The sequence below is a fragment of the Massilia sp. LXY-6 genome, assembly GCF_051233485.1.
Classification (GTDB): domain Bacteria; phylum Pseudomonadota; class Gammaproteobacteria; order Burkholderiales; family Burkholderiaceae_D; genus Telluria.
Map to the genome: position 1 here is coordinate 1 of NZ_JBKFGF010000061.1, position 41,396 is coordinate 41,396.

Genomic DNA, 41,396 nt, shown 5'->3' on the forward strand with positions numbered 1-41,396 from the left:
ACATCAGCCGCACCGAGAGCGAAAAGGACGACGCGGCCGACGAGCTGGCCGAGTCGGAAGAGGCGATCTCGAACGCCAACCGGGCGCTGCGCGAACTGGGCGGCGAGCAGGCCGCGACCAACGCCAAGCTGCAAGACTTGGGCACCCAGCAGGAGCGCCTGGCCCAGACTATCGCCGCCCAGAAGCGGCAGCTGGCCAAGCTGTTGCGCGAACAATATGTCGCCGGCAACGAAGACCGCATCAAGCTGCTGCTGTCGGGCGACAACCCGAACCGCATCAACCGCGACCTGCAGATGATGGCCTACGTGTCGCAGGCCCAGGCCAAGCTGCTGACTTCGCTGCGCGACAATCTGGCGGCGGTCGAGGCGAACCAGGCCGAGACCCAGAACGCCAAGGACGAACTCGAAGAAATCGCCCAGGAGCAGCGCGACCAGAAGACGCTGCTGGAAAAGGAAAAGGCCAGGCACGCCTCGCTGCTGGCCAACCTGTCGAGCAAGCTGGTGGTCCAGCGCAAGCAAGCCAGTAAGCTGGAGCAGGACGAACAGCGCATGAGCGGCCTGGTCGACCGCCTGACGCGCCTGATCCGCGAGCAGGAAATCGCCGCCGCGGCCGAACGCAAGCGCCAGCAGGAACTGGCCGCCGCGCGCGCCAAGGCCGCGGCCGAAGCGAAGGCGCGCGCGCTGGCGCATGCAAAACAACAGCAGGCCGAGCGTGAGCGCCTGGCGCGCGAAGCGGCAAAGCATGGCAAGCCGTACAAACCGCCGGCGCCCGTGAAGGAAGAGCCGCAGGTGGCCCAGGAGCCGGCCGAAACGAAGCCAGCGCCGTCGAGGTCCGCCGACACCGCGCTCGCCGCCGACCTCCCGAGCGGCGCCTTCGAGAGCCTGCGCGGCCGCCTGGCGGCGCCGATCTCAGGCACCGTCGCCGCCCGCTTCGGCGCCAAGCGTGCCGACGGCCCGGTATGGCGCGGCATGTTCATCAAGGCGCCGGAAGGCACCGACGTGCGCGCGGTCGGTCCGGGCCGGGTCGTGTATGCCAAGTGGATGCGCGGCTGGGGCAACATGATCATCGTCAACCACGGCGGCGAATACCTGTCGATCTACGGGTTCAACGAAACCCTGCTGAAACACGAGGGCGATTCGGTCAAGGCCGGCGACGTCATTGCGAGCGCGGGCAGCACCGGCGGCCATGGAGAATCGGGGCTATACTTCGAACTCAGGCATCTGGGCAAACCGATCGATCCGGCCGGCTGGGTCAAATTCTAGGAACAGCGATGGGCAACAAACTCAAGAACCTCGGCCTGGTCGGCCTCGGCATGGTCGCCGGCGTGGCGGCCTCGGTCCAGTTCTCGGCGATGGCGCAGAAGGGCGGCGGCGTCCAGGCGGTCGACGCGCCGCTGCCGCTGGACGAGCTGCGCCAGCTGGCCGACGTGTATGGCCTGATCAAGAGCGACTACGTGGAGAAGGTAGCGGACAAGAAGCTGCTGTCGGACGCGATCGCCGGCATGGTGTCCTCGCTCGACCCGCACTCGGTCTACCTCGACGAAAAGGACTTCGCCGAGATGCGCGAATCGGTGCAGGGCAAGTTCGTCGGGATCGGCGTCGAGGTGGCGATGGAAGACGGCTACGTCAAGATCGTCTCGCCGATCGAGGACACGCCCGCGTTCCGCGCCGGCATCAAGGCCGGCGACCTGATCACCCGCGTCGACAACGTGCCCGTCAAGGGCCTGAGCCTGGACGAGGCGATTTCCCGCATGCGCGGCGAACCGCACAGCAAGGTGATGCTGACCATCGCCCGGCGCGGCGCCGACACCCCGTGGGTGGTGCCGGTCGAACGCGAAGAGATCCGCGTGGCGAGCGTCAAGGCCAAGCTGGTCGAGCCCGGCTATGCCTGGTTGCGGATCAGCCAGTTCCAGGAAGAGACCGTCGACGAGCTGGCCGGCAAGGTCAAGGAACTGTACGCCCAGAACCCCAACATCAAGGGCCTGGTACTGGACCTGCGCAACGATCCGGGCGGCCTGCTGCCCAGCGCGATCGGCGTATCCGCCGCCTTCCTGCCGCAGAACGACGCGATCGTCAGTACCCGCGGCCAGTTGGCGGAATCGAACGCCACCTTCTACGGACGGCGCGATTTCTATGCCCGTCCCGGCACCGATCCGCTGGCGAAACTGCCGGCGGCGCTGAAGACGGTGCCGATGGTGGTGCTGGTGAATACCGGCTCGGCCTCGGCCTCCGAGATCGTGGCCGGCGCCCTGCAGGACTACAAGCGCGCCATCGTGATGGGCAGCCAGACCTTCGGCAAGGGCTCGGTGCAGACCCTGCGCCAGCTGACCGAGAACACCGCGGTGAAACTCACCACGGCGCGCTACTACACGCCGAAAGGGCGCTCGATCCAGGCGCTCGGCATCGTGCCCGACTTGAAAGTCGACGAGACGCCGGAAGGCGACGGCCTGAACGCGCTGCGCGTGCGCGAGGCCGACCTCGACCGCCACCTGTCGAACGAGGGCGAGACCAAAACAATCGGCAAGAACGGCGCGCTCAGCGCCAAGCGTGACGAGCTCGAAGAGGAGCAACGCGCGCTGGCCATCCTGAAGAGCGGCAAGGCGCCCGAGTTCGGCGGCAAGGACGACTTCCAGCTGGCCCAGGCCATCAATCACTTCAAGGGCTTGCCCGTCAAGCTGGCCAAGGCCGACCCGCTCGACGACGCACCGGCCCCGGCCAAGCTGCCGGGTACCGAGCAGAAGCTGCCCGAAGTGAAGGGCAGCCCGAAGAAGTGAGCCTGCACGGAACCGACGGCATGAACGACCGGCAGTTGCTGCGCTATTCGCGCCATATCCTGCTCGACGAGGTCGGCATCGAAGGGCAGCAGCGGGTACTGGGCGCGCGCGTGCTGGTCATCGGCGCCGGCGGCCTCGGTTCGCCGGCCGCGCTCTACCTGGCCGCCAGCGGCGCCGGCCGCATTACCCTGGTCGACGACGACGAGGTCGATCTCACCAACCTGCAGCGCCAGGTCATGCACACCACCGCCCGGGTCGGCCAGCCTAAGGTCGAGTCCGGTCGCGAAGCGTTGATCCAGATCAATCCCGAGATCGAGGTCGTAGCCCTGCGCGAGCGCGCTGCCGGCGAGCGCCTGCGGGAACTTGTGGCCGACAGCGATGTCGTACTCGACTGCAGCGACAACTTCGCCACCCGCCAGGCCGTCAACCGCGCCTGCGTGCTGGCTGCCGTGCCGCTGGTGGCCGGCGCCGTGATCCGCTTCGACGGCCAGGTCTCGGTGTTCGACGTGCGCGACGCAGCCTCCCCCTGCTACGCCTGCCTGTTTCCCGAGGACAGCCGGTTCGAGGACGTGGCCTGCAGCACCATGGGCGTGTTCGCGCCGCTGGTCGGCGTGATCGGCGCCGTGCAGGCGGCCGAGGCCCTCAAGATGCTGGCCGGCTGCGGGCGTCCGCTGGTCGGGCGCCTCCTGATGCTCGACGGCCGCGGCATGGAGTGGACCGAAGTGCAAGTCGGGCGCAATCCTTGCTGCCCGGTCTGCCGCGAACGCGCGTAGCCATCCCGACAAGCAGTGCGCCGCCGTTTCTCCTGACTTACAATTGGAAAGTCTCCCGGATGACGGTTTAACGTCATTCGGCCTTATACTAGTTCGATTCTTCCGACCATCAACCATCATTATTCTATGCAGAACATTACGCATCGCATGTCGCAGCGGCGCCGCCAGAGCGGTTTCACCCTCGTCGAAATCATGGTCGTCGTGGTCATCATCGGCATCCTCGGCATGCTGGTCGTGCCCAAGCTGCTCGGTCGTACCGGCGAGGCGCGCGTCACCGCCGCCAGGACCGACATCGCGACCCTGATGCAGGCGCTCAAGCTGTACAAGCTGGACAACCAGCGTTACCCGACCACCGAACAGGGCCTGCAGGCGCTGGTCCAGAAGCCGACCACCGGCCCGGCCGCGAACGGCTGGAAAGAGGGCGGCTACGTCGAGAAGCTGCCGAAGGACCCTTGGGGCAATAATTACCAGTACCTGCAGCCGGGCCTGCATGGCGAGGTCGACGTGTTCTCGCTGGGCGCGGACGGCCAGCCGGGCGGCACCGGCGAGGATGCCGACGTCGGTTCCTGGGAAGGTAAATAAGCAGTCTGTAAATAAGCAGTCTGAGGAGAACGTATCCCGATGACCAAGCACGTGCGCGGACGGCCTGCCCGTCCCGCTCCGACAGCTGGCTTCACCCTGGTGGAGATCATGGTCGTGATGGTCATCATCGGCATCACGCTGGGCCTCGTCTCGCTCAACGCGATCCCGAGCCCGCGCCAGGACCTGCAAACCGAGGCCCAGCGCCTGACCCTGCTGCTGCAGCTGGCGCGCGACGAGGCGATCGTGCGCAACCGCCCGGTCACCTTCGAGGCCACGCCCGAGCGCTACCACTTCCTGGTCCGCAACGAAACGCGCTGGAACCTGATCACCGGCGACGACCTGCTGCGCGAGCGCGAGTTCAAGAACGGCCCGCTGACCCTGCTGCTGGATCCGGCCAGCGCCGGTACCGTCAACCCGCTGCGCATCACCTTCGGCCGCGAACCGGTCGACAAGCCCTTCGTCCTGATCCTGGCCACCGGCGGCAACCGCGTCGCCATCCGGGCCGACGGCGTCGGGCACTTCACGGTCGAATGAACCCCGCCATGAAGACCTCCCGCTCCCGTGGTTTTACCCTGCTCGAAGTGCTGGTGGCCCTGGTCATCGTCGGCACCGCCCTCGGCGCCGGCCTGCGCGCGGTCGGCAGCCTGACCGCCAACAGCAGCGGCCTGCGGACCTCGATGATGGCGACCTGGTCGGCCGAGAACCGCCTCGTGCAAATTCGCCTCGGCAAGGAATTTCCGGAAATTGGCAAGCGCGGCTTCGACTGCCCGCAGGGCGACCTTCACCTGGTCTGCCAGGAAGAAGTGATCGCCAGCCCGAACCCGCGTTTGCGCCGCGTCGAAGTCTCGGTGTTCGACATCGAAAACCCGAACCGGCGTATCGTCAAGCTGGTCCAACTCGTGCTGAGGCCGCGTCTATGAAACGACTACGGCCACATGGTTTTACCCTGGTCGAGCTGCTGGTGGCGATCAGCATCCTCGCCATCGTGGCCGTGCTCGGCTGGCGCGGGCTGGACGGCATCATCCGCGCGCGCGTGGCGCTGACGAACCAGATGGAAACCACGCGCGGCATGCAGCTGGCCTTTGCCCAGATGCAGAGCGACTGCGAGCATATCGCCGGACGCGACGTGCTCGAGCGCCGTCCTTATCTGCTGACGGGCACCGACCGTTTCACGATGATCCGCGAGGTGTTCACCGAAAACCAGCCGTCGCGGCTGCAGGTGGTGGCCTACCGCATCGTCGACGGCACCTTGGTGCGGCGCGAGTCGCCGGCCGTGCGCGACCTGGCCCAGCTCGACGGGCTGTGGCAGGCAGCGGTCAGCGACACCGACACCAGCGGCGCGGTCACGCTGCAGGCCGGGGTGGCCGGGATGCAGGTGCTGACCTGGGAAAACCACGCTTGGCGCCAGGCCACTAGCGCCGCCTCCGCGGGCAATGCGGCAGCCGCCGCGGCCCTCAACGGCACGCCGCCGGCCCAGCAGGACCAGAATACCGTGCCGCTGCCGCCGACCGGCATGCAGGTGGCGCTGCAGGCACAGGGACAGCAAGTACCGATGACCAAGTCTTTCCTGCTGGGGGAACCATGAGACGGCCACGACTGCGGGGCATGCGCGAGCGCGGCGTCGCCGTCATCACCGCGCTGTTGCTGACCACGCTGGCGATCTCGATCGTCGCCAGCCTGTTCTGGCAGCAGCAGGTGCAGGTGCGCTCGATGGAAAACCAGCGCCTGCACCTGCAAACCAAGTGGATCCTGCGCGGCGCCCTCGACTGGGCCAGCCTGGTGCTGTTCCAGGACGGCCTCGACCATCGCGACTACACTTCCCTCGACCAGGTCTGGGCCACCCCGCTGGCGGAAACCCGGCTCGACCAGTACATCGAGCGCGAACGGGTCGAAGGAGAAAATTTCGATGCGACGTTGTCCGGCAACATAATCGACGCCTGCTCGCGTTACAATCTTCGCAATCTTGCTGACAAGGGGCAGGCGAACCCGGAGCAGATGGAAGTGTTCGGCCGCCTGCTGCGCAACCTGCAGATGGACCAGCAGCTGGCGGGGCGCGTGGCCGCCTTCGTGGCGGCCGGCCAGCCGCTGGAGGCGGTGACACCGGAGGGAGGGGCGCCGAATCCTGACGGCACCAATCCGCCGCCGGCCAATCCGCCGGTCAATCCGCCGCCCGTGACGCCGCCGCGCGCCGCGCGCAGCAGCGTGGCCGGTTCGCCGATGAAGTTCCTGGCGGTGGACGACCTGCTGACGGTGCCGGGCTTCACGCCGGCGATGGTCGAGCGCCTGCGGCCGTTCGTGATCGTGCTGCCGGACGTGACGGAGGTAAATGTCAACACCGCGCCGGCCGAAGTGCTGGCGGCGCTGATGCCGAACATGTCGGTGTCGGAAGCGAATTCGCTGGTCGTGCGGCGGCAGCGCGCGGCCTGGAGAGACATAAAATACTTTTCGACGGAAATCGGAGATAGCCGGCCGATCACGCCGGGCGCGGCGGGCGTGAGAAGCGACTGGTTCCTGGTGAACAGCCGGATCCGCCTGGACCGCGCCGCCCTGGATGCCGAGGCGCTGATCCACCGCTTCCCGACCCTGATTGCCGGAGGCGGCACCCAGGTGGTGTGGATCCGCCAGTACTAAAAGATCAAGAAGATCAAGAAAGAGAGACGGTTTGACTACACTCTACATCCGGCATCCCGCCCGCGCTGAAGGCGAACACGCGCTGAGCCGCTTCGCGCTCGTGAGCGACAGCGGCGTCATCGAACAGACCGGCGAAGGCCCGCTGCGCAACCTGGGCGACCTGGTCGGTGCCAGCCGCCGGGTCGTGCTGCTGCTGGCCGGCGCCGACGTCAGCCTGCTGCAGGTCGCGGCACCGCCCCTGACCGGCGCGCGTCTGAAGGCCGCGCTGCCCGGCCTGGTCGAAGAACACATCCTGGGCGACCCGGCCGACCACGTGCTGGTGGCCGCGCCCCAGCAGCCCGACGACACCCGCCCGATCGCCGTGGTCGACCGCGACTGGCTGGAAGCGATCGTGCGCAGCCTGCTGGCCCAGGGTGCCCGCTCGGTGGCCGCGGTGCCGGCCCAGCTGTGCCTGCCGCTGCAGCCGGGCAGCGTCTCGGCCGCCATCCAGGGCAACGAGCTGACCCTGCGCCAGGGCCTGTTCCAGGGCTTCGGCTTGGCGCTCGATGCCGTCCCGGCGGTCGTGCTGCAGACCGCGCGCGCCTTCAGCGGCGACGCCCCGCTGGTGCTGTACGTGCCGCAGGGGCAACTGGGCGAATACCAGGCCCTTGCGCTCGATGCCGGCCCCGGCATCACGTTCGAAACCGATGACTGGGCGCACTGGATCGCCGGCTCGAAGAGCACCACGCTCGACCTGGTGAGCGGCCTGGGCGCCGCCGGCAGCCAGCCGCGCGACTGGCGCCGCTGGCGCTGGCCGCTGCGCCTGATCCTGCTGGCGGTGGCGGTCAACCTGATCGGCCTGAACGTCGAGTGGCTGCGCCTGCGCCGCGAAGCCGAGACCGTGCGCCAGTCGATGACCCAGACCTTCCGCTCGGTGTACCCGAACCAGACCACGATCCTCGATCCGATCGCCCAGATGCGCCAGAACATCGCGCGTGCCCGCGCCAGCACCGGCGAAGTGGCGCCCGACGAATTCACCTACATGGCGGCGGCGTTCGGCGAAGCGATGCGTGCACTCCCACGCCAACCCGGCATTGCATCAATCGAATACCGCGAACACGCGCTGTCGGTCAAAGTCAAACCCGGAACTGTCGACCCCGGTTTGACGGGGCAGCTGCGCACCGCCCTGGCCGCGCGCAACATGGGCCTCGACGAGGCCGCACCGGGCAGCTGGGTGATCCGCAGCACAGGAGCCAAGCCATGAGTCTAGCCACCACCATCGCCCAGTACCGCGAGCGCGCCAATGCGCTCTGGCTCGGGCGCACCGAACAGGAGCGGCGTTTCCTGAGCGTCGGCGGCGCCGTCGTGCTGCTGGCGCTGCTCTACCTGATCCTGGTCGACCCGGCCGTCGAGGGTCGCGCCCAGCTGCGCCGCTCGCTGCCGCAGCTGCGCCAGCAGGCCGCCGAGCTGCAGGCCATGGCCCAGGAAGCGGGCAACCTGGGGCGCGCGCCGGTTACCCAGGTCACGCCGCTCACCCGCGAAACCGTCAGCACCAGCCTCAGCGGCCGTGGCCTGACGCCGCAATCGCTGTCGATGACCGGCGAGTACATCAAGCTGCAACTGAATAACGTGTCGTTCGCCAACCTGGCGACCTGGCTCGACGAGCAGCGCCGCGCCAACCGCGTGCTGGTGCAGGACGCCGTCGTCACCGCCTTGCCGACGGCCGGCCAGGTCGATGCCAGCCTGACGCTGCGCCAGAATACCGGCGCCGCCCAATGAAACGGGCCTTGCTGTGGATCGGACTGAGCGCGCTTGCCGTCGCCGTCACGGTCCTGGTGTTCCTGCCGGCTGCCTGGCTGGGGCCGATAGTCGAGCGCCAGACCGGCGGGCGTTTGACTCTGGGAGATGCGCAGGGTACGCTGTGGCGCGGCTCAGCCTTCGTGGGCGGCGCGCCGGGCGAGGGCGGATCGGTCACCCCGCTGCTGCCGGGCCGGTTCAGCTGGCGGCTGTCGCCGCTGGTGCTGTTCGGCCAGGTGAGCATGGGCCTGGCCAACGAACGGGCGCTGGCGCAACCGGTGCGGATCACCGGCAGCTGGTCGCAATGGCAGGTCAGCGCCGGCGAACTGCTGCTGCCGGCCGAAGGCCTGGCCGGGCTGGGCGCGCCGCTGAACACGCTGGCGCCGTCCGGCGTGATCAAGCTGTCGTGGAACTTGCTGGACATCGCGCGCCAGGGCCAGACGGTGGCCGTGCAGGGGCGCACGGTGCTGTCGCTGACTGACATGGGATCGCGCATGAGCCCGGTCAAGCCGCTGGGCAGTTATGAGATGGCGATGGATTGGCGCGGACAGCAGGCCGACCTGAGCTTGCGCACCGTCCGTGGCGCGCTCTTGCTCTCCGGGAGTGGTACCCTGCAAAATGGCCGGCTCCGCTTTTCGGGCCAGGCCCAAGCGGCCGAAGGATATGAAGATACGCTGGGCAACCTGCTCAACCTGCTGGGCCAGCGCCGAATGGTGAACGGCAAGAACATAATCGCACTCGAGTTCAGATGATGAAAAAAAATCCGCAAACCCCGGCGCTGCGCCGCCTCGCCGCCAACGTCATGCTGTGCTGTGCCGTCCTCGGAGCGGTTCCGCCCATGCCCGCCCTGGCCCAGGAAGGAGGGGGCGCCGCCCTCAACTTCGTCAACGCCGACATCGAGTCGGTGATCAAGGCGGTCGGCCACTACACCGGCATGACCTTCATCATCGACCCGCGTGTGAAGGGCACGCTGACGCTGGTCTCGGAGCGCACCCTGAGCAAGGCCCAGGCCTTCTCCCTGCTGACTTCGGCACTGCGCCTGCAGGGCTACGCGGTGGTCACCGGCGACGGCTACGCGAAAGTGGTGCCGGAAGCAGAAGCCAAGCTGCAGTCCTCGCCGACCCAGGTCGGGGTCGGCGGTTCGCGCGCGCACGGCGACCAGGTCGCGACCCAGGTCTACCGCCTGCAGCACGAATCGGCGGCCAACCTGACGGCCGTGCTGCGTCCGCTGATCTCGCCGAACAATTCGATCATGGCCGACCCGGGCAACAACAGCCTGGTGATCACCGACTACGCCGACAACCTGCGCCGCCTGTCGAAGATCATCGCCGCGCTCGACGCCCCATCCACGGGCGACCTCGACGTGGTCCCGATCCGCAACGGCATCGCCAGCGACGTCGCGACCCTGGTCACGCGCCTGATGGAGCCGAGCCCGGGCGGCGATGCCGGCCGCGTCACCGTGCTGGCCGATGCGCGCACCAACTCCGTCATCGTGCGCGCGCCCTCGGCGGCGCGCGCGAACATGGCGAAAAGCCTGATCGCCAAGCTCGACCAGCCGACCGCGGAACTCGGCAATATTCACGTGGTCTACCTGAAGAACGCCGACGCCAGCAAGGTGGCCCAGACCCTGCGCGCGGTGGTCTCGCAGGATGCCTCGGCGGTACCGGTGCAGCAGCAGGGCACCTCGGGCGGCTCGATCCAGGCCGGCACGGGCGGTACCGGTGCCGGCGGAGCTGGCGGGCTCGGCGGTCAGCAGGGCCAGCAGAGCAGCGTCGGCATGGGCGGCACCGGCAACACCTTCGCCCAGCAGAGCCAGGCCACGGCAGCCGGCGGCGGCGGCGGCCAGGGTTCCGGCTACATCCAGGCCGACGCCTCGACCAACAGCCTGATCATCACCGCGCCGGATGCGGTCTACCGCAACCTGCGCTCCGTCATCGACCAGCTCGACGTGCGCCGCGCCCAGGTCTACATCGAGGCCCTGGTGGTCGAAGTGACCTCGACCAAGGCGTCCGAATTCGGCGTGCAGTGGGTCGGCCTGTCCGGCGACGACGGCAGCAAGTACCGCGTCGGCGGCGTGCAGTCCTTCGCGAGCGGCACGAGCAACAACATCATCAACCTGGCGGCGGCAGCGGCCGGCGGCGTGGGGGGCGGCACCGGCACCGGCGCCACCGGCGGCACCGGCAGCGGCCTGCCTTCGATCAGCGGCCTGTCGATCGGCCTGTTCCGCCAGATCAATGGCAAGCTGGGCCTGGGCGCGATCGCCCATGCCCTTGAAAACGACGGCAACGCCAACATCTTATCAACGCCGAACATGATCACGCTCGATAACGAGCTGGCAACGATCAAGGTCGGCCAAAACATACCGATCATCACCGGTTCCTTCACGACGGGCGCGAGCGGGGCAAGCAACCCGTTCCAGACGGTCGACCGCAAGGACGTCGGCCTGCTGCTGAAGGTGCGCCCGCAGATTTCCGAAGGCGGCACGATCAAGCTGTCGATCTACCACGAGAATTCGGGGATCGACAATTCCGTCTCGACCACGTCGGGACTGGTGACCACGGTCCGCGCGATCGAAAGCAACGTGCTGGCCGACGATGGCCAGATCATCGTACTCGGTGGCCTGATCTCGGATGACGAAGGCCACAACCAAGAGAAAGTCCGTGGCCTGGGCGACATCCCGGTCATTGGCAACCTGTTCAAGTACCAGACGCGCAGCCGCGTCAAACGCAACCTGATGGTCTTCCTGCGCCCCGTGGTGGTGCGCAGCAAGGAACAGAACACCAGCATCTCGATGGACCGTTACGAGCTCATGCGTGCTACCGGCGCCAACAGCCAGCCGGTCGACGACTCCATCCTGCTGCGCAACCTCGGTGCGCCGATGTTGCCCCCGTTAACCAATGGCCAGCCGCCCGCGGGCGGTGCGATGGCCACGATGCCGCCGCCGGCGCCCGTCGCGCCGCGCCCGGGTGCCGCCACGGGCCCGGGTACCAGCCAGCCGGCTCAGCCGGGCCAGCGCGCTCAGCCGCGGAATGAACCGGAATTCCGGCCGGTGCAGCCGCCCCAGCCGGCGCAGCCGGGTGATTACCGGCCGGCATCGCCGACTCAGAACTGATTGACTACATGAATAACTTGTTGCCCTACGCATTCGCACGCGACTACGGCGTGCTGGCGCGTTCCAACGGCGACCCGTCGCAGGCCGTCGAAGTCGTGGTCTCGAACGCGACCAAGCCGGCCGCGATCGCGGAAGTCTCGCGCCGCTTCGGCCGCATCACGCTGCGCCGCATGGAGCGCGCAGAGGTGGAGGCGGCGATCGCCGCCGCCTACGCCAATGCCGGCGGCGACGCGTCCCAGGTCGCCGACGAGTTCGACGCCGACCTCGACCTCACCAAGCTGCTGCAGGACGTGCCGGCCATCGAGGACCTACTGGAATCGTCCGACGACGCCCCGGTGATCCGCATGATCAACGCGCTGCTGACGCAGTCGCTGCGCGAAGGCGCGTCCGATATCCACATCGAACCCTTCGAACAGACCTCGGTGGTGCGCTTCCGCATCGACGGCGCGCTGCGCGACATCGTCCGTCCGCGCAAGGCGATCCACGCTTCGCTGATCTCCCGTATCAAGATCATGAGCCAGCTGGACATCGCCGAGAAACGCCTGCCGCAGGACGGCCGCATCACCCTGCGCGTGGGCGGCAAGCCGGTCGACGTGCGCGTCTCGACCCTGCCCACCGGCCACGGCGAACGCGCGGTGCTGCGTCTGCTCGACAAGGAAGCGGGCCGCCTCGACCTCGGCCACCTCGGCATGAGCGAGGGCCTGCTGCCGCAGTTCGACAAGATGATCAACCAGCCGCACGGCATCGTGCTGGTGACGGGCCCGACCGGTTCCGGTAAAACCACCACGCTGTACGCGTCGCTGTCGCGCCTGAACGCGACGACCACCAACATCATGACGGTGGAAGACCCGATCGAGTACGACCTGCCCGGCATTGGCCAGACCCAGGTCAACGCCCGCATCGACATGACCTTCGGCAAAGCCCTGCGCGCGATCCTGCGCCAGGACCCGGACGTGATCATGATCGGTGAGATCCGCGACCTGGAAACCGCGCAGATCGCGGTGCAGGCTTCGCTCACCGGCCACCTGGTGCTGGCGACCCTGCACACCAATGACGCGGCCTCGGCCGTGACGCGCCTGCTGGACATGGGCATCGAGCCATTCCTGCTGTCGTCGTCCTTGCTGGGCGTGATGGCGCAGCGCCTGGTGCGCAAGCTGTGCCCGTACTGCAAGAAGCAGGACGGCAACGGCCACTGGCAGGCGGTCGGCTGCGATCGCTGCGGCCATACCGGCTACCACGGCCGGGTCGGCGTCTACGAGCTGCTGGAGACGACCGAGCAGATCCGTGCGCAGATCCACAACCAGGTGTCGGAAGCGGATATCCGCGATACGGCCCTGAAGTCCGGCATGAAGACCATGCGCGAGGACGGCGAACGCTGGGTGCGCGAAGGCGTCACCACCGAAGCCGAGCTGGTGCGCGTGACGAAGGCTGACTGATGCCTGCATTCCGCTACGAAGCCGTCGATACCGGGGGCATCACCCGCAAGGGCGTGCTGAACGCCGACAGCCCGCGTGCCGCCCGCGCCGACCTGCGCCTGCAGGGTCTGACGCCGCTCGCCGTCGAAGCCATCGCGGCCCAGGTCGACGAGAGCGGGGCGGCGCGCTCGCGCGGCTTTGGCGAGCGCCTGTCCCAGGTCGAGCTGGCCCTGTTCACACGCCAGCTGGCCAGCCTGCTGGAAGCCGGTCTGCCGCTCGAGCAGGCGTTCACGGCCCTGCTGGAACAGGCCGAGCGTGCCTACATGCGCGACCTGATCGCCTCGATCCGTTCCGAGGTGATGGGCGGCGCGTCCTTCTCCAGCGCGCTGTCGCGCCACCCGCGCGACTTCGCCGAGATCTACCGCGCCCTGGTCTCGTCCGGCGAACAGATCGGCCAGCTGGCGCGCGTGCTGGCGCGCCTGGCCGACTACATCGAGCGCCGCAACGCCCTGGTGCAGCGGGTGCGGCTGGCGTTCACCTACCCGGCGATCGTCACCGTGGTCGCATTCGCGATCGTGATTTTCCTGCTGACCTATGTGGTGCCGCAGATCGTCTCGGTGTTCGCCAACACCAAGCAGAAACTGCCGGTGCTGACCATCATGATGCTCGGCGTGTCGAACTTTACGCGCGCTTATGGCATCTATGTGGGATTGGCCATCGTCGCGGCCTGGTTCATGTGGAGACGGGCGCTGCAGAATCCAGCATTGAAACTGCGCTGGCATGCTTGGCTGCTCGATGCCCCGGTGTACGGCCGCTTCGAGCGCAGCCTGAATACGGCGCGCTTCGCCAGCACCTTGGCGATCACCACCGGTTCCGGCGTGCCGATCCTGCGTGCGCTGGAAACCAGCCGCGACACCTTGTCGAACGTGGCCATGAAAGGCCTGGTGGAGGACGCGACCGCCAGCGTGCGCGAGGGCGCGAGCCTGGCGCGCGCGCTGTCGGTCCAGAAGTATTTTCCGCCGATGCTGGTGCACATGATCCGCGCCGGCGAGATCACCGGCGAACTGCCGGCCATGCTCGAGCGCGCCGCCGATTCCCAGCAGGCGGACCTGGAGCGCCGCGCGCTGACCATTGCCGGCCTGCTCGAGCCGGTGCTGATCCTGGCCATGGGCCTGGTCGTGCTGCTGATCGTGCTGGCGGTGCTGATGCCGATTATTGAAATCAACCAATTAGTGCGGTGATAAGGAAACCGATGGACAAGCGCTTGCCTATACTTACGAGCCTGTTGGGCGTGATCCTGCTGGCGGGGTCGCTTGCGTACTGGATCCTGCAGTTGTACCAGCCGCCCCAGCGTCCGATCGCCGCGGTGGCGCATACCGGCATGCCGGAGCCGGGCATCGACGCCGCCGCCACGCTGTTCGGCGGCCAGGTCGCCACGGCGAGCGCGACCAATTACCAGCTGACCGGCATCGTCGCGGCCGGGCGCAACAGCGCGGCCATCATCGTGGCCGAGGGATCGCCGCCGAAGGCGCTGAGAGTCGGCAAGGAAGTCGCGCCCGGCATCACCCTGGCCGAGGTGCATCCGCGCTACGTCATGCTGTCCGATGGCGGGGTCATGAAGCGGCTCGACCTGGCGGCCGACACCAAAGCGGCCGCGCCGATGGGTGGTCCGGCTGGTGGTCCGGCCGGCCAGGGAGCGGCGGCCCGCGGCATGCCGGCCCACCTGCCGCCGGGCGCGGCAGTACCGGAGCCGCCGATGTCGCCGGGCGCGGTCCAGCAGCCGCAGGTGCCGCCGCAGAGTCCGGTCGCGCAGTCGTCGACCTTCCCGGACCAGGGCAATCCGGGCCAGGTCAGCGGACCGCCGGAAGAGCCGGCGCCGGCCACGCCGAACATCGCCGTGCCGAACAACGCGAATAACCCCAACAATCCAAACACTCCGAACGGCGCGAACAATCCGAACGGGGCGAACAATACCGCTCCGGCGCCGGTGCAGATGCCGCCACCGACCCGTTCGACCGGCAGCCCGGTGAGCGGCCGGACCCCGAACAGCCAATAATCTCTTTGTGCCTTACCGCCGCAGCGCGGTGAATGCCGAAAACTCCCACGACCTGAATCCGACCAGCAAGGTAAATCCGTCACGCTCGCGCGGCGCCAGGCGGCGGTCGTTGCGGTGCAGCCGCGCCAGTTCCCCGGCCAGCTGATAGATTTTCTCCGTGAGTTCGGCGGCGCTCGCCAGCGACAGCCGTGCCGGCAGGCACATCAGTGCTTCGCCCGGGCCGTCGAAGCGGCCATCGAAATAATCCCCTACCACATGCTCGCGGAAATAACGCTGTACCGGGCCGTCCGGCAGCCAGCGGAAAGCGTTCGAGACGCGCAAGCTGTAGCGATTCAGCGGTTTGAGCTCGATCAGGCCGAGCCGGTCCAGCTCGGCCAGCAGGCCGATGCATTCGGGTTCGGTCAGGCGGTAGGTTTCGACGATCTGTTCCAGGCTCCAGTGCCCGAGGCAGCAGATCGCCACCAGCAGCAGGCGCGGATTGGCAACCAGCGAGGTTTCCTGGGGCAGGGTGAGCGTGTCGGCCTGGGGCCGGGCGTCGGCCGCGCGGCGCAGCACGTCCTCCATGTTCACGCCGGCCGCCTGGCAGATCTGGGCCAGGCGCGACAGGGTCATGTCCTTCTGGCCGAACATGCGCTTGATGCTCGACTCGCTCATCGCAATGCGGTCGGCCAGCATCTTGTAGGTAATGCCTGCGGCGCGCAGTTCGGCGCGCAGGACGTCCAGAACCATGTCAGGGGAGCTCATGGGTTCTGACTTTACAGAAGAACAAGCGAGTCTTCAACGAAAAAAAACGCCGGCCTGAGCCGGCGTCCATCACGCAACTGGGCTACTCGTCGTCCGCCTCCAGCTTGGCCTTTTTAAGCGCCCGCTTGGCGGCCAGGCGCTCGCTGGCCAGCGGTTTCGCATGCGTGCCGGCCGCGCGCTGCTTGGCGAAGCCGGCAAACGGATTACGCGGCTTGAGCGGCGCCGGTTCGACGCGCAACATCATCCTTTGCCGGGTTGCCAGTGCCTTGTTTGCCATCTTCGCCTCCTCTCAATGCGAGTGTTTATAGTACGTAACGCGACAGGTCTTCGTTGACCGCCAGCTTGTCGAGCCGCTCGTTGACGTAGGCGGCATCGATGACCAGGCGCTCGCCCGACTTGTCGGTGGCCGAATACGAAATCTCCTCGAGCAGCTTTTCCATGACCGTGTACAGGCGGCGCGCGCCGATGTTCTCGGTGCGCTCGTTGACGGAAAAGGCGATCTCGGCCAGGCGGTGGATACCGTCCGGCGCGAACTCCAGCGTCACGCCCTCGGTTGCCAGCAGGGCTTCGTACTGCTTGGTGAGGCTGGCGTCGGTCGAGGTCAGGATGCTCTTGAAGTCGTCGACCGACAGCGCTTCCAGCTCGACGCGGATCGGGAAGCGGCCCTGCAGCTCCGGAATCAGGTCCGAGGGCTTGGACAGGTGGAACGCGCCCGAGGCGATGAACAGGATGTGGTCGGTCTTGATCATGCCGTATTTCGTGTTCACGGTCGTGCCTTCGACCAGCGGCAGCAGGTCGCGCTGCACGCCGGCACGCGAGACCTCGGCCCCGCCGTGTTCCGAGCGCGATGCGATCTTGTCGACCTCGTCCAGGAACACGATGCCGTTCTGCTCGACGTTCTGGATCGCCTTTTGCTTCATCTCGTCTTCGTTGACGAGCTTGGCGGCTTCCTCGTCGATCAGGATCTTCATCGCGTCCTTGACCTTCAGCTTGCGCGGCTTCTTGCGGGCTGCGCCGACGCCGGCGAACATCGACTTGATCTGTTCCGTCATTTCTTCCATGCCCGGCGGCGCCATGATATCGACCTGCGGCGCTGCCTCGGCGACTTCGATCTCGACTTCCTTGTCGTCGAGGGCGCCTTCACGCAGGCGCTTGCGGAAGGTCTGGCGGGTGGTGTCGCCGTCCTTCGACTCGGTGCTGCTGACGTTGAAGCCGAAGTCGCGCGCCGGCGGCACCAGGATGTCGATGACGCGGTCTTCGGCGGCGTCCTCGGCGCGCTGGCGGTTCTTCTGCATCTCGCTGGCGCGGGTCTGCTTGATGCCGATGTCGATCAGGTCGCGGATGATGGTGTCGACGTCGCGGCCGACATAGCCGACCTCGGTGAACTTGGTCGCCTCGACCTTGATGAAGGGCGCATCGGCCAGCTTGGCCAGGCGGCGCGCGATCTCGGTCTTGCCGACGCCGGTCGGGCCGATCATCAGGATGTTCTTCGGCGTGATCTCATGGCGCAGGGGCTCGTCCACCCGCTGGCGGCGCCAGCGGTTGCGCAGGGCGATCGCCACCGCGCGCTTGGCCTTGCCCTGGCCGACCACGTGCTTGTCGAGTTCCGATACGATTTCGGAGGGGGTCATGCTCATGTTCATGCTCATGTGATTGTTCATTGCTCAGTCCAGCGTCTCGACGATGTGGGACATGTTCGTATAGATGCACAGCTCGCCGGCGATGGTGAGCGCCTTCTTGACGACTTCAGCCGGTCCCATGTCCGTGTTTTCCTGCAGCGCCTTGGCGGCCGACTGCGCGTACACGCCGCCCGAGCCGATCGCGCCGATGCCGTCCTCGGGTTCGAGCACGTCGCCATTGCCGGTGATGATCAGGGTCTTCTCGCGGTCGGCCACCAGCAGCATCGCTTCCAGGCGGCGCAGGATGCGGTCGGTGCGCCAGTCCTTGGCCAGTTCGACCGAGGCGCGCAGCAGGTTGCCCTGGTGCTTTTCCAGTTTGGCCTCGAAGCGGTCGAGCAGGGTGAAGGCGTCCGCGGTGCCGCCGGCGAAGCCGCACAGCACCTTGCCCTGGTACAGCTTGCGCACCTTGCGCGCCGAGCCCTTCATGACGACATTGCCGAGCGTGACCTGGCCGTCGCCGCCGAGTGCGACCTGTTCGCCGCGCCGCACGCTCACAATGGTCGTGCCGTGAAATTGTTCCATAGTTGCCTCGTGGTTGATTGCTCACCAAACGTGGGGTTATTTCACTTAATTACAAGACGAAACTGTCGCGTCCGGCGGCTCCTTGCATGTTCAATACTTATTGGCGTACAGACGCGCATGGTCGCCCACGCCGAGCAGGCGCAGCAGGGCGGCAACGAGGTGGTTCAGGTCGCGCAGCTCGATGCTGCGTTTGCCGGAGGGGTGGGCAGCGTCGCCGGCGAGCTGGCGCAGGCAGGCGCCGAGGGCGGTGGCCGCCGCGTAGTCGATGCGCGCCAGGCGCGAGCAGTCGAGCACCAGGGAAGCGTGCTGGGCGGCATAGGCGCCAATCGCATCCAGCAGCGCCGTACTGCCGCCTTCGATCAGGCCCGGCAGCAGGAAGCGGTCGCCGGCGGCCGCATCGCTGCCCGCCGTGGCGCCCACGCTCACGGCGGTGTGCGCCGGCGCTTCGAACGACGGCGGCGAGACCTCGAAGGTGACGCAATAGTCCATCGCGGTCTCCTCGAAATCCTTTTCGCGGTTCATCAAGAGCAGCAGTTCGAGCAGCAGCAGCCAGGGCGCCTCGCCGGCGCCGCGTTCGCCGATCGCCAGCATCGGGCGCAGCACGGCGATCAGGTGGTCGGCGCCGGCCATGACCAGTTCGCGGCCGGCGCGGCGCAGCGTCTGCAGGGCCGCGAGCAGGACCGCGCAGCCTTCCGGCGTGGCCGAGGCGACCGTGCTGAAGTCCAGGCGCACCAGCGGCCAGTTTGATGTCAGCACGCGCGCCAGCTGCGCGCCGACGGCGTCGTCGAGCTGGCCCGACAGGGTCGCGGTCGGGGCCACCCCGGCGTAGGGCTGGCCGGACGACGGTGCCGAAGACGGCCCATACATCGGCGAGTAAGCCGGGGGCGAGGTTTCGAAATGGCTGGCGTAATCGATCGCGATGCTCTCGAACTCGGGCTCGCGGCCGCTCACCTGGTAGAGGTCGAACAGCATCCACCAGGGCTGGCGCTCGCTGCGGCAGCTGCCGTCCAGGCAGGCCCGCAGCGCTTGTTCCGCCGCCTCGGCCTGGCCGTTGGCAAACAGGATCGCCGCTTCCTCGACCGCCGGCGCGCTGGAAGGCGCCACGGCGGCGTCAGGCACGCCTTCCTCCACCAGCAGGTCGGCCGTGTTCAGGTCGAGCAGCGGGGCGCTGGGGGCACCCGAGACGACGGCGGGGGCGCGCCGGTTGCCGGCCCAGGCATGGTCGTCGAAGATGTCGGCCGCCATTTCCAGCTCGATTTCGTCGATCTTGGCGGCGGTCGCGCGCGCGATCTCGCGCTGGCGTTCGCGCTCGGCCTCGGTGTCGAGCGGCATGCGCGTGGTGGGCGCGAAGGCGCTGGCGGGACTGGACAGGCTGCCTGTGCGTGGACGTGCGCCGGCCCGCGCCTCGGGCGCTTCGTTCTTTTTCTTCAGGAAGGAAAAGAGTCCCACGTCGGTCCTTGTCTACCGTTTTTCACCGGTCGAGACAGTAGCACGGCGGCCCGCGGCACGTGGCGCGCACGCCTGAGCTGCGTCAATCGACAGGCAAGCCGACGCTAGTGTATCCCAAGGGAAATTTCTATGGCGCCCAAATAAAAAAAGCATGCGATCGACGCATGCTTTTTCGCTAGGCCCTGTCACGGTTTAATCGCCGTACAGCTTCTGCTTCAGTTCACGGCGCTGCTGGGCTTCCAGGGACAGCGTCGCGGTCGGGCGGGCGATCAGGCGCGGAATGCCGATCGGCTCGCCGGTTTCTTCGCACCAGCCGTATTCGCCGGATTCGATCGAGGCCAGCGACTGCTGCACTTTCTTGAGCAGCTTGCGTTCGCGGTCGCGGGTGCGCAGTTCGAGCGCGTGCTCTTCCTCGATCGTGGCACGGTCGGCCGGGTCCGGCACCAGGACCGTCTCGCGCAGGTGCTCAGTCGTCTCGCCGGCGTTTTTCAGCAATTCCTTCTCGAGTTCCTGCAGGCGGTTCTTGAAGAACGCCAGCTGGGCCGGGTTCATGTAGTCGTCGTCGCCCATCGCCCGAATCTCTTCTTCCGTCAGGAGGCGGTCTTCGGGCTGCGCCACGGTATTCGGTTTCGTTGTTTTAGTCATGACTTCACTTACCTTTGATACGACAGAGTTTCCATTTTATCAGCTTACTCAGCGCTTACTGTTGCAGTGTGCGCTGGCTTGCTGCCGTGACGGCGGGGCTTGCTGGCCCTGCCTTGTTCAGTCGTTCAACCACCGGTTTGCACGGCCGGGCTACCTGACGTGCAATACAGAACCGCAGTAGTTTATACCAAACATTGTTCCAATCCGCGGATAAAGACATCTTTCGGTAAATTTTTACCAATAAAGACCATCTTGCTGCCGCGTGGCTCCTGATCGCCCCACTTTGCACCGAGGTCGCTGCCCATGATTTGATGCACGCCTTGGAACACCACCTTGCGATCCGCCCCGGCCATCGACAGCACGCCCTTGTAGCGCAGCATGTTCGGGCCGAAGACCTGCACCATGCTGCCGAGGAACTGGTCGAGGCGTTCCGGATCGAACGCACGGTCGCTCTTGAACACGAAGGCGGCGATATCGTCGCTGTGGCGACCATGATGGTGGTCATGGCGATGATCGCAGGCTTCGGTGTGCACGTGCTCATGCTCATGCTCGTGGGCATGATCGTGGGCCTCGTCGGCGGTCAGGAAGGCCGGGTCCAGCTCCAGCTTGTCGTTCAGGTTGAAGCCGCGCAGGTCGAGCACCTCTTGAATCGGCGCGCGGCCGAAATCGGAGGTGCTGATCGGTGCACGCGGATTGATGCGGCGGATGCGCGCCTTGAGTTCCTCGACCGCGGCGGCATCGACCAGGTCGGTCTTGGAGAGCAGGATCTTGTCCGCGAAGCCGACTTGGCGCTGGGCTTCCTCCTGCCGGTCCAGCTGGTCCATGCCGTGGCGGGCATCGACCACGGTCACCACCGCGTCGAGTAGATAGTGAGCACCAACTTCCTCGTCGACGAAGAAGGTCTGGGCCACCGGCCCGGGATTCGCCAGGCCCGTGGTTTCGATGATGACGCGGTCGAACTGCAATTCGCCGGCATCGCGCTTGCGCGCCAGGTTGCCGAGAGCAACGATCAGGTCCCCACGCACGGTGCAGCAAATGCAGCCGTTGTTCATCTCGACGATCTGCTCGCTGGCGTCCTGCACCAGGATTTCGTTGTCGATGTTTTCCTGGCCGAATTCGTTTTCGATCACGGCGATGCGCATGCCGTGGTTTTCCTGCAGGATGCGGTTGAGCAGCGTGGTTTTACCGGCGCCGAGGAAGCCGGTCAGGATGGTGCTGGGGATCAATTCCATATTTCGCTATCCGATCAGAATGGGCCGTTCGGCCGCAGAGAATCGGGGGATTATGCCGGAATTTGCGGAATGTCACCACCAACTGCGGTCGCGTGCGCGCAGCTCGCTTGATCTGTCCGCTTGATCGCTTACTTGGTCTTGGCGCGCGGATGGGCTTTGTCGTAGACAGCCGCCAGGTGCTGGAAGTCGAGCGAGGTATAGATCTGGGTCGAGGTGATGCTGGCATGGCCCAGCAGTTCCTGCACCGCGCGCAGGTCGCCCGAGGATTGCAGCAGGTGCGAGGCGAAGGAGTGGCGCAGCACGTGCGGGTGCACGTGGACCGGCAAGCCGGCCTTCAGCGCATGGGCTTTCAAGCGGTGCTGGACCACACGCGGGGTGACGCGCGCGCCGCGCGCCGACAGGAACAGGGCATTGCTGCCGTCGCTGCTGGGCGGACGCACTGCCAGCCAGGCCGCGATCGCCTCGCGTGCGGGCGTGCCGACCGGCACCCGCCGCATTTTATTTCCCTTGCCGGTAACGACGACTTCCTGGGCTTCCAGCTCCAGCCAGCCCGCCGATGCGGGCGCGCCATCCTTGGCCGGCAGGTAGGCGACGTCCAGGCCCGCCAGTTCGGACACCCGCAGGCCGCTCGAATACAACAGCTCGAACATCGCGCGGTCGCACAGTTCGGCCGGCTCGGGGTGGCCGTGGCGGTTCGCTTCCATCAGGCGCACGGCGTCGTCGACGGGCAAGGCCTTCGGCAGGCGCTTGGCGCGGCGCGGCGCGCGTACGCCATCGACCGGATTCGCGGCCAAAGGCGTCTGCTGCGCCAGCCAGTTGAAGAAGCCGCGCCAGCCGGACAGCTTGCGCGCGATCGAGGTCGCGCTCTGGCCGTCGGCATGCAGTTTGGCGGCGAAGCGGCGGATCTCGAAGTGGGTCAGCCTGGCCCAGTCGGTATGGCCGCCCAAGCGAGAACTCAATGCGGACAACTCGCCGAGGTCGCGCGCATAGGCGGCGATGGTGTGGCCGGAGAGCTTGCGCTGGGTGCGCAGCTCGGCCAGATAGCGGCCGGTCCAGTCCTCGGCGGCCGGCGTGTCCATGTCAGGCTGCGCGCAGCGGGCTGAGCGCGGCGCTGGCCGTCTCGCCGATGTGGACCAGGAAGTCGGTCGCCATGCTGGCGCTGAAACGCTCCGGATCGGGAGAGCCGAGCACGAGCAGGCCGAAGGCCGAACCGGCGGCGCGCAGCGGTACCAGCACGGTCGAGCGTACCGAGGCGCTGTCCTCGAGCCAGCGCACCGCGTCGAAATCGCGGTTCGGGCCGCAATACGGCGCCCGCAGGCTGTTGGCGAACAGGCGGACGTCGTCGGAGACGCCGCTCGCATACCACTCGGTAGCATGCTCCTCGGCCAATTTCCACAGGCGCAGGGTTGCCTGCGGCACCATGAAGTGCTTGATCAGGCCGTCGACCACGGCGCGCGGCATCGCGGCCGGCGCCTCGTCGGGCGCGCCGGCTGCCAGCAGCTGGCGGGTCCAGCCGTGGAAGCGGTTGGCGATCGCCGCGTTTTCCTCGGCATGGCGCATCAGCTCGGACATGCGCAGTTCCAGCGCCTTGTACTTATCGCGCATCACTTCCATTTGCCGTTCCTGCAGCGAGACGGCACGGCCGGTCAGCGGACTCGACAGTTTTACCTCGCCCAGCAGGCCGGCATGTTCTTTAAAAAACTGCGGATGGTCGACCAGGTATTGGGCGATGGCGGCGGAATCCAGTGGGGCGGTCATTGCAAGGGCTTGCGAAATAGGTAGACCGCTAATTTTACCCGACTGTTACCGCCGTCAACACATAAACATGGCCGGACCGATCGCCGCCGTGGCGCCGGCCTCAGAAACGGTGGCGTACCCCGAGCTGGAAGGCGCGCCCATCCACGCCGGGCGCGGGTGTGAAGCCGCCCGGGGCGCCCGCCGTTGCCGGACTGTACTGGGCCTCGTTCTGGTTCCTGATGAAGGAGGCGACGGCATAGATGTCGGTGCGCTTCGACAGGAAATAGTTGTAGCCGAGTGCGAACAGGGTGGCATCGCTGTCGGACGGCGTGCGGTCGTTCTGGTGCGCGACGGAGGCCAGGATGCGGCCGGGGCCGAGCCGGTACTGCAGCCCGACCTGGACGCTGACCGCATCCTGCTGGCTGTTGAGGCTGATGTTGTTGACGAACACCGCGCGCAGGGCGGCGGCGGTCGCCGGGCCCAGCGGCGCGAGCTGGGCATCCCAGCCGGCGATATAGGTGGGCAGCAGGGCCGAATGGCGGTTGCGCTGGTCGTGCCAGCCGGCGAAGAACTTCCAGTCGTTCCAGGCATAGGAACCGCCGGCGGTCGTGGTGCGCAGGCTGGGTGCGCCGCTCGGATCATAAGCATGGTTGTGGCCGACGCCGACGTCCCAGGAGCCGGCCTTGTAGGTCAGGGCCGCGCCCCAGAACTTGTCGTACAGGCCGAGATAGCCCGAGCCCTTGCCGGCGATCATGACCGAACCGCCGAGCCCGGACGGCAGGACGGCCCGGTACTGCAGGGCGCGCTGCGAGCGGATGTCGGCGCCCAGTGCCTGGAAGCCGGCGGTGCCGCCGGTCACGCTGCCCCAGGTGCCGCCGGTGCCGACCTCGAAGGTGTCGGCCGCCGCGAACACTTCGTAGCCCGGCGTGTACATGCGTCCCAGCAGCAGCGCGCCTACCGGGGTAACCAGGCCGACCATCGAGGTGCGGTCGAACAGGGCGTTTTCCGGATTGACGGCCGGGCCGCCGCGCGGCTGCAGGGCGCTGCGCACGGCGGCGAGCAGGCTGGGCGGCAGGGCTCCCATGCCACGCGTCAGGTAATAACCCTGATTCTCGTTGACCAGGGTCGGCTGCTGCCTGCCGGTGTCGAGCTCGACCCGCGCTTCCAGGTTGAACACGGCCTTCATGCCCCGGCCGAGGTCCTCGCTGCCCTTGATGCCGAGGCGCGAGCCATCGGCCCCGCCGCTGATGAGCTTGGGGGAGGAGCCGCGCTGCCACATCAGGCCGGCGTCGGCGATACCGTAGAGCTGAACGCTGGACTGGGCCAGCACGAGGGGTGGAAAACAGGCGCCGGCGAGCGCGCCCAGCACAATCTTCTTCATCGCATCTCCCATGGCAAATCGGACCGCGTCGACACAATCGGATGCCCAGCAATTCGCGCCGGCTGATACGGCTCAGCCGCGTAAGCGTTGCGCGAATCGCACAAGGCCTAGATGCAGCAAGGGCGGACCTGGTTGCCCAGGCCCGCCCTTGCGGACTTACTGCTTAACTTAACAGCTTAGAACGAGTGGTTCACGCCGACGTCGTAGTGGTTGACGGTCGGGGTGCCAGCCAGGTTGCCAGTGCTCTGGCTGAAGATGTTCTTCTTGCGCGACGCGTCGATGTACAGGTAGGTACGCTTCGACAGGCTGTACTCGTAGCCCAGCGAGTACTGGCGGGTGTACAGGTCGTGCAGGCGGACGTTCTCTTCCTGTTGCTTGATACCGAAGCCGGCCAGCAGCTTGCCCGGGCCCACGGCGTAGGTTGCGCCCAGCACTGCGCCCTTGATGGTCGGACGCTGGGTGTTGGTGTGTTCCTGGTTCTGGCGGCTGTAGGTACCCATCAGCTTCAGTTCCGGGGTCACTGCAAACGAGCCGGCGACCGACCAGATCTTGCTTTCGACGGCATTACGCTCGTAAGCCAGCATTGCGGCGGCCGGGCCGTTGTTGTAGGTGGCAGCCACCGAGAACGGGTTGGCCGAGCCTTCCGGGTTGGTACCGGTGTACGACGTTGCGCCAGTGCCGACGCCGGTCAGGGTGCCGCCGGTGGCTTCCTTGGTGGCCCAGGATGCGTTCACCTGGAAACCGCTCACGACCGGCGAGTTGTAGAAGATCGCATTCGAGATACGGTTGTTGTTCGGCGAGCCGCCGCCGGTGTTGACGTCCAGCGGTGCCGAGTTGTAGCCGGCGATCTGGATGTCCGTGTAGAAACCGGCCGGCGTTGCCAGGCCGTGCCACGGCTCGAACGAACCGACGACTTCCTGGAACGGGGTCAGGCCACGGCCCAGGCGGACCATACCGAAATCACCCTGCAGGCCGACGCGGCTCTGGCCCTGGAACAGCGGACGGCCGTTGTTCTCGACGGTGCCGGTATCCGGCTCGTAACGCATTTCGATCTGGAACAGCGCTTTCAGGCCGTTGCCCAGGTCTTCGGTGCCTTTGAAGCCCAGGGTGTTCGAAGCACGCTTGCCGATAGCCAGGGTCTGGTCGGTACGCTTGATCATGCCGGCGTCGATGTTACCGTAGATCTGCACGGCGGTTTGCGCTTGAGCCACACCGGCGAAGGCGCCCAGCAGAGCGACTGCCAAGAGGGATTTTTTCATCTAGTTATATCCTTAATAAAGTGAATCGCAGGAATCCAGGGAGCATTGAGACTTGTTCTTGTTTCTGAATACTCGGATGTCTGAACCTTAAATGCTCGACGCGTTAAGGTTGTCGGATTAGTCAATTATGACGGGTCCACTTGGTGGAAAGCCAATAAAACCAATCGTGCTGTTGTATTTTCGAAACGGCTTGGCTCGTTCATCGCGGAAACCTTAAGCATTGTTTAAGTTTCCCGGCGTCATCGTGGCAGCTCGGCAAGACAAGTAAAGGTTTGTGCAGCCTCAAATGCACATGGAATCGCAGGCGAATCGTCCCTGAGCCGGCTATAGACTCTGCCCCATCCGACAACCGCACGGAATTGGGGCTCTAGCGGTCTCATCCATCATGGTGTCATCGTGATATGCGCGCATCTGCGTACATCCGCGGCGGTGTCTCCCCTACCGACACGAAGTCGACAACAAGCGATGGCAAACCGCGAAGAATTAGCAATCATCCGTGGCGCGCGCGCCGGCCGGGCCGAGTCCCAGCTGGAGCTCGGCCGGCTGTATCTGTTCGGCAGCACCGGCCTGCCGAAGAGCCTGCCCACCGCGCTGCACTGGCTCGACCGTGCTGCCCAGCAAGGTTGCGCCGAGGCATGGCAACTGATCGGCAACCATATCCCTCTCGACCTCGCCCGGCAAAGCCCGCAGTCCGTGACCTGTTGGTACGAGCGCGCCTACGACGGCGGGCTGGCACGGGCCGGCCTCGTCTATGCGCAGCTGGTACTGGGCGGCGAACGCGTGGCGCCGGGCCAGCGCGCCAAGGCACTGCGCGCGCTCGAGGACGCCGGCCGCGGCGGCTTTCCCGAAGCGCAGTGGCTGCTGGCGCGCGAGCACGGGGCTATGCCGCCGCGCCCGGGCGTCCCGCAGGGCGCCTTCCCGGCCTCCGGAGTGTCGACAGACCATGGCGCCGGCGCCACGGACCGCGCCGACCTGGGAACGCCGCGCCCCGGCGCGCCGGACCGCGCCGGCCAGCGCTGGTTGCGCCACGCCGCCGACAATGGCGTCACCCCGGCCCAGTTCGCGTTGCTGGAGCACGAATGGGAGGCCGGCAATCACCAGGCTTATCTCGCGCGCGCCCTGCCGATGGCGCGTTCGCTGGCCCATTCCGAGGTGGCGCAGGGCAGGGCCTGCGCGCGCCTCGCGCCGGACGAGGTGACCCTGCTGTCGCGCTGCGCCCGGCTGGTGGAGGAGGGCGCCGACGCCCACGGCATCGCGCAGGACGAACTGCACATGTTCTGGGAAATGGCCGCCGCCGAGCAGGACCGTCACGCCCAGTTCGCCCTGGGATTATGGTGCGCGCACATGCGCATCGACGGCCGCCGCATTCCGGGCAGCAGCGGCGCGGCCAATTTCAAGAAGGCGGTGCGCTGGCTGCAGCAGGCCGGCGAGCAGGGGCTGGCCGAAGCCTGGTATGCGCTGTCGCGTATCTATGTGAAGCCGGAGTTTTCCCAGCGTAACGTGATCGAAGCCCAGAAATACCTCGAGCGCGCCGCCGAGATGGGTTACCGCGACGCCCAGCTGGAGTGCGGCAATGCCGCCTGGCGCGCGCGCCGCGAGAACGAGAACAACGATGTGCGCGCCGTGTTCTGGCTGCAGAAGGCGGCCGCGCAGGGCTGCGCGAAGGCGGCGGCGATGCTGCGCAAGGTTGCGCCGCGCGTTCCCGGCGCCTGGCCGGACACGCTGCTGCCCGGGCGCGACCTGTCGGACTACCCGCTGCTGGCGGCACGCCTCGAGCTGGCCCTGGCGTTCGGCCTGAGCCGCGCCGAAGCGCTGCTGCTGGACCTCGGGAGTGCGGACCGCGGCCATTGCCTGGTGGTCGACATCCGCGCCAGTTATGGGCGCAGCCGGCGCCGCCTGGTACCGGTGGAAACGCTGCAGGAGCGTCAATTGCTCGACCGCATCGTGCGCCTGTTCGAGAATATGGACTGCGGTCCCGGTGGGCCGGAAGGCAATTATCGCCAGCGCCTGTACCGCCTGCGTACCCTGTTGCCCGAGGCGGGCAGGCCGGATGCACCTTCTCTCGACCTCGACCTAGCCGCCTGAGTTGGGGATCAGAGCGTGATTTCGCCTTCGAACACGGTCTCGGCAGGGCCGCTCAGGTAGACCGGCTGGCCTTCGCCGGCCCAGGCAATGCTCAAGCGGCCGCCGCGTGCCTCGACCGCTACCTTGGCGTCCAGCAGGCCGCGCCGGATGCCGGCCACGACCGCCGCGCAGGCGCCGGTGCCGCAGGCCAGGGTTTCGCCGGCACCGCGTTCGAACACGCGCAGCTTCACGTGGCCGCGGTCCAGCACCTGCAGGTAGCCGGCATTGACCCGCTTCGGGAAGCGCGGGTGGTGTTCGATCTGCGGGCCGGTTTCCGCTACCGGGGCGTTGTCGACGTCCTCGACCACCTGCACGGCATGCGGATTGCCCATCGAGACGACCGACACCAGGACGGTCTGCTCCGCGCCGCGGGCACGTACCGTGAGCGGCCACAGGGTATCGCGGCCCTGCGCCACGCCGGCCAGGCCACTGCTGTCGAATGGCACCAGGGCCGGCTCCAGTACCGGCGCGCCCATGTCGACCGTCACGCTGCCGTCCTCTTCCAGGCGCGGCGTGATGATGCCGGCCATGGTCTGCACGCGGATGCTGCGTTTATTCGTCAGGCCCTTGTCGCTGACGAAGCGCACGAAGGCGCGCGAGCCGTTGCCACACTGTTCGACCTCGCCACCGTCGTTGTTGAAGATGCGGTAGCGGAAATCGCAACCTTCCTCGGTGGGGCGTTCGACGATCAGGATCTGGTCGGCGCCGATGCCGAAGCGGCGGTCCGCCAGGCGCTGCCACTGCTCGGGGCCGAGTTCGACCTGCTGGTTGACGGCGTCGATGACGATGAAGTCGTTGCCGGCGCCGTGCATTTTGGTGAATTTCAGTTTCATTGCTTGATCCTTACTGGTAGAGCGAGGGTTCGCCGTCGGGCCGGGTTTTAAAACGCTTGTGCGTCCAGAAGTACTCGGCCGGATTCTCGCGCACCCGTTCCTCGATGAATTCGTTCATGCGGCGCGTGGCGGCGATCATGTCGTCGCCCGGATAGTTTTCCCATGACGGATAGAACACCACCCGGTAACCCTGGTAGTTGGGCAGGAAGGTCGCGATCACCGGAATCACCTTCGCCTTGGTCGCGGCAGCCAGGCGCGGCAGGGCGGTGAGCGTCGCCGCCGGGATGCCGAAGAAAGGCACGAAGGTAGCGTCCTTCTCGCCGAAGTCCATGTCCGGCAGCATGAAGTAGGGTAGGCCGTCGCGCAGCGCGCGCAGGATCGGCTTGATGCCGTCTTCGCGGGTGAACAGGCGCACCGGGCCGAAGCGCTCGCGGCCGTAGCGCAGCAGGCGGTCGAAGGCCTCGTTCTTTTGCGGCGAATAGATCGTCGACACCGGGATCACGCGTGCCGCCACGCCAGCCACGTCGAGGCACACGAAATGCGGGCAGAGCAGGATGGTCGGGCCGCTTTCCATCTCGGCCTGGGGCACCGCCGGCTCGATATGGATCAGGCGGCGCAGGCGCGGGATCGGCGCCCACCAGATCAGCGAGCGTTCCAGGATGCTGCGTGAATAGCCCTGGAAGTGGCGCTTCGCGATGTCCTCGCGTTCCGCTTCGCTCAGCTCGGGCATGCACAGGCGCAGGTTGGTCAGGGCGATCTTGCGGCGTTTCGGGATCGCGTAATACATCAGGCTGCCCACGGCGTTGCCGATGCGTCCCAGGATCGGCAGCGGCAACCAATGCAGCAGCCACAGCAAGGCAATCAGGGCCCTCATGCGAGCGCCTCGGCTTCCGGGGCCGCCACGCCCTGCGGACGCTTGTAGCGGTTATAACTCCAGAAATACTGGGACGGGCAGCGCGCGATCAGCTGTTCCATCGCGCGGTTGATGGCGCCGGCCTGCTCGGCCGGGGTGCCGGACAGCTCGCCCTCGAAGGGTACGAAGCGGATCACGTAGCCGCGCCCGTGCGGCAGGCGCTCGGCATAGGTCAGCAGGATGTCGGCCTTGCCCAGCTGGGCCAGCTTGGCCGGCAGCGTCATGGTGTAGGCCGGGCGGCCGAAAAACGGCGCCCACACGCCTTCGCCTTCCTGCGGCACCTGGTCCGGCAGCACGCCGACCGGTTGCCCGCCCCGGAGCGCCTTGACCAGCATGCGCACGCCCGACAGGTTGGCCGGGGCCAGGTGCATGTTCTGGCGGGCTCTCGCGCCCTCGACCAGGGGCTTCAACGCGCTCTTGCGCGGCGGGCGGTACATCACGGTCAGTTCCTGGCGCAGCGACACCTGCTGGGCGGTCAGTTCGAAGCAGCCCAGGTGCGGTGTCAGGAACACGATCCCGCGGCCGCTGTCGAGCTGGCGCTGGACCAGCTCCCAGTCCTCCATCGTGACGTGGCGGGTGACGCGCTGCTGTTGCGCGCACCAGACAAACGGCAGTTCGACGATGGCTTTGCCGGACTCGGCGATGGCGCTGCGCAGATGGGCGCCGTAGCCGGCCAGTTCGAGATTGCTGCGCAAGCGCCGGCGGTAGGAAGGGGAAGCCAGATAGACCAGCCAGCCGAGCGCCGCGCCCAGCGCATGTAGCACGGGAAGCGGGAACAAGGACAGAAAACGGAACAGGAAGACGAGCATTTATTGATTCAGGGTAGAGGTGATGCGGCTTGCTTCACCAAAATTTTTTAAGGAGCGTAAAATACCACTTTGAGCAGGATCCGCGGAGTTAATGACAACTTGCGAAGCGGAATATAAATATCGCTAAAGCGTCGCAGGGCCTTGGTACTGCGGCATTCATCTCAACAGTATCAGGAGCCTTAATGTCTTCCAATGACTACCTCTTCACTTCCGAGTCCGTCTCGGAAGGCCATCCGGACAAAGTCGCCGACCAGATTTCCGACGCCATCCTCGACGCCATCCTCGAGCAGGACCCGCATGCGCGCGTGGCGGCCGAAACCCTTTGCAACACGGGTCTGGTGGTGCTGGCCGGGGAGATCACGACGCACGCAAACGTCGATTATATTCAAGTTGCGCGCAATACCATCAAGCGCATCGGTTACGACAATACCGACTTCGGCATCGACTACAAGGGTTGCGCGGTCATGGTCTGCTATGACAAGCAGTCGCCGGACATCGCCCAGGGCGTCGACGAAGGCGCCGGCCTGGATCTCGACCAGGGCGCCGGCGACCAAGGCCTGATGTTCGGCTACGCCTGCGACGAAACGCCGGAACTGATGCCGGCCGCGATCTACTACGCGCACCGCCTGGTCGAACGCCAGTCGCAGCTGCGCAAGGACGGCCGCCTGCCGTGGCTGCGCCCGGACGCCAAGTCCCAGGTCACGCTGCGCTATGTGAACGGCCGCCCGGTGTCGGTCAACACCGTCGTGCTGTCGACCCAGCATGCGCCGGAAGTCAGCCACAGCCAGATCGAGGAAGCCGTCATCGAGGAGATCATCAAGCCGGTGCTGCCGCGCGAATGGCTACAGGACACCCGCTACCTGGTCAACCCGACCGGCCGCTTCGTCATCGGCGGTCCGCAGGGCGACTGCGGCCTGACCGGCCGCAAGATCATCGTCGACACCTACGGCGGCGCCGCACCGCACGGCGGTGGCGCGTTCTCGGGCAAGGATCCGTCCAAGGTCGACCGCTCGGCTGCCTACGCGGCCCGCTACGTGGCCAAGAACGTGGTTGCCGCCGGCCTGGCGCGCCAGTGCCAGGTGCAGGTCAGTTACGCGATCGGCGTGGCCAAGCCGATCAACATCACCGTCTACACCGAAGGCACCGGCGTGATCTCCGACGAGAAGATCGCCGAGCTGGTGATGGAACACTTCGACCTGCGCCCGAAAGGCATCGTGCAGATGCTGGACCTGCTGCGCCCGATCTACCAGAAATCGGCGGCCTACGGCCACTTTGGCCGCGAAGAGCCCGAGTTCAGCTGGGAACGCACCGACAAGGCCGCGCTGCTGCGCGCCGCCGCCGGTCTGGCGTAAGTCACGCCCGACCTGGGTCCCCGCCTCCGCGGGGACGACGATGTTTTCTCAGGTCGTCCCGCGAACTTTCCTTACGTGGCCCCCGCGAAGGCGGGGGCCACGTTTGTTCCAGCCGTGCTAAACTAACGAATTCCGAGGAGCGTTGCGACGAAAGATTCTCCTTTCGCCAGGCTCGGATCATCAACACCGCGCTCACGTTACTTTTTTCTTAACTTGAAAGGAGGGCGTGATGAGCGCCGTACTCAAAGACACCACCCAGGATTACCTCGTTGCCGACATCGGCCTCGCCTCGTGGGGCGAGAAGGAAATCCGCATTGCCGAAACCGAAATGCCGGGCCTGATGGCCATCCGCGAGGAATACGCCGCCAGCCAGCCGCTGAAGGGCGCGCGCATCGCCGGTTCGCTGCACATGACCATCCAGACCGCCGTGCTGATCCGCACGCTGGAAGCCCTCGGCGCGCAAGTGCGCTGGGCCTCGTGCAACATCTACTCGACCCAGGACCACGCCGCCGCCGCCATCGCGTCGGTCGGCACCCCGGTGTTCGCCATCAAGGGCGAAACCCTGGACGAGTACTGGGAATACACCCACCGCATCTTCGAATGGCCGGGTGACAAGCACGCCAACATGATCCTGGACGATGGCGGCGACGCCACCCTGCTGCTGCACCTGGGCGTGCGCGCAGAAAAGGACATCTCGGTGCTGGACAAGCCGGGTTCGGAAGAAGAGATCTGCCTGTTCAACGCGATCAAGGGCCGTCTGGCCACCGATCCGCAGTGGTACTCGAAGCGCCTGCCGGAAATCAAGGGCGTGACCGAAGAAACCACCACCGGCGTGCACCGCCTGTACCAGATGCACCAGGAAGGCAAGCTGGCTTTTCCGGCGATTAACGTCAACGACTCCGTCACCAAGTCGAAGTTCGACAACCTGTACGGCTGCCGCGAATCACTGGTGGACGGCATCAAGCGCGCTACCGACGTCATGATTGCCGGTAAGGTCGCCGTCATCGCCGGCTATGGCGACGTGGGCAAGGGTTCGGCCCAGGCCATGCGCGCGCTGTCGGCCCAGGTCTGGGTGACCGAGATCGACCCGATCTGCGCGCTGCAGGCCGCGATGGAAGGCTATCGCGTCGTGACCATGGACTACGCCGCCGAACACGGCGACATCTTCGTCACCTGCACCGGCAACTACCACGTCATCACCGAGCAGCACATGCTGCGCATGAAGGACCAGGCGATCGTCTGCAACATCGGCCACTTCGACAACGAAATCGAAGTCGCGGCACTCAAGAAGTATGAGTGGGAAAACATCAAGCCGCAGGTCGACCACGTGATCTTCCCGGATGGCAAGCGCATCATCCTGCTGGCCGAAGGCCGTCTGGTGAACCTGGGCTGCGGCACCGGCCACCCGTCGTACGTGATGAGCTCCTCGTTCGCGAACCAGACCATCGCGCAGATCGAGCTGTTCGTGAACTCGGACAAGTACCCGGTCGGCGTGTACACGCTGCCGAAGCACCTGGACGAGAAGGTCGCCCGCCTGCAGCTGAAGAAGCTGAACGCCCAGCTGACCACGCTGACCGACGAGCAGGCTGCCTATATTTCGGTGACCAAGGAAGGTCCGTACAAGCCCGCACATTACCGTTACTAATCAGTAACTGGTAATCTTTTCGGTGACACGGCGCCATCCAATCGGGTGGCGTCGCGGATGCCTACGCCCTCACGAAAGACACGACATGCGCTTGCTCCTGACCTGGTTGATCAATGCCGCGGCCCTGATGGCGCTGCCCTACCTGATGCACTCCGTGACCGTCACCAACCTCGGTGCCGCCCTCGTGGCCGCGCTGGTACTGGGCCTGGTCAACACCGTCATCCGTCCCGTGCTGGTCGTCCTGACCCTGCCGGTGACCCTGGTGTCGCTCGGCCTGTTCATCCTGGTGATCAACGCGCTGCTGTTCTGGCTGGTGGCGCACCTGGTCGAGGGCTTCCATGTGGCGGGATTCTGGTCGGCCTTCCTGGCGGCCATCCTGTACAGCGTGATTTCGTGGGCGCTTTCTACCTTACTCCTGAATAAAGATGGAAACCCCTAATATCAGCATCGAGTTTTTCCCGCCCAAGACCCCCGAGGGTGCGGAAAAATTGCGCGTAGCGCGCCAGAAGCTGGCACAGCTGCAGCCGAAATACTTTTCGGTGACCTTCGGCGCCGGCGGCAGCACCCAGCAGGGCACGCTCGACACCGTGCTCGAGATCCAGTCCGAAGGCCATGCGGCCGCGCCCCACCTGTCCTGCGTCGGCGGCACCCGCGAGTCGATTCGCGCGATCCTGCGCGAGTTCCAGTCGCATGGCATCCGGCGCCTGGTGGCCCTGCGCGGCGATTTGCCGAGCGGTTATGGCGGCGCCGGCGAACTGCGCTATGCCAGCGACCTGGTCGAGTTCATCCGTACCCAGACCGGCGACTGGTTCCATATCGAAGTGGCCGCCTATCCGGAAATGCATCCGCAAGCGAAGTCGCCGCAGGACGACCTGCAGAACTTCGCGCGCAAGGTGCAGGCCGGCGCCAACGCGGCCATCACCCAGTATTTCTACAATCCGGACGCGTATTTCCAGTTCGTCGACAATGCGCGCAAGCTCGGCGTGGACGTGCCGATCGTGGCCGGCATCATGCCGATCACGAACTACACGCAGCTGATGCGCTTCTCGGACATGTGCGGCGCCGAGATTCCGCGCTGGATCCGCCTGAAACTGGCCAGCTTCGGCGACGACAGCGCCTCGATCAAGGCGTTCGGCCTGGACGTGGTCAGTCAGCTGTGCGAACGCCTGCTCGCGGGCGGGGCACCCGGCCTGCACTTCTACAGCATGAACCAGGCGGCGGCCACCACCGCCATCTGGCAGCGCCTGCACGGATCGCCGGCGGCCTGACGACCGTCGATGGCAAAAAGCCCGCGCGCCAGTGGCCGCGGGCTTTTTTATTTGTGATTGCGAATCATAAATCGCTTATCTGACCTGGCTGCGCTCCGTCACGATCACATCCAGCGGCACGTCGTGCGGCGCATGCCCGAACTGCGCCTCCTGGTTGCTGTAGGCAATGCCCAGGGTCAGCGGACGCGGCGTCAGTTCCAGGGTGCGATCGTAGTAGCCGCCGCCATAACCCAGCCGGTAACCCTCGGCATTGAAACCCAGGCAGGGGATCAGGAGGGCAGTCGGGCGCTCGACGAAACGCAGCGTGGCCGGTACCGCCACCCCCATCTCGTCGGCCAGCATCGGCTCGTCCAGCTTCCACTCCGTGAACGCGAGCGGGGCATTGCGCTCCATCACCACCGGCAGCGCCAGGCGCACCCCGGCCAGCGCCAGTTCCGCATAGGCCGCGCGCAGGTCGGGCTCGCCGGCCAGCGGCCAGTAGACGCCGACGGTGTCCATCTGGCGCAGCCGCCACCAGGCGACCACCTGGGCGCCGATATGCGCATCCCACTGGACCTTGACGGCCGGGTCGAGCGTCCCGCGGGCGGTCCTGAGCGCCTTTCGCAGCGCCGCCTTGGCCGCCTGGCCGTCGCCCGTCACGCTTGAGGTATTGTCTGGCAGGCCCGAGAAGGGGCGTGGTATTCTTGATTCGCCGGTCATGGATGAAATGAAGCGTACATTAAGGTTGGTTTGATGTTTCTGTTGAAATTGTTAGCCGGCGCAAGTATTGCTGCCTCTATCTTGCTGGCGTTCTCGCCGGCTTCCGCCCAAACGGCGCCGTCCGCGGCGGCACCCGCTGCACCTGCCGCACCCGCTGCGCCTGCTGCAGCGTTGCCGCAAGCCGCCACCGACCTTGCTCGCGAGCAGGATGCGCTGTTCCTGCAGTTGCGCGAAGCCGCGCGCCAGAACGATGCCGGCAAGGCGGCCGAGCTGGCCGCGCGCCTGCCCAACTACGCAATTCCCTCGTATGTCGACTATTATCGGCTCAAACCGCGCCTGAAGGACGCGCCCAACGAGGAAATCCTGGATTTCCTGAAGCGTTACGAGGGCAGCGCCATCGCCGACCGCCTGCGCAACGACTGGTTGCTCGAGCTGGGGCGCAAGCGCGACTGGGTCAATTTCGACCGCGAACTGCCGCTGTTCGTGAAGAACGACGACTACCAGGTCAAGTGCTATGGCCTGTTGTCGCGCGCCGTGAAAGGGCAGAACGTGGCCCCCGAGGCGCGCGCGCTGCTGGACAATCCGCCGATGTACGGCGAAGCCTGCGCCGCCCTGGTCGCCCAGCTGGCCCAGTCCGGCCAGTTCAGCAAGGAAGACCTGCTGGCCCAGCTGCGCCTGGCCGGCGAGATGCACGCCACCGGTCCCTCGCGCCGCACGGCCATCCTGCTGGGCGCTTCCGACACCCGCGCCGCGCAAGCGGTCGATGTCCCGGCGCTGGCGATGGCGCGCGGCATCGGCAGCTCGCGCGTCGAGCACGAGATCTACCTGGTCGCCATCGGGCGCATGGCGCGCACCAGCCTGAAGCTGGCCACCGTGGCCCTGAACAAGAATGCGCCCAAGCTGTCCGCCGAGGAAAAGGCGATCGGCTGGTCGAACATTGCCCTGGCCGCCTCGCTGGTGCTGGCGCCGGAAGCCTATGACGATTGGCAGCGCGCCGCCGGCGCCCCCTTGTCCGAAACCCAGTCCGAGTGGAAGACCCGGATCGCGTTGCGCCGCGGCGACTGGAAAATGGTGCGCGCGACCATCGACGCCATGCCGGCCGACCAGCGCGCCTTGCCGGCCTGGACCTACTGGCTGGGCCGCGCCTACCTGGCGCAGGGCAAGCGCGAGGATGCGCAAGCCCTGTTCCGCCGCATCGCCGACCAGAGCAATTTCTACGGTCAACTCGCGCTGGAGGAAATCGGCCAGCAGATCACGATCCCGCCGAGTGCCGCGGTGCCGACCGCGCCCACCGCGCCCGAGCTGGCGCAGATGGCCGCCAATCCCGGCTTCAAGCGTGCCCTGAAATTCTTTACCCTGCGCCTGCGCTTCGAGGGCACGCGCGAATGGAACTGGGCGCTGCGCGACTTTTCCGACCGCCAGCTGCTGGTCGCGGCCGAGTACGCGCGCCAGAACGAGATCCTGGACCGCATGGTGAACACCTCGGAGCGCACCCGCACCGAATTCGACTACACCCAGCGCTTCCCGGCCCCGCACAACGATATCCTGCACCCGACCGCGCAGGGCCTGGGCCTGGACCAGGCCTGGGTCTACGGCCTGATCCGCCAGGAATCGCGCTTCATTTCCGATGCCCAGTCCGGGGTCGGCGCGTCCGGCCTGATGCAGGTAATGCCGTCGACCGGCAAGTGGGTCGCGGAAAAGATCGGCATGAGCGATTACGGCCACGGCATGCTGAGCGATATCCGCACGAATATCCTGCTCGGCACCAATTACTTGAACATGGTGCTGAACAATGCCGAAGGCTCGCAGGTATTGGCCACCGCTTCCTACAACGCCGGCCCGGGCCGCACCCGCACCTGGCGCGGCCTCTTGAGCGCGCCGATGGAAGGGGCGGTCTTCGTCGAAACGATTCCGTTCGAGGAAACCCGCAACTACGTGCGCAACGTGATGTCGAATGCAACGAATTACGCCGCACTGTTCGAGAAACGTCCCCAGTCGCTCAAGGCCCGGCTGGGAACGATCGCGCCGCGCGGCAGCGCGATGAGCCTGCCCTGAATTGGCCTGCCCCTGAGGAGTCCAGCATGCGCCAGCTGTCGGTAGTGTTGTTCGGAGGAACAGGATTCATCGGCAGCCACCTGGCCGCCAAGCTGGCCGAGCGCGACGTGACCATCGTCGCGCCGACCCGGCACGAAGCGCATGCGATGCATCTGATGCCGCTGGGCGTCGACATTGTCGAGGCCGACATCCACGACGACGCTACCCTGCGCCGCCTGGTGGCCGGCAAGGATGCCGTCATCAACCTGGTCGGCATCCTGCATTCGCGCCGCGGCACGCCCTACGGGCCGGAATTCCGCCACGTCCACGTCGAGCTGCCGCGCCGCATCGCCGCCGCCTGCGCGGCCGCGGGCGTGCCGCGCTACCTGCACATGAGCGCGCTGGGCGCGGCCCGCGACGGCCCCTCGATGTACCAGCGATCGAGGGCCGACGGCGAACTGGCCGCCGCCAGCGAAGCGACGGTCGCGCCCACGATCTTCCGCCCCTCGGTGGTGTTCGGGCCGGGCGACAATTTTCTGAACATGTTCGCGCGCCTGCAGCGCCACCTGCCCGTGGTGCCGCTGGCCGGCGCCCACGCGCGCTTCCAGCCGGTGTACGTGGGTGACGTCGCCGACGCTTACGTGCGCGCGCTGTTCGCGCCGGACAGCCGCAACCGGACCTACGAACTGGGCGGCCCCGGCATCTACACGCTGGCCGACCTGGTGCGGCTGGCGGGGCGCTATTCGGGCCATCCGCGGCCGGTGCTCGCGCTGCCCGACGCGCTGGCGCGGCTGCAGGCGATGTTCTTCGAAATGCTGCCGGGCACGCCGCTGATCACGCGCGACAACCTGGATTCCATGAAGGTCGATAATGTTGTCAAGCCGTCCGATCGGGTCTTGACAGCGGAAGCGCTCGACATCAAGCTCACGGCGCTCGAGTCCGTCGCGCCCGCTTACCTGGGGCCGACCGGGCAACTCGACGAGCTGCGCTCCCGGGCGCGGCATGCTCATGCGGAACACCCCCATCCGAAATAGAAAGAGACCATGCAGACAATCGAACTCGACCCGACGCTTTCGCAGACCCTCGACCAGGCGCGCCAGGCCGGCCTGACCCTCGTCATCGGCAACAAGAATTATTCGTCGTGGTCGATGCGCCCGTGGGTGGCGGCGGTGGCGGCCGGGATCCCGTTCACCGAGGTCCGCGTCCTGCTCGACCAGCCGGACACCTCCGCCAACATCGCGCGCTTTTCGCACGCCGGCCGGGTGCCGGTGCTGCTGGCCGGCGAGATGACGGTCTGGGACAGTCTCGCCATCTGCGAATACCTGGCCGAACAGTTCCCCGAAAAACACCTGTGGCCGCAGGACGTGGCGGCGCGCGCGATGGCGAGGTCAAGCGTGTGCGAGATGCATTCCGGCTTCACCGACCTGCGCACGTCGATGTCGATGAACATCAAGGCGCGCCTGCCTGGCCGCGGCCGCACGCCGGGCACCCAGGCCGACATCGGCCGCATCTGCGAGATCTGGGAAGAGTGCCTGTCGCGCTTCGGCCACCACCGCTTCCTGTTCGGCGATTTTTCGATTGCCGACGCCTTCTACGCGCCGGTGGTGATGCGCTTCAGGACTTACGGCGTGGCGCTGGCGCCGGCGCTGCAGGCCTATTGCGACCGCATGCTGGCGCATCCGGCCGTGGCGCGCTGGGTCGAGGAAGCGATGGCGGAGACCGAGATCGCCGCCGCCCACGAAGACGAACTCCCGGATTGATGGCGATGCGGGCCTACGTCGTCGGCGGCGCCGTGCGCGATGAACTGCTGGGGCTGCCTGTCCAGGACCACGACTGGGTCGTGGTCGGCGCCACCCCGGAACAGATGGTGGCGCAGGGCTTCCGCCCGGTCGGCAAGGATTTCCCGGTCTTCCTGCACCCCGAGACGCAAGAGGAATACGCGCTCGCGCGTACCGAGCGCAAGACCGCACCGGGCTACCACGGCTTCGTGTTCCATACCTCGCCCGACGTCAAGCTCGAAGACGATTTGATCCGGCGCGATCTGACCATCAATGCGATGGCGCGCGCCGAGGATGGCAGCATCGTCGATCCCTACGGCGGCCGGCAAGACCTGGAACACCGCATCTTCCGCCATGTGTCCGATGCCTTCGCCGAAGACCCGGTGCGGATCCTGCGCCTGGCCCGCTTTGCCGCGCGTTTCCCGGAATTCCGCGTGGCAGAGTCCACGAATGTCCTGATGCGCACCATGGTCGAGGAGGGCGAGGTCGACGCCCTGGTGCCCGAGCGCGTCTGGCAGGAATTGTCGCGCGGGCTGATGGAGCAGAAGCCCTCGCGCATGTTCGACGTGCTGCGCGACTGCGGCGCCCTGGCGCGCATCCTGCCGGAACTCGACGTGCTGTGGGGCGTGCCGCAGCCGCCGCTGCACCATCCGGAAGTCGATACCGGCGTCCACATGATGCTGGTGATCGACTACGCCGCGCAGCAGCGCCTGGAGCTGCCGGTGCGTTTCGCCGCCCTGATGCACGACCTGGGCAAAGGTGCGACGCCCGTTGACACCTGGCCCAAGCACCATGGCCACGAAGGCATGGGGCCGCCCCTGATTACGGCGCTCTCGAAACGCCTGCGCGTGCCGACCGATTGCCGCGACCTGGCCGTCATGACGGCGCGCGAGCACGGCAATGTCAGCCGCGCGCTGGAGCTGCGCCCGAACACCATCGTCACCCTGTTCGAACGCTGCGACGCCTTCCGCAAGCCGGAGCGCTTCGCCCAGATGCTGCTGGCGTCCGAGTGCGATGCGCGCGGGCGCGGGCATGAAACCCACGAGATGCGTTATCGGGACTACCCGCAAGGACCCTATCTGCTGCGCGCGCTGGCGGCGGCGCGCGGGGTGAACGCGGGCGAAATCGCGGGGCGTTATGCCGAGAACAAGGAGAAGATTCCGGAGGCGATTCACGCGGCGCGGGTCAGCGCGGTGAAGGCGGCCCTGAACGACGTGCGGGATTGAGCGCAGCTCATCTGCGCAATCCGCTACAATGATGGGATTGGTGCAGTGCACAAAACAAGCAATCCCCCATGCAGGACAATCCCCTCCGCCGCTGGCTGAACAACCTGATCGGCAAACACGGCCGCCAGCCGGTGCTAGTCAAGGCCTTGAGCGAGCGTGACCGCCGGCGCGTGCTGCGGCATTTCATGGCGCTCGACAGCAATGACCGCCTGCTGCGCTTCGGCAGCGTGCTGCCGGACGAGCAGGTCGTCAATTACGTCGGCAAGCTCGATTTCGCGCAGGACATCGTGTTCGGCGTCTACAACCGCCTGTTCCAGCTGGTCGGCGTCGGCCACCTGGCCTTGACGTCGCGCGAGGCGCATCCGGACAGCATTCACTACACCGACAAGGAAAAAGTGGCCGAGTTCGGCGTGTCGGTGTCGAAATCGGCGCGCGGGCAGGGCGTCGGCACCCGGCTGTTCGAGCGCGCCGCGATCCACTGCCGCAATTCGGACGTCGATACGCTGTACATGCAATGCCTGTCGTCGAACCGCACCATGATGCACATCGCCAAAAAGGCCGGCATGGAGATCAAGCGCGAGTATGGCGAGGCCGATGCCCACCTGCACCTGGCGCCGCCGAGCCCATCGAGCGTGCTGGCCGAGGCACTGGAAGAGCAGATGGCGAAGATCGACTACACCTTCAAACTGAATACCCGCGTCGCCTTGAAGTGGCTGATGCCGAAAAAATAGGCAATCGAGAGCGCCTAACAAACCCTTAGGGCAAGGCGCATCGGCGAAGACAGTACTTCAGTACGGCGAGACGATGCAACGCCGCCATAAGGGTTTTGTTAGGCGTACATGGACGCCCCCTGTTTGCCAAGCACTCAATTCGTGACAGCGTGAAGGTAAAGATTGCACCCGTACATTCGGACTTTGTATGCGACGATTTGCCGCGGTCCCTGATGGGA

Annotated in this window: 40 protein-coding genes and 1 riboswitch; of the genes, 25 read left to right on the forward strand and 15 right to left on the reverse strand. The window is 66.5% G+C overall.

Translation table 11 applies throughout. The annotated features are described in order from the left end of the window. From ACI48D_RS22990 to ACI48D_RS23060, 15 genes are all read left to right on the forward strand, one after another. The coding region (locus ACI48D_RS22990; protein ID WP_435573559.1) for a murein hydrolase activator EnvC family protein at nucleotides 1-1,262 on the forward strand (1,262 nt) is incomplete at its 5' end. 8 nt (nucleotides 1,263-1,270) lie between these two features. Then, nucleotides 1,271-2,773 (forward strand): S41 family peptidase, encoded by a 1,503-nt coding sequence (locus ACI48D_RS22995; RefSeq protein WP_435573560.1) that lies wholly within the window; start codon nucleotides 1,271-1,273, stop codon nucleotides 2,771-2,773. A 20-nt stretch (nucleotides 2,774-2,793) separates the two neighbouring features. After that, on the forward strand, nucleotides 2,794-3,546 hold the full coding sequence (locus ACI48D_RS23000; RefSeq protein WP_435573597.1) for a HesA/MoeB/ThiF family protein: 753 nt from the start codon (nucleotides 2,794-2,796) through the stop codon (nucleotides 3,544-3,546). Nucleotides 3,547-3,672: 126 nt separating this feature from the next. Beyond that, on the forward strand, nucleotides 3,673-4,128 hold the full coding sequence (gene gspG / locus ACI48D_RS23005) for a type II secretion system major pseudopilin GspG (RefSeq protein WP_435573561.1): 456 nt from the start codon (nucleotides 3,673-3,675) through the stop codon (nucleotides 4,126-4,128). A 39-nt stretch (nucleotides 4,129-4,167) separates the two neighbouring features. Continuing rightward, a complete protein-coding gene (locus tag ACI48D_RS23010) occupies nucleotides 4,168-4,662 on the forward strand; it encodes a GspH/FimT family pseudopilin (RefSeq protein WP_435573562.1) in 495 nt (164 codons plus the stop codon). Between the two features lie 8 nt (nucleotides 4,663-4,670). After that, entirely contained in the window at nucleotides 4,671-5,048 is a 378-nt protein-coding gene (gene gspI, locus ACI48D_RS23015; protein ID WP_435573563.1) for a type II secretion system minor pseudopilin GspI, read from the forward strand. Continuing rightward, nucleotides 5,045-5,713, forward strand: coding sequence for a PulJ/GspJ family protein (locus ACI48D_RS23020; RefSeq protein ID WP_435573564.1), 669 nt, complete (start codon nucleotides 5,045-5,047; stop codon nucleotides 5,711-5,713). The genes gspI and ACI48D_RS23020 overlap by 4 nt, the downstream gene beginning before the upstream one ends. After that, nucleotides 5,710-6,759 (forward strand): type II secretion system minor pseudopilin GspK, encoded by a 1,050-nt coding sequence (gene gspK, locus ACI48D_RS23025; RefSeq protein ID WP_435573565.1) that lies wholly within the window; start codon nucleotides 5,710-5,712, stop codon nucleotides 6,757-6,759. Before ACI48D_RS23020 ends, gspK begins: the two co-directional genes overlap by 4 nt. A gap of 31 nt (nucleotides 6,760-6,790) precedes the next feature. Then, nucleotides 6,791-8,002: a type II secretion system protein GspL gene (gene gspL, locus ACI48D_RS23030; protein WP_435573566.1), complete on the forward strand. Its 1,212-nt coding sequence runs from the start codon at nucleotides 6,791-6,793 to the stop codon at nucleotides 8,000-8,002. Beyond that, nucleotides 7,999-8,517 carry a type II secretion system protein GspM gene (gene gspM / locus ACI48D_RS23035; protein WP_435573567.1) on the forward strand — a complete coding sequence of 173 codons (519 nt, stop codon included), beginning with the start codon at nucleotides 7,999-8,001 and terminating at the stop codon, nucleotides 8,515-8,517. The genes gspL and gspM overlap by 4 nt, the downstream gene beginning before the upstream one ends. Then, nucleotides 8,514-9,287, forward strand: a complete 774-nt coding sequence (gspN, locus tag ACI48D_RS23040; protein WP_435573568.1) for a type II secretion system protein N — start codon at nucleotides 8,514-8,516, stop codon at nucleotides 9,285-9,287. The genes gspM and gspN overlap by 4 nt, the downstream gene beginning before the upstream one ends. Beyond that, on the forward strand, nucleotides 9,287-11,647 hold the full coding sequence (gene gspD, locus ACI48D_RS23045) for a type II secretion system secretin GspD (protein WP_435573598.1): 2,361 nt from the start codon (nucleotides 9,287-9,289) through the stop codon (nucleotides 11,645-11,647). The genes gspN and gspD overlap by 1 nt, the downstream gene beginning before the upstream one ends. 8 nt (nucleotides 11,648-11,655) lie before the next feature. Continuing rightward, complete coding sequence (gene gspE, locus ACI48D_RS23050) at nucleotides 11,656-13,083, forward strand: type II secretion system ATPase GspE (RefSeq protein ID WP_435573569.1); 1,428 nt, start codon at nucleotides 11,656-11,658, stop codon at nucleotides 13,081-13,083. Beyond that, the gene (gene gspF, locus ACI48D_RS23055; protein WP_435573570.1) at nucleotides 13,083-14,303 is read left to right on the forward strand and encodes a type II secretion system inner membrane protein GspF; all 1,221 of its coding nucleotides are present in this window, start codon (nucleotides 13,083-13,085) and stop codon (nucleotides 14,301-14,303) included. The genes gspE and gspF overlap by 1 nt, the downstream gene beginning before the upstream one ends. Nucleotides 14,304-14,314: 11 nt before the next feature. Further along, a complete protein-coding gene (locus tag ACI48D_RS23060; protein WP_435573571.1) occupies nucleotides 14,315-15,118 on the forward strand; it encodes a type II secretion system protein N in 804 nt (267 codons plus the stop codon). A 12-nt stretch (nucleotides 15,119-15,130) separates the two neighbouring features. Here ACI48D_RS23060 and ACI48D_RS23065 read toward each other — a convergent pair whose 3' ends face one another. The 11 genes from ACI48D_RS23065 to ACI48D_RS23115 all read right to left on the reverse strand — a co-directional run bounded on the left by ACI48D_RS23065 (nucleotide 15,131) and on the right by ACI48D_RS23115 (nucleotide 25,766). Further along, nucleotides 15,131-15,862 (reverse strand): helix-turn-helix domain-containing protein, encoded by a 732-nt coding sequence (locus ACI48D_RS23065; RefSeq protein ID WP_435573572.1) that lies wholly within the window; start codon nucleotides 15,860-15,862, stop codon nucleotides 15,131-15,133. An 82-nt stretch (nucleotides 15,863-15,944) separates the two neighbouring features. Continuing rightward, nucleotides 15,945-16,139: a hypothetical protein gene (locus tag ACI48D_RS23070; RefSeq protein ID WP_435573573.1), complete on the reverse strand. Its 195-nt coding sequence runs from the start codon at nucleotides 16,137-16,139 to the stop codon at nucleotides 15,945-15,947. Nucleotides 16,140-16,164: 25 nt separating this feature from the next. Then, nucleotides 16,165-17,499: an ATP-dependent protease ATPase subunit HslU gene (gene hslU, locus ACI48D_RS23075; protein WP_435573574.1), complete on the reverse strand. Its 1,335-nt coding sequence runs from the start codon at nucleotides 17,497-17,499 to the stop codon at nucleotides 16,165-16,167. A 27-nt stretch (nucleotides 17,500-17,526) separates the two neighbouring features. Next, the gene (gene hslV, locus ACI48D_RS23080) at nucleotides 17,527-18,063 is read right to left on the reverse strand and encodes an ATP-dependent protease subunit HslV (protein ID WP_435573575.1); all 537 of its coding nucleotides are present in this window, start codon (nucleotides 18,061-18,063) and stop codon (nucleotides 17,527-17,529) included. Between the two features lie 90 nt (nucleotides 18,064-18,153). Continuing rightward, entirely contained in the window at nucleotides 18,154-19,512 is a 1,359-nt protein-coding gene (locus ACI48D_RS23085; RefSeq protein ID WP_435573576.1) for an STAS domain-containing protein, read from the reverse strand. A gap of 192 nt (nucleotides 19,513-19,704) precedes the next feature. Continuing rightward, nucleotides 19,705-20,157, reverse strand: a complete 453-nt coding sequence (gene dksA, locus ACI48D_RS23090; RefSeq protein WP_435573577.1) for an RNA polymerase-binding protein DksA — start codon at nucleotides 20,155-20,157, stop codon at nucleotides 19,705-19,707. 182 nt (nucleotides 20,158-20,339) lie between these two features. Then, nucleotides 20,340-21,389 (reverse strand): CobW family GTP-binding protein, encoded by a 1,050-nt coding sequence (locus ACI48D_RS23095; RefSeq protein ID WP_435573578.1) that lies wholly within the window; start codon nucleotides 21,387-21,389, stop codon nucleotides 20,340-20,342. Nucleotides 21,390-21,517: 128 nt separating this feature from the next. Beyond that, nucleotides 21,518-22,468: a tyrosine recombinase XerC gene (xerC, locus tag ACI48D_RS23100; protein WP_435573579.1), complete on the reverse strand. Its 951-nt coding sequence runs from the start codon at nucleotides 22,466-22,468 to the stop codon at nucleotides 21,518-21,520. A gap of 1 nt (nucleotide 22,469) precedes the next feature. Then, the gene (locus ACI48D_RS23105) at nucleotides 22,470-23,147 is read right to left on the reverse strand and encodes a DUF484 family protein (RefSeq protein ID WP_435573580.1); all 678 of its coding nucleotides are present in this window, start codon (nucleotides 23,145-23,147) and stop codon (nucleotides 22,470-22,472) included. Between the two features lie 100 nt (nucleotides 23,148-23,247). Next, the gene (locus tag ACI48D_RS23110) at nucleotides 23,248-24,507 is read right to left on the reverse strand and encodes a porin (RefSeq protein ID WP_435573581.1); all 1,260 of its coding nucleotides are present in this window, start codon (nucleotides 24,505-24,507) and stop codon (nucleotides 23,248-23,250) included. Nucleotides 24,508-24,683: 176 nt separating this feature from the next. Then, nucleotides 24,684-25,766, reverse strand: a complete 1,083-nt coding sequence (locus ACI48D_RS23115; protein WP_435573582.1) for a porin — start codon at nucleotides 25,764-25,766, stop codon at nucleotides 24,684-24,686. Between the two features lie 465 nt (nucleotides 25,767-26,231). Between ACI48D_RS23115 and ACI48D_RS23120 the strand changes: the two genes are divergently transcribed. Continuing rightward, entirely contained in the window at nucleotides 26,232-27,851 is a 1,620-nt protein-coding gene (locus ACI48D_RS23120) for a tetratricopeptide repeat protein (protein ID WP_435573583.1), read from the forward strand. 8 nt (nucleotides 27,852-27,859) lie between these two features. Here the strand turns inward: ACI48D_RS23120 and dapF are convergent, their stop codons facing one another. The 3 genes from dapF to ACI48D_RS23135 are packed head-to-tail and all read right to left on the reverse strand — an operon-like array spanning nucleotide 27,860 to nucleotide 30,445. Then, nucleotides 27,860-28,723 (reverse strand): diaminopimelate epimerase, encoded by an 864-nt coding sequence (gene dapF / locus ACI48D_RS23125; protein ID WP_435573584.1) that lies wholly within the window; start codon nucleotides 28,721-28,723, stop codon nucleotides 27,860-27,862. 10 nt (nucleotides 28,724-28,733) lie between these two features. Beyond that, complete coding sequence (locus ACI48D_RS23130; RefSeq protein ID WP_435573585.1) at nucleotides 28,734-29,597, reverse strand: lipid A biosynthesis acyltransferase; 864 nt, start codon at nucleotides 29,595-29,597, stop codon at nucleotides 28,734-28,736. Beyond that, nucleotides 29,594-30,445, reverse strand: a complete 852-nt coding sequence (locus ACI48D_RS23135) for a lysophospholipid acyltransferase family protein (protein ID WP_435573586.1) — start codon at nucleotides 30,443-30,445, stop codon at nucleotides 29,594-29,596. The genes ACI48D_RS23130 and ACI48D_RS23135 overlap by 4 nt, the downstream gene beginning before the upstream one ends. 182 nt (nucleotides 30,446-30,627) lie before the next feature. On the opposite strand from ACI48D_RS23135, the gene metK reads away from it, so the two are divergent. From metK to metF, 4 genes are all read left to right on the forward strand, one after another. Next, the gene (gene metK / locus ACI48D_RS23140) at nucleotides 30,628-31,797 is read left to right on the forward strand and encodes a methionine adenosyltransferase (protein WP_435573587.1); all 1,170 of its coding nucleotides are present in this window, start codon (nucleotides 30,628-30,630) and stop codon (nucleotides 31,795-31,797) included. A gap of 128 nt (nucleotides 31,798-31,925) precedes the next feature. Beyond that, nucleotides 31,926-31,998, forward strand: a riboswitch (S-adenosyl-L-homocysteine riboswitch). A 28-nt stretch (nucleotides 31,999-32,026) separates the two neighbouring features. Beyond that, nucleotides 32,027-33,442 (forward strand): adenosylhomocysteinase, encoded by a 1,416-nt coding sequence (gene ahcY / locus ACI48D_RS23145; RefSeq protein WP_435573588.1) that lies wholly within the window; start codon nucleotides 32,027-32,029, stop codon nucleotides 33,440-33,442. A gap of 85 nt (nucleotides 33,443-33,527) precedes the next feature. Next, nucleotides 33,528-33,881, forward strand: coding sequence for a phage holin family protein (locus tag ACI48D_RS23150; protein ID WP_435573589.1), 354 nt, complete (start codon nucleotides 33,528-33,530; stop codon nucleotides 33,879-33,881). Continuing rightward, nucleotides 33,868-34,710: a methylenetetrahydrofolate reductase [NAD(P)H] gene (gene metF, locus ACI48D_RS23155; protein ID WP_435573590.1), complete on the forward strand. Its 843-nt coding sequence runs from the start codon at nucleotides 33,868-33,870 to the stop codon at nucleotides 34,708-34,710. The genes ACI48D_RS23150 and metF overlap by 14 nt, the downstream gene beginning before the upstream one ends. Before the next feature lie 75 nt (nucleotides 34,711-34,785). Here the strand turns inward: metF and ACI48D_RS23160 are convergent, their stop codons facing one another. Further along, nucleotides 34,786-35,409 (reverse strand): 5-formyltetrahydrofolate cyclo-ligase, encoded by a 624-nt coding sequence (locus ACI48D_RS23160; RefSeq protein ID WP_435573591.1) that lies wholly within the window; start codon nucleotides 35,407-35,409, stop codon nucleotides 34,786-34,788. Between the two features lie 33 nt (nucleotides 35,410-35,442). On the opposite strand from ACI48D_RS23160, the gene ACI48D_RS23165 reads away from it, so the two are divergent. From ACI48D_RS23165 to ACI48D_RS23185, 5 genes are all read left to right on the forward strand, one after another. Next, entirely contained in the window at nucleotides 35,443-37,464 is a 2,022-nt protein-coding gene (locus tag ACI48D_RS23165) for a transglycosylase SLT domain-containing protein (RefSeq protein WP_435573592.1), read from the forward strand. A 26-nt stretch (nucleotides 37,465-37,490) separates the two neighbouring features. Further along, nucleotides 37,491-38,477 (forward strand): complex I NDUFA9 subunit family protein, encoded by a 987-nt coding sequence (locus ACI48D_RS23170; protein WP_435573593.1) that lies wholly within the window; start codon nucleotides 37,491-37,493, stop codon nucleotides 38,475-38,477. 9 nt (nucleotides 38,478-38,486) lie between these two features. Beyond that, a complete protein-coding gene (locus ACI48D_RS23175) occupies nucleotides 38,487-39,203 on the forward strand; it encodes a glutathione S-transferase family protein (protein WP_435573594.1) in 717 nt (238 codons plus the stop codon). Between the two features lie 5 nt (nucleotides 39,204-39,208). Further along, the gene (locus ACI48D_RS23180) at nucleotides 39,209-40,447 is read left to right on the forward strand and encodes a multifunctional CCA addition/repair protein (protein ID WP_435573595.1); all 1,239 of its coding nucleotides are present in this window, start codon (nucleotides 39,209-39,211) and stop codon (nucleotides 40,445-40,447) included. A gap of 68 nt (nucleotides 40,448-40,515) precedes the next feature. Continuing rightward, nucleotides 40,516-41,178 (forward strand): GNAT family N-acetyltransferase, encoded by a 663-nt coding sequence (locus ACI48D_RS23185; RefSeq protein ID WP_435573596.1) that lies wholly within the window; start codon nucleotides 40,516-40,518, stop codon nucleotides 41,176-41,178. Nucleotides 41,179-41,396 lie beyond the last annotated feature (218 nt).

Excerpts from the sequence above, each read along its gene's own strand:
- gspN (WP_435573568.1), top strand. The coding sequence starts at position 8,514 with ATGAAACGGGCCTTGCTGTGGATCGGACTGAGCGCGCTTGCCGTCGCC.
- ACI48D_RS23110 (WP_435573581.1), bottom strand. The coding sequence starts at position 24,507 with ATGAAGAAGATTGTGCTGGGCGCGCTCGCCGGCGCCTGTTTTCCACCC.
- gspG (WP_435573561.1), top strand. The coding sequence starts at position 3,673 with ATGCAGAACATTACGCATCGCATGTCGCAGCGGCGCCGCCAGAGCGGT.
- ACI48D_RS23000 (WP_435573597.1), top strand. The coding sequence starts at position 2,794 with ATGAACGACCGGCAGTTGCTGCGCTATTCGCGCCATATCCTGCTCGAC.
- gspD (WP_435573598.1), top strand. The coding sequence starts at position 9,287 with ATGAAAAAAAATCCGCAAACCCCGGCGCTGCGCCGCCTCGCCGCCAAC.
- gspI (WP_435573563.1), top strand. The coding sequence starts at position 4,671 with ATGAAGACCTCCCGCTCCCGTGGTTTTACCCTGCTCGAAGTGCTGGTG.
- ACI48D_RS23115 (WP_435573582.1), bottom strand. The coding sequence starts at position 25,766 with ATGAAAAAATCCCTCTTGGCAGTCGCTCTGCTGGGCGCCTTCGCCGGT.
- ACI48D_RS23150 (WP_435573589.1), top strand. The coding sequence starts at position 33,528 with ATGCGCTTGCTCCTGACCTGGTTGATCAATGCCGCGGCCCTGATGGCG.
- gspF (WP_435573570.1), top strand. The coding sequence starts at position 13,083 with ATGCCTGCATTCCGCTACGAAGCCGTCGATACCGGGGGCATCACCCGC.
- ACI48D_RS23065 (WP_435573572.1), bottom strand. The coding sequence starts at position 15,862 with ATGAGCTCCCCTGACATGGTTCTGGACGTCCTGCGCGCCGAACTGCGC.
- ACI48D_RS23170 (WP_435573593.1), top strand. The coding sequence starts at position 37,491 with ATGCGCCAGCTGTCGGTAGTGTTGTTCGGAGGAACAGGATTCATCGGC.
- ACI48D_RS23070 (WP_435573573.1), bottom strand. The coding sequence starts at position 16,139 with ATGGCAAACAAGGCACTGGCAACCCGGCAAAGGATGATGTTGCGCGTC.
- ACI48D_RS22995 (WP_435573560.1), top strand. The coding sequence starts at position 1,271 with ATGGGCAACAAACTCAAGAACCTCGGCCTGGTCGGCCTCGGCATGGTC.
- ACI48D_RS23175 (WP_435573594.1), top strand. The coding sequence starts at position 38,487 with ATGCAGACAATCGAACTCGACCCGACGCTTTCGCAGACCCTCGACCAG.
- ACI48D_RS23120 (WP_435573583.1), top strand. The coding sequence starts at position 26,232 with ATGGCAAACCGCGAAGAATTAGCAATCATCCGTGGCGCGCGCGCCGGC.
- gspM (WP_435573567.1), top strand. The coding sequence starts at position 7,999 with ATGAGTCTAGCCACCACCATCGCCCAGTACCGCGAGCGCGCCAATGCG.
- ACI48D_RS23060 (WP_435573571.1), top strand. The coding sequence starts at position 14,315 with ATGGACAAGCGCTTGCCTATACTTACGAGCCTGTTGGGCGTGATCCTG.
- metK (WP_435573587.1), top strand. The coding sequence starts at position 30,628 with ATGTCTTCCAATGACTACCTCTTCACTTCCGAGTCCGTCTCGGAAGGC.
- metF (WP_435573590.1), top strand. The coding sequence starts at position 33,868 with ATGGAAACCCCTAATATCAGCATCGAGTTTTTCCCGCCCAAGACCCCC.
- ACI48D_RS23105 (WP_435573580.1), bottom strand. The coding sequence starts at position 23,147 with ATGACCGCCCCACTGGATTCCGCCGCCATCGCCCAATACCTGGTCGAC.
- dapF (WP_435573584.1), bottom strand. The coding sequence starts at position 28,723 with ATGAAACTGAAATTCACCAAAATGCACGGCGCCGGCAACGACTTCATC.
- ACI48D_RS23180 (WP_435573595.1), top strand. The coding sequence starts at position 39,209 with ATGCGGGCCTACGTCGTCGGCGGCGCCGTGCGCGATGAACTGCTGGGG.
- xerC (WP_435573579.1), bottom strand. The coding sequence starts at position 22,468 with ATGGACACGCCGGCCGCCGAGGACTGGACCGGCCGCTATCTGGCCGAG.
- ahcY (WP_435573588.1), top strand. The coding sequence starts at position 32,027 with ATGAGCGCCGTACTCAAAGACACCACCCAGGATTACCTCGTTGCCGAC.
- ACI48D_RS23160 (WP_435573591.1), bottom strand. The coding sequence starts at position 35,409 with ATGACCGGCGAATCAAGAATACCACGCCCCTTCTCGGGCCTGCCAGAC.
- ACI48D_RS23135 (WP_435573586.1), bottom strand. The coding sequence starts at position 30,445 with ATGCTCGTCTTCCTGTTCCGTTTTCTGTCCTTGTTCCCGCTTCCCGTG.
- ACI48D_RS23095 (WP_435573578.1), bottom strand. The coding sequence starts at position 21,389 with ATGGAATTGATCCCCAGCACCATCCTGACCGGCTTCCTCGGCGCCGGT.
- ACI48D_RS23020 (WP_435573564.1), top strand. The coding sequence starts at position 5,045 with ATGAAACGACTACGGCCACATGGTTTTACCCTGGTCGAGCTGCTGGTG.
- hslV (WP_435573575.1), bottom strand. The coding sequence starts at position 18,063 with ATGGAACAATTTCACGGCACGACCATTGTGAGCGTGCGGCGCGGCGAA.
- gspK (WP_435573565.1), top strand. The coding sequence starts at position 5,710 with ATGAGACGGCCACGACTGCGGGGCATGCGCGAGCGCGGCGTCGCCGTC.
- gspE (WP_435573569.1), top strand. The coding sequence starts at position 11,656 with ATGAATAACTTGTTGCCCTACGCATTCGCACGCGACTACGGCGTGCTG.
- ACI48D_RS23130 (WP_435573585.1), bottom strand. The coding sequence starts at position 29,597 with ATGAGGGCCCTGATTGCCTTGCTGTGGCTGCTGCATTGGTTGCCGCTG.
- ACI48D_RS23165 (WP_435573592.1), top strand. The coding sequence starts at position 35,443 with ATGTTTCTGTTGAAATTGTTAGCCGGCGCAAGTATTGCTGCCTCTATC.
- hslU (WP_435573574.1), bottom strand. The coding sequence starts at position 17,499 with ATGAGCATGACCCCCTCCGAAATCGTATCGGAACTCGACAAGCACGTG.
- ACI48D_RS23010 (WP_435573562.1), top strand. The coding sequence starts at position 4,168 with ATGACCAAGCACGTGCGCGGACGGCCTGCCCGTCCCGCTCCGACAGCT.
- ACI48D_RS23185 (WP_435573596.1), top strand. The coding sequence starts at position 40,516 with ATGCAGGACAATCCCCTCCGCCGCTGGCTGAACAACCTGATCGGCAAA.
- dksA (WP_435573577.1), bottom strand. The coding sequence starts at position 20,157 with ATGACTAAAACAACGAAACCGAATACCGTGGCGCAGCCCGAAGACCGC.